Annotated in this window: 50 protein-coding genes, 1 tRNA gene and 1 pseudogene (1 of these 52 cut by a window edge); 23 read left to right on the top strand and 29 right to left on the bottom strand. The window is 65.3% G+C overall.

The window, feature by feature from the left end; all coding sequences use genetic code 11:
* The 16 genes from F6B43_RS17375 to F6B43_RS17300 form a co-directional block, all read right to left on the bottom strand.
* Positions 1–251 carry the start of a cysteine hydrolase family protein gene (locus F6B43_RS17375; RefSeq protein ID WP_150450277.1) on the bottom strand. Its footprint begins 475 nt before the window's first position, so 251 of the gene's 726 nt are visible here — the first part of the coding sequence; it begins with the start codon at positions 249–251; its stop codon lies beyond the left edge, outside the window.
* A gap of 35 nt (positions 252–286) precedes the next feature.
* The gene (locus F6B43_RS17370; protein WP_150450276.1) at positions 287–985 is read right to left on the bottom strand and encodes a gluconate 2-dehydrogenase subunit 3 family protein; all 699 of its coding nucleotides are present in this window, start codon (positions 983–985) and stop codon (positions 287–289) included.
* 19 nt (positions 986–1004) lie between these two features.
* Positions 1005–2690: a GMC family oxidoreductase gene (locus F6B43_RS17365; RefSeq protein WP_150450275.1), complete on the bottom strand. Its 1686-nt coding sequence runs from the start codon at positions 2688–2690 to the stop codon at positions 1005–1007.
* A gap of 83 nt (positions 2691–2773) precedes the next feature.
* Entirely contained in the window at positions 2774–3892 is a 1119-nt protein-coding gene (locus F6B43_RS17360) for a sugar ABC transporter substrate-binding protein (RefSeq protein ID WP_170285732.1), read from the bottom strand.
* 117 nt (positions 3893–4009) lie between these two features.
* Positions 4010–5041 carry an ABC transporter permease gene (locus tag F6B43_RS17355; RefSeq protein WP_150450273.1) on the bottom strand — a complete coding sequence of 344 codons (1032 nt, stop codon included), beginning with the start codon at positions 5039–5041 and terminating at the stop codon, positions 4010–4012.
* On the bottom strand, positions 5041–6015 hold the full coding sequence (locus F6B43_RS17350) for an ABC transporter permease (RefSeq protein WP_170285731.1): 975 nt from the start codon (positions 6013–6015) through the stop codon (positions 5041–5043). The genes F6B43_RS17355 and F6B43_RS17350 overlap by 1 nt, the downstream gene beginning before the upstream one ends.
* A gap of 47 nt (positions 6016–6062) precedes the next feature.
* Positions 6063–7658, bottom strand: coding sequence for a sugar ABC transporter ATP-binding protein (locus tag F6B43_RS17345; protein ID WP_150450271.1), 1596 nt, complete (start codon positions 7656–7658; stop codon positions 6063–6065).
* Positions 7659–8089: 431 nt separating this feature from the next.
* On the bottom strand, positions 8090–10444 hold the full coding sequence (locus tag F6B43_RS17340) for a penicillin acylase family protein (RefSeq protein ID WP_150450270.1): 2355 nt from the start codon (positions 10442–10444) through the stop codon (positions 8090–8092).
* A gap of 8 nt (positions 10445–10452) precedes the next feature.
* Positions 10453–11484 carry an ABC transporter permease gene (locus F6B43_RS17335; protein WP_211368194.1) on the bottom strand — a complete coding sequence of 344 codons (1032 nt, stop codon included), beginning with the start codon at positions 11482–11484 and terminating at the stop codon, positions 10453–10455.
* Complete coding sequence (locus F6B43_RS17330) at positions 11481–12989, bottom strand: sugar ABC transporter ATP-binding protein (RefSeq protein ID WP_150450269.1); 1509 nt, start codon at positions 12987–12989, stop codon at positions 11481–11483. Before F6B43_RS17330 ends, F6B43_RS17335 begins: the two co-directional genes overlap by 4 nt.
* A 68-nt stretch (positions 12990–13057) precedes the next feature.
* Positions 13058–14104: a sugar ABC transporter substrate-binding protein gene (locus F6B43_RS17325; RefSeq protein WP_150450268.1), complete on the bottom strand. Its 1047-nt coding sequence runs from the start codon at positions 14102–14104 to the stop codon at positions 13058–13060.
* Between the two features lie 88 nt (positions 14105–14192).
* On the bottom strand, positions 14193–15035 hold the full coding sequence (locus F6B43_RS17320) for a polysaccharide deacetylase family protein (RefSeq protein ID WP_150450267.1): 843 nt from the start codon (positions 15033–15035) through the stop codon (positions 14193–14195).
* A 25-nt stretch (positions 15036–15060) separates the two neighbouring features.
* Positions 15061–15783 (bottom strand): SDR family NAD(P)-dependent oxidoreductase, encoded by a 723-nt coding sequence (locus F6B43_RS17315; protein WP_150450266.1) that lies wholly within the window; start codon positions 15781–15783, stop codon positions 15061–15063.
* Positions 15784–15806: 23 nt separating this feature from the next.
* Complete coding sequence (locus F6B43_RS17310) at positions 15807–16523, bottom strand: SDR family NAD(P)-dependent oxidoreductase (protein WP_150450265.1); 717 nt, start codon at positions 16521–16523, stop codon at positions 15807–15809.
* Between the two features lie 96 nt (positions 16524–16619).
* Positions 16620–18380 carry an ABC transporter substrate-binding protein gene (locus F6B43_RS17305; protein WP_170285730.1) on the bottom strand — a complete coding sequence of 587 codons (1761 nt, stop codon included), beginning with the start codon at positions 18378–18380 and terminating at the stop codon, positions 16620–16622.
* A complete protein-coding gene (locus tag F6B43_RS17300) occupies positions 18377–19438 on the bottom strand; it encodes a phosphotransferase enzyme family protein (RefSeq protein WP_150450263.1) in 1062 nt (353 codons plus the stop codon). The genes F6B43_RS17305 and F6B43_RS17300 overlap by 4 nt, the downstream gene beginning before the upstream one ends.
* Positions 19439–19719: 281 nt before the next feature.
* Here F6B43_RS17300 and F6B43_RS17295 point away from each other — a divergent pair, with 281 nt between their 5' ends.
* Together F6B43_RS17295 and F6B43_RS17290 are read left to right on the top strand one after the other, a co-directional pair.
* Positions 19720–21078, top strand: a complete 1359-nt coding sequence (locus tag F6B43_RS17295) for an aspartate aminotransferase family protein (protein ID WP_150450262.1) — start codon at positions 19720–19722, stop codon at positions 21076–21078.
* A gap of 23 nt (positions 21079–21101) precedes the next feature.
* Positions 21102–21833, top strand: a complete 732-nt coding sequence (locus F6B43_RS17290; protein ID WP_150450261.1) for a GntR family transcriptional regulator — start codon at positions 21102–21104, stop codon at positions 21831–21833.
* A 29-nt stretch (positions 21834–21862) separates the two neighbouring features.
* On the opposite strand, the gene F6B43_RS17285 is transcribed toward F6B43_RS17290, so the two are convergent.
* The gene (locus tag F6B43_RS17285; RefSeq protein ID WP_246160034.1) at positions 21863–22654 is read right to left on the bottom strand and encodes a G5 domain-containing protein; all 792 of its coding nucleotides are present in this window, start codon (positions 22652–22654) and stop codon (positions 21863–21865) included.
* A gap of 75 nt (positions 22655–22729) precedes the next feature.
* A pseudogene (locus F6B43_RS20140) lies at positions 22730–22816 on the bottom strand (DUF2510 domain-containing protein); the annotation flags it as partial.
* Between the two features lie 256 nt (positions 22817–23072).
* Here F6B43_RS20140 and F6B43_RS17280 point away from each other — a divergent pair.
* Positions 23073–23714 (top strand): hypothetical protein, encoded by a 642-nt coding sequence (locus F6B43_RS17280; RefSeq protein ID WP_211368193.1) that lies wholly within the window; start codon positions 23073–23075, stop codon positions 23712–23714.
* A gap of 302 nt (positions 23715–24016) precedes the next feature.
* Positions 24017–24229 carry a hypothetical protein gene (locus F6B43_RS17275; protein ID WP_150450258.1) on the top strand — a complete coding sequence of 71 codons (213 nt, stop codon included), beginning with the start codon at positions 24017–24019 and terminating at the stop codon, positions 24227–24229.
* 115 nt (positions 24230–24344) lie between these two features.
* On the opposite strand, the gene F6B43_RS17270 is transcribed toward F6B43_RS17275, so the two are convergent.
* Positions 24345–24989, bottom strand: a complete 645-nt coding sequence (locus tag F6B43_RS17270) for a hypothetical protein (RefSeq protein WP_246160033.1) — start codon at positions 24987–24989, stop codon at positions 24345–24347.
* A 118-nt stretch (positions 24990–25107) separates the two neighbouring features.
* Between F6B43_RS17270 and F6B43_RS17265 the strand changes: the two genes are divergently transcribed.
* Together F6B43_RS17265 and F6B43_RS17260 are read left to right on the top strand one after the other, a co-directional pair.
* Positions 25108–25287 (top strand): helix-turn-helix domain-containing protein, encoded by a 180-nt coding sequence (locus F6B43_RS17265; protein WP_246160032.1) that lies wholly within the window; start codon positions 25108–25110, stop codon positions 25285–25287.
* A gap of 130 nt (positions 25288–25417) precedes the next feature.
* Entirely contained in the window at positions 25418–25885 is a 468-nt protein-coding gene (locus F6B43_RS17260) for a hypothetical protein (RefSeq protein ID WP_150450256.1), read from the top strand.
* 232 nt (positions 25886–26117) lie between these two features.
* On the opposite strand, the gene F6B43_RS17255 is transcribed toward F6B43_RS17260, so the two are convergent.
* The gene (locus F6B43_RS17255; RefSeq protein WP_150450255.1) at positions 26118–26681 is read right to left on the bottom strand and encodes an ImmA/IrrE family metallo-endopeptidase; all 564 of its coding nucleotides are present in this window, start codon (positions 26679–26681) and stop codon (positions 26118–26120) included.
* 26 nt (positions 26682–26707) lie between these two features.
* Positions 26708–27058: a helix-turn-helix domain-containing protein gene (locus tag F6B43_RS17250; RefSeq protein ID WP_150450254.1), complete on the bottom strand. Its 351-nt coding sequence runs from the start codon at positions 27056–27058 to the stop codon at positions 26708–26710.
* Between the two features lie 95 nt (positions 27059–27153).
* Here F6B43_RS17250 and F6B43_RS17245 point away from each other — a divergent pair, with 95 nt between their 5' ends.
* The 5 genes from F6B43_RS17245 (at position 27154) to F6B43_RS17225 (ending at position 32023) form a co-directional block, all read left to right on the top strand.
* Complete coding sequence (locus F6B43_RS17245; protein WP_150450253.1) at positions 27154–27414, top strand: multiubiquitin domain-containing protein; 261 nt, start codon at positions 27154–27156, stop codon at positions 27412–27414.
* Positions 27415–27416: 2 nt separating this feature from the next.
* Positions 27417–27818, top strand: coding sequence for a hypothetical protein (locus tag F6B43_RS17240; RefSeq protein WP_150450252.1), 402 nt, complete (start codon positions 27417–27419; stop codon positions 27816–27818).
* A 221-nt stretch (positions 27819–28039) separates the two neighbouring features.
* Positions 28040–29248 carry a ThiF family adenylyltransferase gene (locus F6B43_RS17235; protein WP_170285729.1) on the top strand — a complete coding sequence of 403 codons (1209 nt, stop codon included), beginning with the start codon at positions 28040–28042 and terminating at the stop codon, positions 29246–29248.
* Positions 29249–29468: 220 nt separating this feature from the next.
* Positions 29469–30542: a protein kinase domain-containing protein gene (locus F6B43_RS17230; protein ID WP_170285728.1), complete on the top strand. Its 1074-nt coding sequence runs from the start codon at positions 29469–29471 to the stop codon at positions 30540–30542.
* A gap of 599 nt (positions 30543–31141) precedes the next feature.
* A complete protein-coding gene (locus F6B43_RS17225; protein WP_150450249.1) occupies positions 31142–32023 on the top strand; it encodes a hypothetical protein in 882 nt (293 codons plus the stop codon).
* A 396-nt stretch (positions 32024–32419) separates the two neighbouring features.
* Here F6B43_RS17225 and F6B43_RS17220 read toward each other — a convergent pair whose 3' ends face one another.
* Positions 32420–35158: an AAA family ATPase gene (locus F6B43_RS17220; protein WP_150450248.1), complete on the bottom strand. Its 2739-nt coding sequence runs from the start codon at positions 35156–35158 to the stop codon at positions 32420–32422.
* 456 nt (positions 35159–35614) lie between these two features.
* Here F6B43_RS17220 and F6B43_RS17215 point away from each other — a divergent pair, with 456 nt between their 5' ends.
* The 3 genes from F6B43_RS17215 to F6B43_RS17205 all read left to right on the top strand — a co-directional run bounded on the left by F6B43_RS17215 (position 35615) and on the right by F6B43_RS17205 (position 38708).
* The gene (locus F6B43_RS17215) at positions 35615–36472 is read left to right on the top strand and encodes a hypothetical protein (protein WP_150450247.1); all 858 of its coding nucleotides are present in this window, start codon (positions 35615–35617) and stop codon (positions 36470–36472) included.
* 201 nt (positions 36473–36673) lie between these two features.
* Positions 36674–38188: an RNA-directed DNA polymerase gene (locus F6B43_RS17210; RefSeq protein WP_170285727.1), complete on the top strand. Its 1515-nt coding sequence runs from the start codon at positions 36674–36676 to the stop codon at positions 38186–38188.
* Positions 38160–38708, top strand: coding sequence for a hypothetical protein (locus tag F6B43_RS17205; protein WP_150450245.1), 549 nt, complete (start codon positions 38160–38162; stop codon positions 38706–38708). The genes F6B43_RS17210 and F6B43_RS17205 overlap by 29 nt, the downstream gene beginning before the upstream one ends.
* 122 nt (positions 38709–38830) lie before the next feature.
* Here the strand turns inward: F6B43_RS17205 and F6B43_RS17200 are convergent, their stop codons facing one another.
* Complete coding sequence (locus tag F6B43_RS17200; protein WP_246160045.1) at positions 38831–40453, bottom strand: exonuclease domain-containing protein; 1623 nt, start codon at positions 40451–40453, stop codon at positions 38831–38833.
* Between the two features lie 151 nt (positions 40454–40604).
* On the bottom strand, positions 40605–41603 hold the full coding sequence (locus tag F6B43_RS19955; protein WP_150450243.1) for an HNH endonuclease: 999 nt from the start codon (positions 41601–41603) through the stop codon (positions 40605–40607).
* 140 nt (positions 41604–41743) lie between these two features.
* On the opposite strand from F6B43_RS19955, the gene F6B43_RS17190 reads away from it, so the two are divergent.
* On the top strand, positions 41744–43075 hold the full coding sequence (locus F6B43_RS17190) for a hypothetical protein (RefSeq protein ID WP_150450242.1): 1332 nt from the start codon (positions 41744–41746) through the stop codon (positions 43073–43075).
* Between the two features lie 596 nt (positions 43076–43671).
* Positions 43672–44307, top strand: a complete 636-nt coding sequence (locus tag F6B43_RS17185; RefSeq protein WP_150450241.1) for a hypothetical protein — start codon at positions 43672–43674, stop codon at positions 44305–44307.
* Between the two features lie 157 nt (positions 44308–44464).
* On the opposite strand, the gene F6B43_RS17180 is transcribed toward F6B43_RS17185, so the two are convergent.
* Complete coding sequence (locus F6B43_RS17180) at positions 44465–46246, bottom strand: DUF2075 domain-containing protein (RefSeq protein WP_150450240.1); 1782 nt, start codon at positions 46244–46246, stop codon at positions 44465–44467.
* Complete coding sequence (locus F6B43_RS17175) at positions 46233–46553, bottom strand: nucleotide pyrophosphohydrolase (RefSeq protein WP_150450239.1); 321 nt, start codon at positions 46551–46553, stop codon at positions 46233–46235. Before F6B43_RS17175 ends, F6B43_RS17180 begins: the two co-directional genes overlap by 14 nt.
* Positions 46554–46669: 116 nt before the next feature.
* On the opposite strand from F6B43_RS17175, the gene F6B43_RS17170 reads away from it, so the two are divergent.
* From F6B43_RS17170 to F6B43_RS17160, 3 genes are all read left to right on the top strand, one after another.
* Entirely contained in the window at positions 46670–49768 is a 3099-nt protein-coding gene (locus tag F6B43_RS17170) for a DEAD/DEAH box helicase (protein ID WP_150450238.1), read from the top strand.
* Entirely contained in the window at positions 49765–50172 is a 408-nt protein-coding gene (locus F6B43_RS17165) for a (deoxy)nucleoside triphosphate pyrophosphohydrolase (RefSeq protein ID WP_150450237.1), read from the top strand. Before F6B43_RS17170 ends, F6B43_RS17165 begins: the two co-directional genes overlap by 4 nt.
* A gap of 385 nt (positions 50173–50557) precedes the next feature.
* Entirely contained in the window at positions 50558–51688 is a 1131-nt protein-coding gene (locus F6B43_RS17160; protein ID WP_150450236.1) for a tyrosine-type recombinase/integrase, read from the top strand.
* A gap of 206 nt (positions 51689–51894) precedes the next feature.
* Here the strand turns inward: F6B43_RS17160 and F6B43_RS17155 are convergent.
* From F6B43_RS17155 to F6B43_RS17145, 3 genes are all read right to left on the bottom strand, one after another.
* Positions 51895–51966, bottom strand: a tRNA-Arg gene (locus F6B43_RS17155).
* 40 nt (positions 51967–52006) lie between these two features.
* On the bottom strand, positions 52007–52420 hold the full coding sequence (locus F6B43_RS17150) for a bleomycin resistance protein (protein WP_150450235.1): 414 nt from the start codon (positions 52418–52420) through the stop codon (positions 52007–52009).
* A gap of 60 nt (positions 52421–52480) precedes the next feature.
* A complete protein-coding gene (locus F6B43_RS17145; RefSeq protein WP_150450234.1) occupies positions 52481–52972 on the bottom strand; it encodes a DUF6069 family protein in 492 nt (163 codons plus the stop codon).
* 188 nt (positions 52973–53160) lie between these two features.
* On the opposite strand from F6B43_RS17145, the gene F6B43_RS17140 reads away from it, so the two are divergent.
* The 4 genes from F6B43_RS17140 to F6B43_RS17125 all read left to right on the top strand — a co-directional run.
* On the top strand, positions 53161–55854 hold the full coding sequence (locus F6B43_RS17140; protein ID WP_150450233.1) for a hypothetical protein: 2694 nt from the start codon (positions 53161–53163) through the stop codon (positions 55852–55854).
* A 100-nt stretch (positions 55855–55954) separates the two neighbouring features.
* Positions 55955–56407 carry a hypothetical protein gene (locus F6B43_RS17135; RefSeq protein WP_150450232.1) on the top strand — a complete coding sequence of 151 codons (453 nt, stop codon included), beginning with the start codon at positions 55955–55957 and terminating at the stop codon, positions 56405–56407.
* Between the two features lie 53 nt (positions 56408–56460).
* On the top strand, positions 56461–56997 hold the full coding sequence (locus F6B43_RS17130) for a hypothetical protein (protein WP_150450231.1): 537 nt from the start codon (positions 56461–56463) through the stop codon (positions 56995–56997).
* A gap of 132 nt (positions 56998–57129) precedes the next feature.
* Positions 57130–57382: hypothetical protein (locus F6B43_RS17125; protein WP_150450230.1), on the top strand; the 253-nt coding region annotated here is incomplete at its 3' end.

Here is a 57382-nt window from a genome sequence, read left to right as displayed (position 1 = left end):
CCCCACATCGACCAGTTCACGGTCAGGTCGTTCGCGCGGGCCGCATCGAGGCACCGTTTCGCCTGGACGAGGGTCTCCTCGCCCGAGGGTGCGCCGCCCACGCTCTGCACATAGTCCGCGCCCCGTCTGTCGAGGCACAGGTTCTGCACGTCCAGCATGTGCACGGTCGTCCGGCTCAGGTCGATCTTGTCCGGGATCAATCGATACGTGCGGTCGACATATCGATCGAGTTTTTCAGCGAAGTTCGCCATGGGTCCTTCTTCCCTTCCTAATGGTCCGCCCGGACTTACGCCGGTGGGTTGTAGCTGAGCAGGAGTTCGTTCCAGTCCCACTCGTCTGCGAAGAACGGCGCCGTCGTATAGGTGCCGTCCATCGTGTCCTTCAGCGATTCGGGCCCGGGGAACCCGATGACCTTCCAGCCGATCCGGTCCTTGTTGCCGCCGTACACCGGGTCGGCGTAGAAGCCCTGCCGCACGTGGAAGCACAGGGTCTCGAAGAAGGGCTTCCCCTGATCGGTGTTGCCCTGAAGCCGCGAATAGAACACTTCGTGCTCGTCCAGGCGGACGTGACTCGGCTTCGGGCTTCCGCTCAGTTCGACGAGGATCTCGTCCTGAGCGGACTCGTCCGCGTGGATGAAGTCCTCGGCTCCGTGACGCCGCGCGATCTCGTCCAGCTGGAGGATGCCGTCGCGATAGAGCTGCTTCATCACCGCGTTGCGGGCACGTGCGGCGTCGGCCTCGGGGCCCGCGAGCTGCAGGAACCCGCTGCCATCGGCGGCGGCGTACACGTACTCGATGCCGGAGAGGTACCGATCGATGAACACGACGGCGCGCGCTTCTCTCGCGCCGGGGTCGTGGTCGGTCGGAATGATCCGCGCGGCGGCCGCTTCGACGGTCTCCCACTCGTGCGGCGAGAAGAACAGCCGCTCATCGCTGTCCGGATCGATCTGAAGATCGAGCTTCTTCCATTCGGATTTGGATGTCATCGCTTCGCTCCTTTTCGCATCAGCCCGAGATGGACACGGGCTCGAGGACGAGTCGCTCGCTGCGACCCTTGAGATACGTGGAGGCGATGTAGTCGGCTGCCCTCCACGAGTGGGCCATGATCGTCAGCGTCGGGTTGACGCCGAGTGCTGTGGCGAAGCCCGATCCGTCGAGCACGAAGAGGTTCTCGACGGAGTGCGCCTGAGCCCACTCGTTGAGGACGGACTTCGCGGGGTCGGTGCCCATCCGCACTGTGCCGTGCTGGTGACACGCGTTCCCGGTGAACTCGTCGCCGAGGTAGACGGGCATCGTGCGCACCGCGCCTGCGGCCTCGAGGATCTCGACGTTCTTGTCGATCTGCCACTTGCTCATGGCCGTATCGTTCGCGTGGGGCTTGTTCGTGATCCGGGCCACCGGCATCCCCCAGCGGTCCTTCACCACGGGATCCAGATCGACGCGGTTCGTCTCCTGCGGCAGGTCCTGGAGGATCATGCCGATCTTCATCGAGTGCAGGAAGTAGTCGCGGTCGGCGTCTTTGGCTGCCTCACCCCAGATGGGTTTGCCGGGGAGGATCGGATTGATCGGCTGGCCGATCTGCGTGGTGGCGATGATGCCGCCACCGATGTGGCCGCGCGATTCGTCGGTCTCGTAGAAATGCATCGAGCCGCCGCTCTGATAGTTCCCGGTGAACCCGTTGAGGGGGTCGCTGAGCTCTTTGTCGAAGAGCCCGACCGCGAAGAGGTACTCGTGGAAGGTCGCGTTCTTGCCGACCAGACCCGAGTCATTGGCGATTCCGTCCGGGAACAGGGGCGACTTCGACATGAGCATGAGCCGGGCGCTCTCGATCGCTCCGAGGGCGAGGATGACGACGCGCGCGCGCTGCTCTTCTTCCGAGCCATCCGGATTGATGTAGATCACCCCGGTGGCCTTGCCGTCCGGACCGACCGTGACCTCGCGGACGAAGCTGTCGGCCCGCACCTCGAAGTTTCCCGTGGCCAGCGCCTCGGGGATGTAGGTGGTCGCCACGGTCGAGCGCGTCTCGGTGGGGTCGCCGTACTGATTCCAGAAGCTCGAACGGTTCACCGCTTTGCGACCGAGCTCGTTGCGCTCCGTGAGGTGGCTCATCGGCAGCGGCATCGCGTTGATGCCGAGCTTGCGGCAGCCTTCGTAGAACTTCAGGCCGAACTTCGTCGGTCCGAGGGGACCGCTGGGGTACCGGCGCGAGCGGAAGCCGGCACCGACCTCCGCGCCGTCGAGACCGGAGATGCCGTAGCTCCACTCCACCTTGGTCAGGTAGGGCTCGAGGTCGTCGTACCGGTACGGCCAGTCCGCGAGGCTCGCACCCTCGATGTCACCGTGCAGCGTGCGCATGATGAAATCGGAGGGCCGCGGCCGCGGAGTCCAGCCGGCCATGTGCGTCGTACCTCCCCCGACCGCCGACGGGACCGGCGAGAAGTTGAAGATCCGGCTCTCCGAGCTCTCGTCCCTGCGCACCGTCCGGGGCATCAGATCGACGTCGGGCCACAGATAGCTGCGGTTCTGGAACTTCAGCTCGTCGCCCGAGTAGTGCTCGCTATTGCGCAGCCACGGGCCCTTGTCGAATCCGACGACGGAGTAACCCGCCTCGGACAGCACCTTGGCCGCGGGGCCCCCGCCGGCGCCGAGCCCGACGATGACGACATCGACGGCATCCAGTCGCTTCACCATTTCCTACCTCTTCTCTCGTGTCTCGTGCTCTCGTGTCTGGGTGGGCGGGGCGCCCCGGTCGGCGAGACGCCCCGCCCGGTCGCTCAGTAGCTGCCCGCTCCGGCCATGGCGTCGGCGATCAGGCCCTCGGCCCAGTCGACGTTCGCCTTGTCGACGACCACCGTGGGGATGCGGATGAACTGCGACACGGTCATGCCCAGCACCTCGTGCTGGAAGAGCGTGTCGACCATGGTCGTGCCCATCTCGATCGAGTTGACGTCCACCGTCGCGGTGAGCTTGCCGTCGCGGATCGAGTCCATGCCGGAGATCAGTCCGTCAGCGCCGATCGTGATGATTCCCTGGCTGCCGTCCCAGTGCTTCAGGCCGGCGAGGTCGATCGCCTGCGATGCCCCGAGCGCCATGTCCTCGTTCTCGCCGTAGATCGCGTCGATCTCGGGGAACTTCGTCAGGAGGTCCTGGGCGGCGGTGAGTCCCTTGTCACGGACGTAGCCGCCATCGGCGGAGCCGACGATCGTCATGTCGGGGAACTCGGCGATCGCGGCCTCGAACCCCTGCTGACGCAGCTTGGTCCAGTCCGAGCCCGACGGCCCGAGGATCTGGACGATCTGGCCCTGACCCTTCAGAAGGCCGGCGATGTACTGCCCTGCGATGTAGCCGGACTGCCAGCGGTCGTCGTAGCCGATGTTCGAGACGGTGTGCAGTCCACCGGTGGGATCGGTCGCCTGCGAGGGGTTCTCGAGCTCTTCGGTGGAGTTGAACTGGTAGAAGTCCACGCCCGACTTCGACCCGGTCTCGTAGATCTCCTGCATCGTCGAGTGCGGGGCTGCGGAGCAGACGAAGACCGCGTCGAACCCGTTCGAGATGAAGTTCTCGACGATCCCGACCGCCTCGACGCCGGAGTGCGCATCGTTGAGCGCGCCCTGGCGCGACCACTCCCACTTCACGCCGTAGCAGTCCGCGTAGTACTTCATGCGGTTGTGAGCGGCCTTCTCCACCTGGGTGTAGAACTCGGACAGGATCGGCGGCGTGTAGCCGATCTTGATCGTGCGTCCATCGACGGCTTTCGTGATGGCGTCCTGGGTCGCCTGGCTGCCACAGCTGGCTCCGGCGGCCGCACTGCCGTCAGACCCGCCGCCGCCGTTGCCGGTGTTGGTATTGGCGACCGTGCAGCCGGCAAGGACCATCGCGAACACGGCGGTCATCGCGGCGGCGGCTACGCGCCGCCGGGCACTACGCCGACCGGTGTCGGTGATCTCATTCCTGTGAAACATGTGATTCCTCTCGGTGCGCGCCGGCGCCGTGCCGGCGTGGGTTTTCTCTCAGGCGACGGTGCGTGAGAGACGTGCGGCGCGACTGCGCAGAACAGCGGCGCGGACGCGATCGCTGACGAAGTTGGCGCCCACTGCGAGCAGCAGGATGACGCCGATGACGATCTTCTGGTAGCTCGAGGGGACGCCCACGAGGTTGATGATGTTGATCGCGAGAGCGAGCGTGAGTGCTCCGAGCACAGCTCCGAGCACGCGTCCGCGCCCGCCCATGAGCGATGCTCCCCCGATGATGGCGGCCGAGATCGCCTGGATCTCGTACCCGGTTCCGAGGTCGGCGGGAACGTTGTTGTTCCGGCCGGCCAGGATGATCCCGGCGATCGCGGCGCATGTGCCGCTCACGATGTACGCCTGCGTCTTGAGCCAGCGCACCGGGATTCCCGACTGACGGGCCGCGATCGCGTTGCTGCCCACCGCGAAGAACCGCGTTCCGAGGGCTGTGCTGCGCAGCAGCCACCCGACGAGCAGGGCGAGCACCAGCGCGATGACCATCGGCAGGGTCACGGGTCCGAGGATCGGCTGGAGCCCGCCGACGAGCCGGAACTCGGGTGTCATGTAGCCGATGATCGGAACGCCCTGCGTCAGGATGTAGAGGACGCCGCTGGCGAACCCGAGGGTCGACAGCGTCGCGATGAAGTCGGGGAGACCGACCCGGGTGACGAGCAATCCGTTGAGCAGTCCGGCCGCGATCCCGACGACGAGGGCCGTGATGAAGGCGAGGAAGACCGGCGCGCCGAGACGCATGGCGGTTGCCGCGGCTCCTGCGCACAGCGCCATCACCGCACCGACCGAGAGGTCGATCCCGCCCGAGATCAGCACGACGGTGACCCCGATCGCCAGAATCATGACCGTGATCGAGCTGCCCAGAAGGTTGAACAGGTTGTTGCCGGCGTAGAACACCGGGAGTGCGACCGCGGCGAAGATCGCGAAGACCACCAGGAGCACCACGACTCCGAGGGTCGGGTCGACCAGGACTCGCTCGACGATCGAGCGGAGGCGACTCTGCTCGGGAGCTGCATCGGACATCAGCGTGCACCTTCCTTGGTGGTCACGTCGCGGTCTGCGAGCGCGGCGGCTGTTCTTGCCAGGGCGCCCCGCAGCAGCACTCGCCGGACCTGCCGATCGAAGATGACCCCGAACACGATCGCGAGAGCGGTCACGATGCTGAAGTAGACCGGGTCGACGTTGTTGAGGCGAAGCCCCTGTTGCACAGTCAGCAGGAAGAGGCCGCCGATGAAGGCCGCCCAGACGTTCCCGACGCCACCGGCGAGCGCTATACCGCCCACCACAGCGCCGGCGATCGCCGTGAACTCGTACCCGATGCCCAGGAACGCCTGGACCGCACCGAGTCGCGATGCCAGCAGGACGCCCGCCACCCCCGAGAGCAGCCCGGAGATCACGAAGGTGAACAGCCGGATGCGCGGCACACTCACCCCCGCCACGTTGGAGGCGGCCGACGAGACGCCGATCGCATACAGCCGGCGACCCGTCACGGTCTTGGCCAGGAGCAGGTGGGCGATGAGGAAGAGCCCCGCTGCGACGAGGAACGCGATCGGAACTCCGAGCACGTTGCTGCGGGTGATGGCCCCGAAGCCCGGCGTGGTGACGCCCTGGAGCAGCGTCGCCTGCGACAGCACGACGAGCAGGCCCGCCGCGATGTTGAGGGTCGCGAGCGTCGCGATGAAGTCGTCGATGCGGAAGACGGCGACCAGGATGCCGTTGACCAGACCGAAGACGAGGCCGGTGAGGGCGCCCACCGCGATGCCCAGCCAGAGCGGCGCGCCGCCTACGAGCGCGAACATGGTGGTGCCCGCGCTCAGGCCCGCGACAGTCCCGACGGACAGGTCGATGCCTCCTCCGATGATCACGATCGCGACCGCGAGGGTCAGCAGCAGCATCGGCGCGGCGTTGGTCATGAAGTTGTCGAGCGTGTCGGCGCTGAGGAAGATCGGGTTGAGGATCTGGAACACGATCACGGCCGCGATGAGGACGATCGTCATCGGGATCCCGGGAATGTTCAGGACCCGGGCAACCGAGGGTGGGAGGTTCATTCGACCGCTCCCGCCGCGCTGAGGGCGAGCACCTTCGATTTGAGTTCCGCGAATCCGCCGGCGGCGATCTTCTTCGGAATGTCGCGGATCTCGCCGACGATGCGTCCCTTCTTGAGCACCAGCACGCGGTGGCTGAGCTCCAGGAGCTCTTCGAACTCCGACGCGATGAGGATCGCCGCACCGCCGTCGGCGGAGAAGTGACGGATCAGCGCATGGACGTCGACCTTGGCCGAGACGTCGATCCCCTGCGTCGGCTCGTCGAAGATCAGAAGCCGCGGCGCGGTGTTCAGACACCGGGCGACGATCGCCTTCTGCTGGTTCCCACCGCTGAGGTTGCCGATGCGGGTGTTGACGTTCGGGGCCTTGATGCCCAGCCTCGTGCCGTACTTCTCGGCGAGTGCGCGCTCACGACCGGCGCTGAGCCAGATCCGCGCTCGGCTGACGGTCGACAGCTTGGAGATCGAGATGTTCGACGCGATCGACATCTCGGTGAGAATCCCCAGCTGCTTGCGATCCTCGGGCAGCATCGCCAGCCCCGCACGGTACGCGGCGGACGACGATCGCGGATTGATCCGCTTCCCGTCCAGCTCGACCGTTCCCGCGGTGCGCGCGTCCAGGCCCATGAGCGTCCGCACGACTTCGGTGCGCCCCGCTCCCGCCAGTCCCGCGAGGCCGACGACCTCACCCTCGTGCACCTCGAACGAGATGTCTTTCGCGAGCGACCCACGCGAGAGACCGCGAACCGACAACACGACGGGGGCATCGTCGAGCGGCGTCAGGCGGTTGAGGTGCCGCGTGTCACCGCCGCCGAACTCTTCCCGCTGGTCGCCGAACATGTAGGTCAGGAGCGTGTCGATCGGGGCGGAGTCGACGTCGACCGTCGCGACATTGCGACCGTCACGGAAGACGGTGGCGCGGTCTGCGAGTCCGGCAAGCTCCTCGAGGTGGTGCGTCACCCAGATGAGGGCCACGTTGCGCTCTCGCAGCGACCGCATGTATTCGAAGAGCGACGCGCGCTCCGCGTCTTCCAGACCGGAGGTCGGCTCATCGAGGATCAGCACCTTCGGATCGAAGGCGAGCGCCTTGACGATCTCGAGGGAGCGCTTCTTGAGGGCTCCGAACTCCGATACCGGGGTGTGCAGCTCAGCGCGCGAGATGCCGAAGTCTTTCGCGAGATCGCGGACGCGGTTCTCCATGCGCCGCCGATCCGAGACGAGCGGGATGCCCAGGACGCGTCGCTTGATCTCCCGGCCGAGGAAGATGTTGTCGAGCGCCGAGAGCGCGGGCACCAGTGACAGTTCCTGGTAGATGGTGGAGATGCCCGCGGTGATCGCGCCCTGCGGTCCGCTGATCGCGAGGGGTTCGCCGCCGAGGAGGATCGTGCCCTCGTCGGGCTTGGTCGCCCCCGAGATGATGCTGATCATCGTCGACTTCCCCGCGCCGTTGCCGCCCAGAAGCGCGTGGATCTCGCCCTGTCGCACCGAGAGGCTGGCCTGATTCAGCGCGGTCACGCCGTCATAGTGCTTCGTGATGCCACGAGCGTCGAGGACCGGTGGGATTGGTGCGAGGCGTGAATCAACGTCTACGTCCATGCGTCAGCTCCTTTGCTGTGGGGTCGTGCGTCGCGGGTCACGAACGACTGGTATAAATAATCCACACTTCCGACAAAATAGCAAGAGCCAGTCGGCGGAAGGCTTTGCGCAGGTTGCAGCGCAACGTTGCGCCCGCACGGATTTCCGTGGTCGCAACGTCGACCGCACGGCGGTCACGGGGGGCTTCGGGCAGCGGAAAACCGCCGAAATCCAGCCCGATCGCCTCGGATCAGTTAGTTTGCAGAAGCGCACAAATGGAGGATCGCCTCTGATCGACGCGACACAGCCGAGACCAGATCGATATCTTTTGCACAATCACGCAATATGGCGAGACAAGGCGGCGCGCGGGCCGGGCGCGCGGGCGCGCTCGACCGGAGCGCCCCGCGACCCTGGTCGGGACGGATGCCGGTGACACACCGGCATCCGTTCACTCAGCCCGGTGCGTGAGACGCGCGGATCGGCGCACGCAGCAGGATGCGCGACTGCGTCATGGCCTCGACGGATGCTCGGGAGTATGCGAGCGGGAAGCTCTCGCCGTCCACCCACGGGTCGAAGAGGTCGCGGTAGTGGGGCGACCGAGGGTCGCCGGATTGTCCGGGAGAGTTCAGCGCTCGGCTGTTGTCCCACTCCCCCACGTCGATGACCATCCGGAACGTCGACCCGATCGACTGACGGAACTGGGCGTCGTAGCCGGCCATGCCGACGGTGTCGCCGCTCCCGCCGCGTGGCCGGGGTCCGACGCCGCGCCACATCGGGTCGACTCCGTCGGCCGCAGCGAACGCCGCGTGCGCGATCGCGGAGTGGTGAAGGCGACCCCACGTCCACCCGCCCGCTTCCTCCGGGCCGAGCAACTCGGCGATGTCGGCGAGCGCGTCATCGAGGGTCGAGGCGACGCCCTGAGCCAGGTCATCGGCCTCGAGCTCTCGTGCAAGCCGCTCGATCATGCGGATGTCGCCGCGCAGATCCCCGCCGAACGACTCGTCCTTCATGACGTGGGCGCGGGCTGCTCGAGCCTGTTCCGGCGAGAGTCCCTCCGCGGTCATGACGCGATCGATCATCCAGGGGCGAAGGTGCCGGCGCACCCAGATCTCGAACACGAGCGCCGCGCGCGAGTCCGCAGACTCCACACCGTCCCACGCGAGGAGCGCGCTCAGTTCTTCACCGTTCGCGATGGCGTCGGGGTCGATCCGCTGAAGCGCGCGAAGAAGCCGGAGGGCGTGGGGGCTCTGCGCATCCGACTGCATGGCGAGGCTCTCGTCGAGGCTGACGTCGGTGTGGTGCTCGAGCCACTCGGTGAGCCGCTCGCTGCGGCCCCCGGAGTACCAGTCGTAGGTCGTCGTGAGGTCGGTGTTGTCGAAGTCGTCGGGCAGGTTCATCTCGTTGGCCGAGGCGAACCACCCGCGAGGGTCGCGGCGCATCGAGGGCAGGCCCGGCGCCGACACGAAACCGTCCCACTCGTAGCGTCCATCACCCGTCACCGGCAGGCTGCCGTCCCAGTTGGGGCGCCGAGGCACCTTGGCGGATGCTTGCCAGCCCCAGTCTCCCTCCGGTGTGGCGAAGACCTGGTTGACCCCTGGCGCGCCCCACGATTGGAGGGCGTCCAGGAACTCCGATCCGTTCGTGGCAGCGTCGTACCCGATGCTCGCGAGGTAGGGGGCCATGCCGGGCTCGAGCCACGCCGCACGCACGGCGACGGCGAATCCTCGCGCGGGGTCGGAGTAGATCACCGGGCCATGCCGGGTGTATACGAGCGCGACCGGCACCTCGTCCGCGCCCACCGGGATCATCTCCTCGATGACCCGGAACGGCTCCCACCCGTCCCCGTACCGGTACGAGCTCTCGTCGTCCGGGTTGAGTTCGTAGAGGTAGAGGTCTTCGTGGTCGACCGGCCAGATCGTGAGACCGAACGCGACGTGTCCGTTGTGCCCGATGGAGATCCCCGGCAGGCCGGGTTCTCCGGCGCCGATCACGCTCATCCCGGGTGCGTCGAGGTGCGCCACGTATCTCAGCGAAGGCAGCGTGATCGCGCGATGCGGATCGTTCGCGAGGATCGGGCGGCCGGTGTCGGTGCGCTCGCCCGAGACGACCCAGTTGTTGCTTCCGCTGATCGACTCACGAGCGGATGCCGGATCCGCGGCGCCGTGGAAGTCCACCGGTGCGAACGCCAGCCGGTACACCCGGAGGATGTCGTCCGAGATCAGGTCGAGGTCGACGCCCGCGGGCACGGCGAGCCGGTCTGCGGGCTCGCGCGCCTGTCGGAGTTCCTCCGCCTCGCGGCCGGCGTCGCGCAGAGTCCGTGCGCGCGCCACTTCCTGCTCGGCGTTGTAGAAGAGGCCGTGCGTCCGGAAACGCACGGCATCCTCCGGAGCCCAGAACGACGGAACGTAGCCGTAGAGAGCGAACTCGGGCGGCAGATGTGCGGGGTTCTCACGCACCCAGGCGACATAGGCGTTGACCCCTCGGGCGAACGCCGCGACGGCCTCTCGGGTGCCCTCCGCATACGCGGCCCATTCGGCGTCCATGTCGCCGCGGTAGAGGAAGAGCCGGTTGGCGCGGTCCTGCTCCACGTACGCCGGGCCGAAGACCTCCGCGAGCAGGCCGTTCCCCCGCCTCCTCCAGAGATCGATCTGGAAGAGGCGATCCCTCGCGGCGTTGAACCCCTGCGCGAGGAAGACGTCATTCGTCGACTGCGCGTACAGGTGGGGCACACCCCAGGTGTCGACCAGGATCTCGACGTCGTTCTCGAGGCCTGCGACGTCGTACTCGTCGGGCGGGTTCGGAGCCATCTCGTTCATCATCCACGCTTCCGCACGCGGACCATGGCATCCACTCCGACCGCGGCGACGACGATGACGCCCTTGGCGATGAGCTGCCAGTTCTGCGACACGTTGAGGCTGTAGAACACGTTCGTGAGAGTCGCGAGGATGAGGAGTCCGACGGCGCTTCGCCAGATCGCTCCTTCACCGCCCAGCAGCGACGTGCCGCCGACCACGACGATCGCGATGGCGTCCAGGGCCATCGACGCTCCGACATCGGCCTGGCCGACACCCAGGCGCGACGCATCCATCATCCCGGCGAGGGCCGCGAGCAGCCCGGTGAGGACGTAGACGCTGCTGTTGAGGCCCTTGACCCGAAGCCCGGTCAGCCACGCCGCTTCGTAGTTGCCGCCCACGGCGTAGATGTTCCGGCCGAAGGTGGTCTTGGCAAGCAGCAGCGCGGCGATCAGGAACGCGCCGAGCAGGATCCAGATCGGCAGCGGGAACCCGGCGATACGCGTCAGAGCGAGGTCTTGGAACGCCGGGTTGTTGTTCACGATGAAGGGCGACGAATTCGAGTAGATGTACGCGATGCCGCTGATGATCGACGCGGTGCCGAGGGTGGCCACGAACGGGTTGATGCTCAGGCGCGAGATGATGGTGCCGTTCAGCGCCCCGACGATGACGCCGGCGGCGAGCGCACCGATCCCGGCGATCACGACCGACCCCGTCTGCAGCGTCAGCCCGGCGTAGAGGGTCGCTCCGAGGGCGTAGGTCGCCCCGACCGACAGGTCGAATCCGCCCGAGATGATGACGAACGTCATGCCGATCGCGATGAGTCCCACGGCCGAGTTCTGCGTGAGGATGTTGCCGATGTTCGCGGGGTTCAGGAACCCCGGGTAGAGGATCGTCGCAACGCCGATGAGCACGACGAGGACCCCGAGCATGCTGTAGCGCGACGCGAAGTACCCGATCCCGCGCCGGCTCGAGCCGACGCCGTCCGAGACTTTGGGTGTGACCGGCCCCGGTGTTCCGCCGTCCACGACGGGAGGTGCTGTCGTCTCGCTCATGCCGCTGTCTCACTCTCTCCGAATCCAAATTTGACGATCTCCTCGACGGAGAACTCGCCGCTTGCCGTGTCGAACTCGTGCACCACTCGTCCGTGCGAGAAGACCAGCAGCCGATCGCACACGGCGAGGACCTCTTCGAGCTCGGACGAGGTGACGATGATCGTCGCTCCGTCACGCGCAAGGCGGACGAGCGACGCGAGCACTTCCGCCTTGGCTCCGACGTCGATCCCCCGCGTGGGTTCGTCGACGAGGAACACCCGGGGCCGGTGGCCCGCCCACTTCGCGAGGAGCACCTTCTGCTGATTGCCGCCCGAGAGGTTTCGCACGGGGTCGTAGAGGCGGCGCGCGTTGAAGCCGAAGAAGGCGGCGTCGTCGGCGACCGCCGGTCTCTCCCGGCGCGACGAGATGATCCCCCGGACGGGGCCGCGGCGGCCGAGCCAGTAGTTCGCGAGGCTGTCCATGCCCATGACGAGCGCGGCGCGCCGGCTCTCGGGGACCATGACGACGCCGTCGGCGATCGCGGCGCGCGCCGACTTCGGCCAGGGGACGCTGCGGCCGGCGAGCGTGAGCTTTCCGCGCGACTTCGGCTCGAGTCCGAACAGCGACCGGAAGAACGAGGTGCGGCCGGAGCCGACGAGTCCCCAGAGTCCGACGATCTCGCCTTCGCGTGCGCGCACCGAGACGTCCTCCAGCACGCCGGGGAGGGTGATGCCCTCGGCCGAGATCGATTCCGCGCCGAGCGGGTGCCGGTCGACGCGGCGCTCGATGACGACATCCTTGCCGACCATGTTGCGCACGATCGACGCTTTGTCCCACTCGGACCGCGGTGCGGTATGGACGACCTCGCTGTCGCGCATGACGGTGATGTGGTCGCTGAGGGCGAGCACCTCATCGAGATTGTGGCTCACGAAGACGATCGTGGTGCCGCCCTCGCGAAGACGGTGGAGGATCCGGTAGAGCACTTCACGCTCACCCTCGGCGAGCGCCGCGCTCGGTTCGTCGAGCATGAGGATGCGGCCGTTGGCCTGCACTCCGCGCATGATCTCGACGATCTGCTGCTGCGAGATCGAGAGGTCTCGTGCCGGCGTGTCGGGGTCGATCGACACGTCGAACTGGCGGCAGAGCTCGAGGTAGCGCTCACGCATGGCTCGATCGCTGGTGATCCCCGACACGGAGGTGAGCTGACCGAGGAACACGTTCTGGGATGCCGTGAGCGCGGGCACCATCGTCAGTTCCTGGTAGACGACGACGAGCCCGTGATGGCGGGCGTCTCGGGGGCTCGAGCCGCGGAGCGCGTCGCCGAAGATCGAGATGGTTCCCTCGTCCGAGGCGACCCGGCCGGAGATCATACCGAGGAGCGTCGACTTTCCGGCGCCGTTCTCGCCGACGAGGGCGTGCACGGTCCCGGGTTCCACCACGAGGTCGGCCTTGTGGACGGCGTACTTGCCGGCGTACTTCTTCGAGACGCCTTCACAGTGGATGGCGTGCGTTTCGCTCGATGTCATGGCTCCTCCTCGGGGTGGAGCGCCGGGTGGTCCGGAGCGCTGCTCCGGACCACCCGGCGATCGGTGGATCAGTACTCGGCGGTGTATTCGGCGACGTTGTCGGGGTAGACGAACGGGCTGCCGCCGGGGAGGGTGTCGAGCGTCGCGAGGTTGACGAAGACCGGGGTCTCTTTGCCGTTCACGAGGTCGACGATGCCCTGCAGCGCGTACTTGGTCTCCTGGCGCGGGAGCATGATGATCGTCGAGCTGAGCTCGCCGCTCTTCACGTTGTCCAGAGCCCACTGATCTCCGCCGAAGTCGAAGACGTCGACGTTGCTGCCGGTCGTCGCCTGGACGACGCCGCGCGTCATGCCCGAGAAGTTCGACATGATGACGTTCAGATCGGGGTTGGCCTGCATGATCGTCTGCGCGGCCTGGAACGCCTGAGCGGTGGTGTAGTTGGTCGTCTGCTGGGCGACGACCTCCCACGGTCCGTCCGAGAACGCCTTGGCAGCCTGGAAGAACGCGATCGAGTTGGCGTTGAGGTCGGGCCCTGACACGAGGGCGATCTTCGCGCCGTCCGGGTAGGCCTTCTTGACCTGATCGACCCAGGATTCGTAGACGTCGAGCGTCTGGCCTCCGACGTAGTTGACGGTGCCGGGCTCCCACGTCTGGTCGCCGAGATTGGTCGCGCGGCCGCAGATGGGCAGGTTGAAGACCGCCACCATGACGCCCGCGGCAGGGGCATCCTTCGTGAGCAGGTTGCAGACCAGGTTGCCGTCGTTGGGCTCGACCGCGAACGCGTTGTACTTGCCGCTCGTCAGCGCCGTCTGCATCTGATCGAACTGGGTCTGCGCGTCGAACTGGCCGTCGAAGACGTCGAGCTGGAAGCCCATGTCGGCGGCGTACTTCTGCGCCTCGTCGATCGCGGCCTGCAGGTACTGGTTGCTGCTTCCGGCCGAGAAGTAGGCGACCTTGAGGTCTTTCACGGACTCGACGGATGCGGCGGGCTGACCGCCGGCCTCGGAGCTGCCGGTCGGGTTGCTGGCCGCCTCCTGGCTGGGGCTGGAACAGCCGGCGAGGACGAGCGCGGCGACGCCGACGGCGGCGGCCGTCAGCAGGAATCGGTTCTTCATGGAATCTCCTTGGGTGCGGGTGCGGGTGCGTGTGCGGTGCGGGTTTGGTGCAACGGGGTGGAGCAGGAGGGCGCTGCGCGAGGCGGGATCAGTCCTCGCCCCACGTGTCGTAGATGTCGCTGAGCGGCGCGAACCACGTTCCGGGGAACGAGGCCATGTAGTCGATGAGCTTCTCGAAGCCGATCATGTGGTGGGCGCGGCCGATCGTCTGCGGGTGGACGGTGAGCGAGAGCACTCCCCCCGGGGCGTTCTTGTACGCGTAGTCGAAGTGGTCCTTGAACCGCTGGAACATCACGTCGCTCGAGCCGAGACCCTGGTTGACGCCGGGGATGTACTCGGCGACCGGGAAGTCGTCGAGGAACCACGACACGGGGAACTCGAGGATGGGGCTGGCCTCGCCGAACGTGCTGCCTTCTTCCCATCCGACGTTCACCGGGCGCGGGTGGTACGGCTCGAAGTCGCGACCCATGAGCGAGGAATCCCACTCGAATCCGAACTCCTCCAGCAACGAGAGCGTCTCGTCGGTGAAGTCCCATGCGGGCGAGCGGTAGCCGCGAGGGCGCTTGCCCACGTACTTCTCGTGCAGCGCGAGCGTCTTCTCCATGAGACGGCGTTCCTCGTCGCCGTCGAGCTTCGGCACGGGCTCGTGCCAGCATCCGTGCGCCGCGATCTCGTGACCGCCGTCGACGATCGCGTTGAAGCGGTCGGTGAAGGTGATCATCGTGTGGGCGGGCGTGCACCACGTGGTCTTGATGTCGTACCGCTCGAAGAGCTCGAGCAGACGCGGCACGCCGACTTCGGCGCCGAACTCTCCGCGAGAGAGATAGCTGGGGCTGGACAGACCGAACGTCCCCATCCAGACGCTGTGCGCATCGAAGTCGGCTCCGATACTGACGGCAAGCGACTTGCCGTCGGGGAGGTGCAGGCTCATTCGTTCTCTCCTTGGTGGTGGTGGTTCAGACGGCGAGGAATCCGCCATCGACGACGAAGTCCGTGCCGGTGACGAAGGTCGATTCATCCGACGCGAGGTAGACGCAGCCGTAGGCGATGTCTTCCGGGTCGCCGCCGTGACCGAGGGGCGTCGACCCGATCACGCGGTCGTTCGCGTCCGACGGCTGACGATCGGTGAGCGGCGTGCGGATCCAGCCGGGGACCATGGCGTTGACCCGGATCCCCGACGGGGCATATGTCACCGCGGCGTTGCGCGACATCGAGCGGACGGCGCCTTTCGCGGCGTTGTAGGCGGCGACGCCCACCCCGCCCACGACGCCCCAGTCCGAGGAGAAGTTGATGATCGAGCCGCGTCCGGCCTCGAGCATGTGGGGCACGACGGCCCGCATGCCGAGGAAGACGCCGGTCTGGTCGATGCGGATGATGCGTTCCCACTCGGCGAGGTCGAGGTCGTGGATCGGGTCGTAGCCGATCACGCCCGCGGCGTTCACCAGCACGTCGATGCGCCCGTAGGTGGTCATCGCCCTCTCGACGACGGCCGCCCACGACGCCTCCTGACCGACGTCGAGGTGCACCTGGTCGATGTGGATGTCGCCCGCGTTGCCGAACGGAGCCACATCCCCCGCGATCACCCAGGCGCCTTCGTCGGCGTAGGTGCGGGCGACGGCGGCGCCGATGCCCATGGCGGCGCCGGTGACGATCGCCACCTTGCCGTTCAGTCTGCGCATGTGATCGCCTCTCATCTGCCCGGTCAGCGGGCGAGGTAGCCGCCGTCGACCGGAAGGTCGACGCCGGTGATGAAGTCGGATTCGTCGGATGCGAGGAAGACGGCCGCTCCGGCGACGTCCGCGGGTGTGCCAGGCCGGGCGAGCGGAGTCGCCTCGAGGAACACCGTGTTGACGGCATCCGTCTGCCCCGCCGTCATCGGCGTCGCGATCCAGCCGGGGAGGATGGCGTTGGCGCGGATGCCGTCCGGCGCATACGTGATGGCCGCGTTCTTGGTCATCGTGAGGACGGCGCCCTTGGCGGCGTGGTAGGCGGCGATGCCGGGGACCGCGGCGGCGCCGCAGATCGACGACACGTTGACGATCGCGCCGCCTCCGCCCCGGCGCATGCTCGGGATCGCCGCCTTCATGCCGAGGAAGACCCCGGTCTGGTCGACGCCGACGACGCGTTCCCACACCTCGAGGCTCGTCTCGTGCACCGCTTCGGGCGAGGTGATGCCCGCGTTGTTGACGAGGATGCTGACCGGCCCCCACGTGTCTTGGACGTCGGCGACGATCTCGAGCCACGACGTCTCGTCGGTGACGTCGAGCACGCGCGTGGCCGCGAGGTGGTCGGACGAGAAGGCGAGGATGTCGCAGCCGATGACGTGCGCGCCCTCGGCGGCCATCGCCTCGGCGATGCCTGCGCCGATTCCGCGGGAGGCGCCGCTGACGATCGCGACCTTGCCTGCGAGCCTGTTCATCGATTCCCCTGATCCTGCGCCGACGAGTTGTCGAGCGTGTTTTCAGGCTATGAATCGGGGTCAGGTCACCGGATCGTCCGAATTACGTATCCCTCATTAACGTCTCGCGACGCCGGCGGACATCCGGGTGCGGGTGAGCCAGGGCTGCGGCACGAAGGTCGTCTCGGCATACGGCGCCGGCCCGAGGATGCGCTGCGCGCCGCCCTGGATCTGGAAGACGAGGTGGGCTTGCGCGAGAGACGGGTCGACATCCGCGCTCGGGTAGGTGAGCGCCGTCTGCGACGGACCGCCGAAGTAGTAGACGCCGTTGACCCCGCGGTGGATGACCCCGCGGAGTTCGTGCGCGACCGCGGCGCGATCGCGGGGGTTCGCGGTCTGCGACCACGCCTGGCTGATCACCTTGACGCGGTCGTAGGCGATCCCGGCGTGTGATCGGCCGGGATTCGTGCCGAACCGGTCGCGGTACTTGGCGGCGAAGGCGCGCGCGAGCGGGTCGGAGTAGGTGCCCGTCACCGTGGCCCAGAGCAGTCCGTCCGCGCGGCCGCCCATGAGGTCGCGGAATTCCGGGACGCTCGGGGCGTAGAGCGAGTAGATCAGGGTGTCGCTCGGGTCGGTGAGGAATCGGTCGAGGAAGCTCTTCGTGCCCTCGACGAGGTAGTGCCCGATCATCACGGCGCCGGGTTCGCTCACCCGGATGCGGTCGGCGACCCCCGCCCACGACTCCTCCGAGTCGCCCATCAGCCGGATCACCTCGAGCTGCCATCCCGCGCGATCGGCGACCTCTGCGGCCCGGGCTATCCCGAGGTTCGTGAGGTCCCACGCGGACTGGATGATCACGAGCCGGGGTGATGACGGCATCCATCTGCCCTGGTCGCGCAGCTCGGTCATCACCTCGACGAACCGCGGCGCGTAGTGCGAATCGCTCGGGCACACCTGGAAGATCCGGCCGTACCGATGCGGGTCGGCCAGCACCCGCTGCTCCATCGCGTCCATCGTGGCCGCGTGCAGGTAGGGGATGCCGGAGTCGGCGACGATCTCGTGCGCGATCTCCTGATGGGCGAAGTAGCCCGAGGTGATGACATCCACATCCCGTTCGGCGAGCGTGGTGAGCGCGTGCCGGACGCTCGCAGCATCGAGGATGTCGACGTCGACGATCTCCATCGCGACGAGCCGCCCGTCGATGCCGCCGCGGTCGTTGAGTTCGTCGACGGCGAGCTGCGTGGCGTGGGCCATCTCCATGCCGTCGCCGGCGACGAACCCCCGGAGGGGCAGAGCAGCGCCGATCACGAGCGGGCGGCGCACGAGCCGGGGGCCGTCCGAGGCCCGCGCCGACGATGCGCCGCCGCGGAGCGCCCGGCCCAGTCGCAGCAGGTCGAACCCCTCTTCGCCGCCCGGGAACGGCACGCGGATGAATCCCTCGTCCACCGCGATGACAGCGGCCGACGTGCGGCTGAAGACGCCGAGCTTGCGCATCACATGGTCGACGTGCGTCGTCACGGTGCGCGGGCTGAGGGTCAGGCGTGCAGCGATCTCGGTGTTGGGCAGGCCGATCGAGAGCAGCGTGAGGATGTCGAGCTCGCGGAGGGTGAGGCCGTACGGCAGCTCGTAGCACCAGGCACCGGCGATCGTCGCGGTGGGCTCGCGACCGGTCTGCGAGAGACTCACGCGGATGCGGCACGGGATGGATTCGCCCGGCGGCGCCCACATGAACGCGCAGTGCGCGATCCCGTCGATCAGGAGTCCCTGCGCGATGGGCAGCAGTTCCGGCGGGGCGTCGGCGAGCTCGCCCGCCTCGACCGACACGACGCCGGCCGCGTCGACCTCGAGGCAGAACTCTGCGTAGGAGCGTGTCTTCATCCCGCTCCCACCAGCCATGACGGATCGGCGAGATAGCGTTCTGCCACGGTGACCGAGCCCGGGATGTTCTGAGCCCAGAGGTCGGCGGGCAGCGCATCCTCTCGGTGGGTCGTCGCCCATCCCAGCATCGTGAGCCTCCTGATCACCGAGAGCGCCGCGGCGCGCTGCAGGTCCTGTGCGGTGAGCGGCGCGACGCTGCGATACCCCTCCAGCCAGTTCCCGGCCATCTCGGGAGCATAGGTGGTGTGCTCGTAGAAGGTCAACGCGGACGCGAAGTCGTAGAGGAACCAGCTGTAGCCGCAGTCGTCGAAATCGATGACCGTGAGCTCCCCGGACTCGATCATGATGTTCGACGGCCGCAGGTCGGAATGGATGAGCCCCCAGTCGCCGCGATCCCGCCCCATCCCGGCGAGCACCCCGCGCGCCGAGGCCTCCGCGCGCTCGAGTGTGCGCACCTCCTGCGGCGAGAGCTCGGCCGCTCGCCAGTCGCCCCACCGGGCATCCACTCCCACCATGTCGCGCAGGTCCCATTCGAAGCGGCGGAAGCCCGCGGGGGCGGTCCACGCGCGCGCGTGCCGGTGGAGCGTCGCGGTCAGCCTGCCGATCTCCACGAAATGCGAGAGGTCGACCTGGTCTTCGAGGATCCGGCCCGAGACGAACTCGAACGCGACAGCAGTCCAGGCCGTCTCACCCGCGCCGGGGAACGACTGCACGAGCTCTCCGTCGACGCCTCGCACGGGCGCGGGGGTGCGGATGTCGGTCTCGGAGCGGAGGGATTCGACCCACATGAGCTCGGAGCGCACGTTGTCGAGATCACCGACGTACCCGGGCCGATGCACGCGGACGACGAGGGCAGGCACACCGGCGCGCGAGACGCGGAACGTGGCGTTCTCAGACACGGCGATCAGCTCGACATTCAGCGCGGGCTCGGTGGGCAGCCACGACGAGCGGATGCCGTCGACGATCCAGTCGGGCGCGGCAACACCACGCTGCAGGCTGTCGAACGCGGCGAGAGCGTGGGTGACGGTACGAGATGCGGTGGGAGATGCGGTGGTCATGGGAGACCCTTCGGGATGCAGGGCCGGCGCCTCAGAGTCCGAGCGTAAGCGCCGCCCGGCCGCGGGGTGCTCTTCGGTTGCCACTGTTTACCCGCGCCTGCATATCGAAACAAACCATTCACGCTCACGGCCGCAGCTGTAACACCCGCGAGACATAAGGGGGTCACGGCGGCGGGGCCGCCCGAAAGACTGAGTGGGTACTGTTCACCGGCTTGGCGCCTCACGCGAAGACCGCTCGACAGCCGGGGCGATGCCCCTTTCAGCCACCACCGGAGGATTCCATGCCCACCCGCTCCACCATCATGGACACCAACAGCTTCCGCGCCGAGCACGCCGACGCGCTCGATGACGTCACCCGCGAACTGACCGCCAAGCGCGAAGCCCTGCTCGGCGCCTCGTACCGTCTCTTCTACCGGAACCCGGTGCACGTCGTGCGCGGACAGGGCGCCTACCTCTGGGATGCCAGTGGCAGGAAGTACCTCGACGTCTACAACAACGTGCCGAGCGTCGGGCACGCGCATCCCGCAGTCGTCGCGGCCGTCAGCGCCCAGATGGCCACGCTCAACACGCACACCCGGTACCTGCACGGCTCCGTCCTCGCGTACGCAGAAGACCTGCTGTCGACCCTGCCGGGCGAGCTCGACCAGATCATGTTCATGTGCACCGGCTCGGAAGCGAACGACCTGGCGATCCGCGTCGCCCGCGCCTACACCGGCGGCACCGGGATCATCCTCACGTCCGAGGCGTACCACGGCAACACCGAGCTCACCTCGGCGCACTCCCCCGCGCTCGGGTCGAGTCAGCCGCTCGACCCCGCAGCGCGACTCGTCTCGCCCCCCGATGGCTATCGTGCCGACTGGGCCGCCGACGGCTCGGTGGGCCAGTGGTTCGCCGCCCGCGTGCAAGAGCAGATCGACGCGATGCGCGAGCAGGGCGTGCCCTTCGCCGGGTTGCTCATCGACTCGGTCTTCTCGTCCGACGGGGTATTCACCGGAGAACCGGGGATGCTCGCGCCCGCCTTCGACGTCGTCCACCGCAACGGCGGGGTCGTGATCGCCGACGAGGTGCAACCAGGTTTCGCCCGTACCGGCGACGCGTTCTGGGGCTTCGGCCGGCACGGCGTCGTTCCCGACATCGTCACGATGGGAAAGCCAATGGGCGCCGGCATGCCGATCTCGGGCATGGCCGCCAAGCGCGAAGTGCTCGAGGCGTTCAGCCTCAAGGTTCCGTACTTCAACACCTTCGGCGGCAACCCCGTCTCGATCGCGGCCGCCCAGGCCGTGCTCGACACGATCCGCGGTGAAGCGCTGCAGGAGCGCGCCCGCACCGTCGGCGCCGAGCTGCGCGCGAGTCTCACCGCGCTCGCCGACCGCTTCGACGTCATCGGCGACGTGCGCGGCGCGGGGCAGTTCACGGGTCTCGAGCTCGTCACCTCCCGTTCGACGAAGCAGCCCGCCACCGCACTCGCCCTCGACGTCATCGAGGGGATGCGGGAGCGCGGCGTGCTGACGTCGGTCGCGGGGCCGAGCGGCAACATCCTCAAGCTGCGGCCCACGCTCGCCTTCCAGAGCGGCGACATCGACTGGCTCATGGAGTCGTTGACGGATGCGCTCGTGCAGGCCCTCGAGACCCGCCCATAGCGCCGTGCCCCTATCCTGACGACATGAATGAGGTCACCCTGCGCCTCATCGATCAGATCGAGCGACAGATCTCGGATGAGGGGCTCCGACCGGGTGAACGGTTGGCTAGCGAGCGCGCGCTCGCCGAGCAGCTCGGCGTCGCCCGCACCGCGCTGCGCCTCGCGCTGACCGAGCTCGAGAACCGCGGCTCGATCCGCCGCACGATGGGTCGCAGCGGCGGGATCTTCGTCGCCGACGGCAAGATCGAGCGGCAGCTCAACACGACAGCGGGTGTGCCCGACATGCTCCGGCAGCAGGGCCGGCGCTCCACCACCGTCGTCATCCGCGTCGACATCGGGCTCGCGACGCCGAGCGAGAGGCGCGGACTCGCGCTCGCCGCCGGCGAGAACGTCGTGCGCATCGTGCGGCGTCGGGATGCGGACGGAACGCCCTGGTCGTTAGACACCTCCGTGCTGCCCGCGCGGCTCGTGCCCGCGATCGGCAGCCACGCGCTCCACGGCTCGCTCTACGCCCTGCTGGCCGAGAAATACGGCCTCGAGCCGGCCGAAGCCGACGAGACCGTCGACATCGCCGCCGCAGATGAGACCACCGCAGCGCACCTCGGGATCGCGGTCGGTGCCGCAGTGCTCCAGGTGTGGCGTACCGCACGCACCGACGACGGCACCCCCATCGAGTTCGCCCACGACTACTTCCGCGGCGACCGCACGAGGATGCACCTGCGTCGCTACGGCGCGAGCTGGAAGCGGGTCAGCTGACCCTCGCGTTTGTCATGCAGCGGACACTCTCAATGGTTGCAGGCGTAGCCGTCGCCATCCCCGTCCAGCTTGTACACGTCCGTGCCGACGACCCGAGCGACCCCGTCGAAGTAGGCGGGTCCGTTGCCTTCGCCCCCGGCGCAGTCCACGTCGCTCGCGATGGGCACGCACGCGTCGGCATAGTTCGAGTTGCAGGTGGATGCTGCGGGCGGGGGTGGCGCGGGAGCGTCGTAGATCCCGACCGAAGTGACCTCGGTGACGGGGTCGGCAGTGACGACGTCGGACTTCAGCTCTCGGCTTGTCTCCACTCCGTCCACGAGCGTGACGGTGTAGGTGAGCGTGCGCTGGCCCGGCTGGCCGCCCACCGCGACCGCGGTCTGGCCACGTGGGAGATTCGCGTCCTCAACGCTCGTCTTGTCGAAGGCGATCTCCTCGTTGACGACCTCGTCGCGGGTGGTCGTCACGTGAGTAAGAGTCGGAGTCGGAGTCGGGGTGGGGGTGCTCGTGGGTGATGATGTGGCCGGGGTCGCGTCGGTCTTCCCCGCGTCGGCGAACTTCGCCGGCTGAACAGCGCTCGGCGGCTCGGCCGGTTTGGTGAGTACCGCAGCGGACACGCTCCCCGTGACGAGGAGGAGCGCGGCGGCTCCGACGGTCACCCCGATCGCGGCGCGACGCGACTTCAGCCGCAGCCACGTGCGCGACCCTCTGCTCACACCGACGATCCCGGTGACGAGGATGACGAGAGCGATCGGCACAATCACGGGCGAAAGGAAGACGACGAGGACGAGCAGGAGGATCCCGACCAGTGCCCACACCCACACGGGAACCCGCGGCCCGGTGTTTGTCCGGGCTTGCGGAGGCAGCGGCTGCTCCCAAACCTTCCCCTCTTGGGAGACCCCAGGCGTCCACGTGCTCCCGTCCCACCACCGCAATCTGTTGTGATCGCTGGGATCCGGAAACCATCCCGGCTGCGAGTTCGACATCGGTCCTCCCCCAGAGGCTCCGTGGATGTTGACCTGACTCTAGGGGTGGGCGGCACTTTCAACTAGCGATCGGCCGAAAGTCGTAGCACCTGATCAAGCTGCGCACTGAGGCCACGGCAATGCAGTATCGCGTCTCCTACTCAGGTCATACCAAGAAGTGCAGCTGCCCCTGCCACCAAGGTATTTGCCACACCCATGGCCCATTTTGGCCGCGTCCAATGCGCGGCAGGCGTGCCGCTATCTTCGAGCCATGGCCTTGTCGAATTCGCTCTCCACCGACCTGAGTACCTTTGTGGCAGAGAAGAAGCTCCCGGACGACCTCACAATTCTGGAGTATTCCGAGCTCGTCTCTTCGGTGGAGTGGCTCTGCTATGCGGCCGGCCTCGCCGCACGGGTCCCCGATCCGCAGCTCACAATTGCTCGCGCCCGCTACGGCAGCGACTTCACTCTCGTGATTTTGGTTCCGACGGCGATCCTGAGCACCCTCACGGCCATCTCACTCGTGGTCGGGCGTATGTCGCGCTCCGGCCGAGATGTCGCCGAGGGATGGAAGCTTCAGGCAGAGGCCGATGAATCAGTCGCGCGAGCCGAGAAGGAACGTGCAGACGCCCGGCGTCTTAACGCAGAGGCGCAAATTCTCGAGTTGGACGCGCACGCGCGGCGCGAGGAAGTGCGTCGCCGTGTATCCGACCAGGAGCTCTTGGGCGAGGTGCTAGGGGAAGTGCTCGCGGAAGACGAGCTGGCGGGAAGGCCTATCAATCGGCTTCTCCGCGACGAGCGCCAGCGTGCCCTGTTCGACGACTCTGAGGAACTGCGGGAAGAGGCGGGCCCTGGGGGACTCGGACGATCGATTGTGATTCTGGCGAGTTACGAGATCTCGCTACGAACGGAAAAATAGCGGAGAAGGTTCGGAGTCTCTTTCGCGCGCGCGGCAGGCGATCCACTTGCCGATCGCTGACCCTCCGCCTGGCTGCATCATGGATGCACGTTCCTACTGACCGGGTCGGATGTTGCAGCGTAGCCCTGCCGACTGCGCCTAGCCAGACCTCCTCGCCCACGCCGTCCGCCGCCAAGCGCACGTTGGGATGCGGCGGGCACGAGCCGACATAGTCGGCACCATCTGGCCTGACGCCAGACGAATTGCATGCTCAGACAGAAGATCGGCTCTCCCCCTGGAGGGACTCGAAAACATTGAGCATAATGCTCAATCCAGCTGAAATCGACGAAAACCGCGGAATTACGCGGATCGATGAGACGTCCGACAACAACGTGCGACCGCTCAAAACAGGCTGCGGCAAACAGTTCGCGGGCAAGATGCGGGCAAAAATCCCCGAAAAATCGGGGCTTCTGGCTCCCTTCAAGGCGGTGATCCCGCCATCAAAATCGACACTATCGACAAATAGGCTCAAATAGGCACATTGCTCAGCTTCTGGTAGCAGAAGTCTACCTGGTTGAGCATACTGCGCAAATCGCCGATAACGGTGTGGAGACGGCATCGGAGCGGTCTGTCGAACCACAGCGGAGTTGCTCATCGTCCGATCGACGGACCTCCGGGATGCGACGGTCCGTAGTGCGGTCCCGAAGGGTCGAACGGCTTGCGGAGGTTGTAGGGGTCTATCGCCGGCGCTCGCCGCGGCTCCTGGATCCGAACTTCGGGCGCCAAACCCGTATCTCGCGCGCGACTCATGAGCCGGGTCGCGGTGCTCTGGCTAACGTTAAGGGTGTCGGCGACGAGTTTGAGCGGCGGGTAGCTGAGCGCGGTCGCGACTCGATAGACGCCCACCGCGTCGGCGAGGGAATCCTGACGGTCACGATCCTCCTGCGCCTGCATTCGGCTGAGGAATTCCCCTGCCGAGATGCGGTCATGGTCGCCATCCTCAGCCGCGACTACGTCAACGGTGACGACCTCGAGAGCGGACATTGCCATGATCCAGTGCGTGCGCACCTCGCGTAGCACCTGGCCAGTGATGTCGACGCCCTCCCCGTCGCGCTCGAGCGCCGCGAAGGCGACCGCAGAGCGGCCGAGTGCGGCATCCCACTCCACCCGCACCGTGATCGTGCCGGGTACGTCCTGCTCTCCCGATACCCGCGCATGCCAAGACGTTGGCAGCGTCACCCCGCTGCCCAGATCAATGCGTTCGTCGCTGATGCCATATGTCTCGACGTCTGCCATGACGCCCACTATTCCAGGTGGGTGCGGAATCGCGAAGAAGACTGTCGATCTTGGCTCAAATCTATGCTAGCTTGCAGCGAAGGGAGACTGACATTGCTGGCTCACGAAGGGAAATGTGATGAATCGATCGCAAGACTGCCTGGCCCTGACGATGAAGGATGCTGCCAAGCTCGTCGGCGTCGACTACCGCACGATCAAGCTCGGTATCGAGTCCGGCACGATCCCGACGGTCGAACTCGGCCCACGGCTGATGATCCCGCGCGCTGCGTTGCTGCGGGTGTTTGGCGTTCGCGCCTGAGAGCCGACTCTCACCGTGGACATGACAACCGCGACGCAGTACGGTTACGCCACCGCGCGAGCAGCGCAGGTTCCGCACTCGCTCCCCAGGCGCTCAGCCGGGGGCTCGACCTTCTCGAAGGGATTGCAGCGTGATCGATGACGATAGCCCCCTCGACCTCGACTTCCTCCTGCGCGAGGACATCAGCGACGTCCACTTCGAGATCCCCGCCGTACCGCCAACCCTCACCGCCTGGCAGAAGCTGAAGGATGCCGATGCCCCTGCCGCGTGGGACTCGCTGCGCGAGTGGGTGGAGTGGGTCACCGTCCGCTATGACTTCTCGGAGTCGGTCGTGCCGGTGTGCTGGTGGAGACATGATGAGCTCGTCGAGGAGCTCGCGGCGCTGCACGCCAGCCACATCGCTGCATTCGACCCCTCGGACGCGGGACTCGGGCCGATCCGATGGCACGAGCAACTCGACGTCGCACGGGCCCGCCTCCGTCACGCGTACTACGGCCAGTGTTCGAACGGCCACAAAGCCCATCAACCTCGCGAGTGGGCGAATGCGGTCGACGACCGAGAGTGGGACGCGTGGGCTAGCCAGAGCCACTCTAAGTAGCGGCTCCCTATTTCGGGCCGGGATGGGTTTGGCGTGCAGATCGCGCAAGATCCAAAGCCGCGCGCCCGTCCCAACTGTCGGGTCGAGTGCTCAGTCGCCGAATGCGCTGAGTCCGGCGCAACGTCGCCTTTGCTACGAGAATCCTTTCTCCAACACTTGCGGCGGGTTCGTCGCCGCTCGTCGCGAGGAGGGGCATCAAATGAGCCCATACGACACCCGCGTCCCAGCTGCTCTACCTCCGTACTGGTTGCCGCGCGCGCCGATATGCAGCCGTCATGTTGATTCGCCACGTAACCATGTCTTCGCTGGTGCCGTATCGCCTTGCGATGTCGACGACGTCTTGCCCCCGACGCAGTGCCGAGATGAGGCCTGTTTCGTGGACGAGCAATGCACCAGCCATCCACTGCGCCTGGTCTTCCATCACTTGGTCCCAGTCTCGGCACCCTGAGCCGTCCAGTGCGGGGGTCGGCTCGTGCAGGAGAAGACCGTGACCTAGTTCGTGGCAGATGTTGCTGGCTTGACGGCCGGGAGAGTGGGCGTCGTTGTGCAAGATGCGGCGCTCGGTTCCGCGGAAGACGGTCACCGCAGAAAACGCGCCGGGGTCGCCTGTCAAGAAGTAGTCGCTCGCCTGCGGATTCTCGTCTCGCAGCTCGGAGAGTTTGCGGACCGGGATTGCCAAATACTCCGCGAGTGCAAGTGGGTCGAGTCGGTCGAACGGACTCAGGCCAAGCTCCTCGCGAGTCTGGTAGGCGAGATCGGTGACGTGCTTTTTGACGAACCCGGCAGTCGATGCCATGGGAGCCCCTCCAAGAGCGTGCGTGGCTACTTCTTCCGCAGCTGGTTGTACGAGGTGGCGATGATGCTTTCCAGGGCGTGGGCTGCATCAGCCGAAAGATGCTTGTCCGCTCGCAGGTAGGTGGAGATCATCGCTATCGTCTCCGGTTCGGCATCGGAGTCGCCTCTATTTACGAACGTGTCGGCGTTCAGGCTGCTCCACGCCGCAAGTGCGGCCAGCCCGTCGACGTCCGGGCGTTTCCCTTGCGCCATACGGGTGAGAGTGGATGCGCTTACGCCGGCCTGCGCGGCGACCTGCTTCCAGGTCAGCTGTCGCGCCTCACGCGTTTGATTGAGGGCGGCGTAGAAGGCGGCGGCGTCGAAGGTGCCCTTGGCCATGAGTGTGCCTTTCAATTTGACTTCTGCAATCGCGTGCTAGAATAGAGTTCGACTCTTGCAATCGTGGGAGTTTCAGAGTAGAGCAAGGAGAAGCCATGTCCAGCACCATCACCGAGAAGGTCAAGAACCGGGTTGTCAGCGTCACCGTCAACCGCAAGCCGGTCGACCTGCCCGACAAGCACGTCACCGGACGCGTCATCAAGGAGTCCGCCATCGCTCAGGGCGTCGCCATCGGACTGGACTTCCAGCTGTCCGAGAAGAAGGGCGCGAAGTTTCATCCTGTTGCCGACACCGACACGATCACCGTTCAGAACGGCGATGAGTTCCGCGCTGTGACCGGCGAGGACAATTCCTGACCATGGCGCTCGCTGAAGACGTTGCCGAGGCGCTCGAGCAACTCGTGGCATCCTTCCCCGACGCCGTCGTCACTCATCGTGAGGACGGCGTCGGGGGAACATTTGTCAAGGTTGAGCCGCTTGCGCTCGGAGATCGATTCAACCTCCGGTCATCGTGGATCGGTTTCCACCTTGTGTACAGCTACCCCGAGGCACAGGTTTACCCGCACGTCTGCGCCCCCGGGCTCACTCTGCGGGATGGCACCGCGCTGCAGTCCGGGGACGGGTTTCAGCAGGTCGCCTGGGGGCCCGATGGTGACACCGAGCCGGTCACCCAGCTGTCCCGCAGCAGCCGAAATTGGGATCCCGACCTGGACACCGCCGCATCGAAGCTGCACCGCATCCTGGAATGGCTCCGCGGATGAACGGCCCCTGGTCGGTACACATCACCCAGGACGATTGGCGGGCGCTCTTCGCCCACCTTTACCCTGGGGACCGAGACGAGCACGCCGCGATCCTGCGGTGCGGCCTGGCCCAGACATCTCGTGGCAGCCGGCTCCTCGTACACGACATCCTCTACGCGCTCGACGGGATCGACTACATCCCGGGCGATCGCGGGTACCGCAAGCTCACACCCCAGTTCGTGTTGCACGCGGCAGAGTCCTGTGCCGACGACCAGCTGATCTACGTGGCCGTGCACTGCCACGGCGGTATCGATCGAGTCGAGTTTTCCGATATCGATATGGCCTCACACGAGCGCGGTTATCCCGCCCTCCTGGACATCACTCAACGACCCGCGGTGGGTGCGCTGGTGTTCGCCCGCAACGCCGTGGCGGGCGACCTTTGGCTCGCCGACGGCACTCGCGTGACCATCGATCGCCTGCAGGTCGTGGGGCGCCCACAACTCCAGCTCCATCCGGAGCCACGGCGCCCCGCCCACGCCGGCGAAGCGTACGACCGCCAGTCGCGGATATTCGGGGACCGCGGCCAGGCAATCCTCGCTACGCAACGCGTCGCAATCATCGGCCTCGGCGGCGCCGGATCTCTCGTCAACGAGTACGTCGCCCGCCTTGGCGTTGGTGAGATCCTCCTGATCGATCCCGACCGGATCGAGATCTCCAACCTCTCCCGCGTCGTCGGCGCGCGCCGACGGGATGCTCGGAGTTTGCTCACCGCCGAAAATCGACCCGAGTGGGTCCGACGGATCGGCCGCGGACTCGCAGAGCCCAAAGTCAAGATCGCCGCGCGTGTGGCACGCGAAGCGTCCCGTACCGTCACTGTCACCACCGTTGTCGATGATGTGCTTGAACCCGAGGTCGCAGAGATGCTGAAGGACTGCGATCACATCTTCCTTGCCGCGGATGCCCACTCCGCCCGTCGGCTGGTCGATGTGCTCACCCACCAGTACTTCATCCCCACCACGCAGGTCGGCGCGAAGGTATCCCTCGTGGAGGAGGGCGGCGAGATCGCGGACATCTTCTCCGCAGTTCGCGCCAGCGTCCCGGGCGACGGGTGTCTACGCTGCGCTCAACTGATCAGCCCCGTCCTGCTCCAGGAGGAAGCCAAGAGCCAAGGCGAACGTCGCCGACAGCGATATCTCGACGATGCCGACGTTCCCTCACCCAGCGTCATCACGCTCAACGCCGTCGCAGCCGCCCACGCCGTCAACGACTGGATGATGAGTGTCACCGGCCTGACTTCCGATCTCGTAACCCCCGACCGTTGGATGACCATCCACCCGCTCATCGACGAGACCGTGGAATACTCACAAAGGATCGACCCGCGTTGCCCAAACTGCGGACCAGCACGCTTTGCGCGCGGGGATGCAAGACGCCTCCCCACGAAGGTCCGCTGAGCTGTGAAGAGTGTGGTCCGTTGCCATCTTCAATGGCCCACTTTTAGGTGGAATCTACGGTGCTAGGTGGTCGCGCTGGAGGATTTCACCGATCTGAGATAATTGCTTTGCTCGCTTCGGACTTAGCCTGGTGCACTGCCTGACGCGGAGTTCAGCCGCAGCTTGAAGGTCGGTTTGGGGTTTCAGCTAGATCGCTACAGAGACTGTAATGGGAGACCAAATGGGCATAGCAGATTCAATTCCTAATGCAGCGAACTCACTCGAAGGGGTTGAACTTCCGGGCGGCTGGACGATACATCGCAAGCGCGACATTGATCCGGATGCTACCGGTGGGAACTTCGGCATCTGCTATTTCGCGAGCCGGCCGGACGGAACGCAAGGATTCGTCAAAGTCCTCAATATCGCTCGGGCTTTTATTGGCGGGAACTTTGTCGACAACATGCGCGCTCTCACGAATGCTTTCGCTGCTGAGCGTGACCTCTGTCTTATGTGCGGTGAGCGACGGCTGTCTCGCGTCGTGGTGGCCATTGACCATGGAGAGATATTCATCGATGGCTTCGGCGTGCTCGGCTCGGTCAGTTACATCGTTTTTGAGCTTGCAACCCACGACGTTCGCAAAGCGCTATCGATGAGCACGGACATCGATGATGTAGTGAGGCTCGAGTACGCGCACAGCATGGCGCTCGGGCTGCGTCAGCTCCATTCGATCCATGTCGCTCACCAAGATGTCAAGCCGTCCAACTTTCTCGTGTTCCCAAACGACTCAGGTGGACGATCTGTTGGCAAGCTGGCTGACCTTGGCCAAGCACACCGAAGCGGCCACCCGTCCCCCCTCGACTCGGCGATCATGCCCGGGGACCCGGCGTATGCACCACCTGAACAGCTCTACAGATTTGCGCATCCCGATGAGCGCACGAGGCGAGAAGCAGCAGACCTCTACCAGCTTGGGAGTCTAATCAGCTTCACGTTCACAGCATGGACCATGAACGCTTTGCTGGCGTATGAACTCGCCCCGGAGTTGCACTGGGCGCGATTTGGCGACTCTTTCGACGCAGCCATTCCGTACCTTGAAGACGCATTCGCTGGCGCTCTCGAACACATCGCGACTCGGTTTCCCGCAGCATTGACGGGATCTCTGACTCCCATGGTCGAGTATCTCTGCGAGCCAGATCCGACCAAACGGGGGCATCCAGTTACGCGGCGCCAAGCGCACGGTTCTCCCTACGCGTTGGATCGAGTCGTTTCAGCTTTGGATCTCTTGGCTCGTCGACGGGCGCTCGGGACGAGCTCGTGACCGTCGAGCCTGGCGACACAGACCGTCAGGTAGTTCCTCGCTGGCGTGTGTTTCGTCGGACCGCTGAAGGGAGCGAACTCGGCAGTCTTCATGTTGCTGGATCTCAGCGGTCAAATGAAGTCGCCAAGTTGCGCCACGAGGTCGCGGAATCCGATTCGTCATGGGTGCGGGCCGACTATGTCAGTGCGCTTATTGCATCGGGGGCCGACGCCGACCAGATTGTTGAAGCAGCTTCGCAACTTCTCGACTCGGATCCTGAGGAGCCTCTCAGGGGATTTGCGTTGCGAGCAATTTCGCAAGACTCTCGCTCGGCGCCCGATGTAGGAGCGCTCGCAAGCGTCGATCAGGTCGCCCGTCTCCGATCTTTATTGCGCGTTCGACCACGGAATGCGGTTGCACGGGTCGACTTGGCGCTCGCCTATACCATTCGAGGCGAGAGGGACCGAGCTAGACGTCAGGTTCTCGGTGCACTCCAGATCGCTCCCTGGAGTCGCTTCGTGCTTCGATCTGCGGCCCGGCTCTTCCTTCACCAGGGCGATCCGTCGCGCGCTCACGCAATCCTGACCACTAGTCACGTGCATCGCTCCGACCCTTGGCTCATGGCCTCCGCACTCGCAATCGCAGAGATCGCTGGCGAACGCAAGGAAGTGCGCCCGGCCCGAGAACTTCTCGCAGTCGGCGATTTCGCTGAATCACATGTCACGGAGCTTGCAAGCGAACTCGCCACCCTCGAGTTCGCAGCAGGACGGGACCGAAACGCACGAGACTTGTTCCGAAGATCTCTAATCGATCCGACGGAAAACACTGTCGCCCAAGCCGAGTGGGCCGACTCAAGGGGGCTTCGCCTAGACACGCCGTCGTTCGATGTCGAGGCAGCGAACGAAGCGCGCTTCCGCGCACACGTTCGAGCATCGAAGTGGCAAGAGGCTTCCATGGAAGCGGCGACCTGGCAAGCTGACCAGCCATTTTCGCTTCAGGCCGCTCTATTCACGTCCTTTGCGGCGTCGATCGCAGAAGACTGGCGGACGGCTCTGCACGGTGCACAGGTCGGCCTGGTTGCGCACCCACATGACCCACTACTGCTGAATAACGCGGCGTTCGCGGCTACTCACTCGGGAGACATCGCATTGGCGCTGCACTACGTATCAGCAGCGAGGGCGTCGACGAACGCTCATGCGAAGTTGGTGCTCGCGGCAACTGGCGGACTAATCGCATTCCGAACAGGAGATGCCGTGCTCGGCCGGCACCTCTACGAGTCGGCGGTGAATGGTCTCGTTAAGGAAGGCGTCGATGTCGCCGCAACTGCGGCGGCAATTCATTGGGCGACTGAGGAACTTCTCGCAGGCTCTGCCGGGGCCGCACGCGCGGTCGAACGAGCACAGGAGCTCTTCTCTGTAAACCCGACACGGGAGAATCAAACGCTCATGTCACGTTTGGTTGTCCGTATGTCTGAGCTCAACGGCACATCATGGCTCAACTGAAAAGTTCACCGGACTACATCGACACTAACGCGATCGATAAGTGTCGCTACTCGATTTGGCACAAGCTCGGCAACCCTCTTGTAACCAGATTTCCGGCGATCAGCCGTCGAAGTCGTGACTAGTCGAGGTTGGCCGTTGCCGAATATCGAAGGTTCGGCAGTTCGCGGCTAGTGCGCGAGAGCGGCACTTCTTCCGCCATGCTTCAAGTTTTTCGTCATCGGCCAGTGCTTCCGTGGGTCCAGGTGTTCGTTGTGGTCCCGGCGAGCACGACCAGCCGCGCCGCCCTCGCCGCGGCCCGGTCTCTCATGCATACACACGTGTCCCGGTGCGAAGCACGATCAGGCGCCCACTAGTCGCCCAGCTACGCTCCCCCTGACCGCGGCTAATCGGGCAGCGCTAGATCGCGATCCCACGCCCTGCGGCTGCCGCTCCGGTCACTAGCCACGCGTCCGCCACCGCGTCCCGATTCCTCGCCGCGCGCCGCATTTCGGTCTGAGCCGCGTGCATTGCATCCCGAATAGTCAGTTCTGTTGTGCCGCGCTGCATCGAGTCCGCCAGGCATTCGCAGGCGGCGGCATCCGTCCGGGCTACAACGATCGCGACGTTGTGCGCGCGACCCCGCGTCAGACCGACATAGAGTCCCGCGGCATCCACATCCGGCCCGACCACTGACGCATAGGCCGTCTCACCCTGCACCCCGTGCACGGTCGACGCGTAAGCGAGCTGCAGGTGTTCACGCGCATACTCGTGGGGAACGTGCCGAAGCTCGCCGCTGTCACTGGCGGACACGAGCGATATGAACTCGTCGTGGATTCCGCGCACCACCCACTGCGCGCGGTTCTCAACCCCGGTAAGCCGGTCGTTGCGGCGGGTCTGCACGGTGTCGCCGATGAGGATCCGCTGCTCCCCCATCCCCCACGCCATTATGTGCGCATCGAGGTCACCCTGGTCGACGCGACGTTGCTGGATCGCGTCATTGATTGCGTCCGCCTCTGCGTTGGTCGCGGACACCAACGTGACTCGCTTGCCGCGACCGTGCCAGTCGAAGTACGCCTCGATCATGCGTTCACGAGCCGCTTCGTGGTGGTCGACTCGCTCGACGTGACCACGCTCCGCGAGTTCGCTCGCAACCTCCAGTGCGTGGTTCCGGTCCCCCGTCTCGCGCAGCCGCAAGGTGAGGGCGGCGTACTCGGGATCGCGGAATCGATGCACAGTATCGAGCTCGACGGACGCGTTGGCGTGCCGGATCGCGAACCCCATCGCCCCAGCATGTCCGACCGGCAACGCCTGACGCGGGTCGCCTACGAACGCAAGACCGACCCGCAACTCGAGCGCGAGTTCAGTAAGGGCGTTCGCCGTCTGCAGATCGACCATGCCGGCTTCGTCGACGACGATCCTGTCGCGAGCACGCAGCACCCAGCGCGCGGGACCGCTGTACCTGCCGCCCGCAATCGGGTCGGCTTCGCCACGACTCAGCCGTGTCCACACCTGTGCACCGACATCGTCGGTGCTCCAGCGATATCCATGGTCGGTAAGCAGCGCGTGGATGCTGGATGCCGTCCCGATCTCTTCAGCGGCCACCGAGGCCGCCTTGCGCGTTGGTGCAACCACCAGCATCCGCCGTCGCTGCGCGCTGAGTGCGCGGAACGCGACACGAAGCATCGTGGTCTTTCCCGACCCGGCGGGACCGGTCACAGTCACGAGTCCGTCGGTTCCGGCGATGGCGCACGCCGCAACGGTCTGCGAAGTATCCAGAATCGAGAAGTCCTCCGTCGGCGCAGCTCCTCGCAATTCCTCGATCAGCATTGAACGTCCTGGCGCGGCGAGCGCGTCCAAGCGCCCAGCAAGACGGGTCTTCGCGCGGGCGGTCTCGGTCGCCATGAACGCCTTCACGTGCGAAGGAGCGGGACCCGCAACAAGGCCTACGACTGACCTCGCGGCGCGAGTGCTGATCTCCGCGATGACGCCGTCGAGCTGATCGCGCTCCGCGACGACGCCCGTGCGCGAGAGAGCGCGCGTTGCACCGGCCCGGAGATCGAAGCGGCTGAACCGTCCTCCCGACGATGTCGACCGCTCGTCCGCGTCGACGATTGCCATGGCGGCGAGCTGGTCAAAATCGAGTGCTTCGAGGGCTGTCGCAGCGATGTCGATCGGTGCTCGCTTGGCGACCAGAATCGGGTCGATCGTTGCGATCTCGTCGCGGACCGTCGCCTCCCACGTCATCTCATCGAGATCGGTCGGCTTGTTCGGACGCGACACAGCCCACGCGCGCCGGTCGATCTGACGATGCACCTCGACGCTCGGCGCCGATCCCCCATTAGCTGCCGACCACTCGGCGATGAGGCGCGCGCGGTTGGTCTCGATCTGCGCCGACCGGCGGGAGAGAGGGCGCACGGCACCGGCGAGCTGGGAGATCTCACCCACGTCGTCGAGTGTGTATCCGTGACGAGCGAGCGCGGCGATCCACGCGGGGTCGGTGCGCGCGGCGAGGTCACCTTCGGCATTCACCACAGTCTGCAGTTTCATCGCGACGCGCGAGTCGACATTCGACCACCTGCCGTCCGCGCCGAGCACCTTGATGTTCAGCCAGAGGTGCCGGTGGATGTGCGGGTCGAGCGCGCGGGAGCGTCGGTGCTGCAGCTCCACGACTTCGATGCGGGTGATGTCCTCGCGGATGAGACCGCCGTGTCCGCGCCGCGCGTTAAGCGCGGTCTGCCACGTGAGCAAGATGCGCTCGCGCAGCCGATCCTGGAGCGCCTCGAACTCGGCAGCGATTTCGGGATGCAGCAGCGCGGCGATGCTGTAGGACTTCGGGTGATTGAGCGTCCCATCGAGTAGGAGGTCGGCGTCGGGGCTCAGTCGCTGATGGCCGCGCTCCTCCCCCGTGATTGGGTCGTGCCCGGTGAGCCAGACACGAAGGCCGCCGGCACTGAGTTCGTCGGAAGTGACGACACCGTTCTCCACGATGAACCGCGAGACGGCTGAATTGGATGCTGCACTGTACGCCTCAAGCGCTTCCGCGCCGGTCGCGTGTTGGAGGTGAGCGTCGCAGGTGCCCTCGTGCGCGTAGGCGATCGCCTGTCGGACGCCGTGGGATTCGACGCCACGTTTCCATCGCTCGAGACCTCCGCGCATGCCGCCAGAGTACGAGCGTTTTTCGGCCTTATCCAGGTATTTTTCCGCGATGAAGCCGCGTGTAGCTAAGTGGTTCTAGACGGCTCCGCTCACCAAAGGTGCCTGCGTGCATTGCTCTTGCTCTTCGACTCGCTGCGTTCATTGCTATTGCTCTTCGACTCGCTGCGTTCATTGCTCTTGCTCTTCGACTCGCTGCGTTCAAGGGGTCGAGAGGTCGTGCCCGTGCTCGGCAGTGGACGTGCCATATACGGATTCTCCTGCGCGAATGTGGCAAGGTCATCGCTCATTGGCACGTGCCGGTCTAACGCGAATCGAGTTCAATGAGGGAGGAAGCGGCTGGCGAGGTTCGGCCACGATACGATGCTGAACGATTGCCATCCCCTCGATGAATGGTCTTCTACTCACTTTCGCCAGATCAGCGGTCGACCTGAATAGCAACGCGGCTAGCGTTTCCCCATGACTTCAGTCGTGGCTTGGGAGCGTCGGGTTGGTGTACTCACGGAGATGGTCATCGCGAGTGATAGCCGTTTGGGAGGAGGTGAGCGCTGGGATGCCTGCGCGAAGATTTTTGACGTGGGGCGAGACGACGCCGTTCTCGCCTTCGCCGGCAACACTTGGCGTGCACTACCCCTGGTGTTCCAAGCGGTGGCCACGACTCGCTCCTACAACGGCTCGGTCCTCCGAACCCTCGATCTTCCACAGTTCGCTCGGCACCTCGAGAACGTTCTCAATGGCGTCCTAGGTGAAGCCAAAGGGGAAGCCGCTGAAGAGTCGCCTGAGTGCGAGTTTCTTCTCGCCGGATGGTCGTGGAGGCTGGGAGGATTCCGCATCTACCGCTATACATTCGATGAGGTGAACTGGCGGTTTACGGGCAATACAACCTCCAGTCGGCTGCCCCCAAGCCTTCGAGGGGTTGGGCGTGGCACCCGCTTCACCACGATCGGCGAGGCTGGCCGACGCGTGCAGGGTGCTCTTGCGCGCGACTACAACAAGGGTGTTATATCCGGCGCGCTCGACTATCACCCGCTCGAATACCTCTACCTGCAGACAAAAGATGCGGACGAGGTCTCCGTGGGCGGTCCGGTCCAGGTGTCAAAGGTCTATCAGTCGATTCGAGTGGAGCACTTTGCGGTCCGAACTACCGACGGTCTGTCCGTATCCGGCAGGCCCGTGTTGCCGTACGAAAACCTCGACTTGCGCGTTATCGAGCGGCAGAGTGCCGGACGGTGGGAAACCCGCGCCAGTTCGCCACAGACTCCCGCCACCTTGGCAACGCTAGACGAGTTGGACGAACAAACGGAGCGCATCGAGTAGGTATCGTTGCGGCGCCGACGAACGAAGCGCCTTCACCCAATGTGTCCGCATGTGCTCGGAGCCGCCGACGCTCGCCGACCGGCTCACGGGCAACCCGGCCGACTACAACGGAGTCGGAGCCCCAGCAAGGCAACCACGGACACTCTGCGAGGCCTGGTAGTCGAGCGGCTCATCGCTAGCATCCCTATGGAGGCTTACCGAATGAGAATTGATCCCGTCGTTGTGAAGAAGCTCAAGCTGACCGAAGTCGCGCAGCGCGTCACATCGAAGCCACTCGATCGGCTACCCATGCTCATCTCGGAGCGATCTCTCGAGGGGCGCGAAGGGAAACTGGTCGAGGACGTCGCCGCAAGTTACTCCTCGGGAGCTTCAGTAATGGCGGCAACCTTCAGCATGCCGCGCAAGGGCTTCGGACCCCGTCCGATTACTCTCCTCGCGGCGCGCGATCGGATTGCCTACGACGCCCTCGTCGATCAACTCCGGCCCGCGCTGCCACCGGAATCGCGCACGCCCGAGAACTGGGCTGCCTTCAGAGCGTTCGGCCGACCCGGCGCGCCAGGTACGACGAAGTACATCGTGACACTCGACATTGCCTCCATGTACGAGTACGTCGACCATGCCATTCTGCGTCGCGAATTGCTCGTACAAACAATGGACGTCCCCCACGTCGAGGCGACAGTTGAGCTGCTAGGAGAAGCGTTCGGTTCTGCCCGGGGGCTCCCGCAGATGGTGTCGTCGAGCGACGTCCTCGCGGATGCTTACCTCTCTATCCTTGAACGGGCGCTTCTCCGTCACGGCTATGAGGTGCTGAGATACGCCGATGACTTCAAGGTCTTGGCGTCAGACTGGGCAACCGCCAACCAGATCATCGAGCGTGCCGCCGAGGTAGCACGCGGGATCGGCCTCATCCTCTCGGCGGAAAAGACGGCGATCCACAAGGTAACGAAGTTTGAGGACGACGACGCTGTCCTCCAAAAGATGGTTGACAAGTACTTCACCGCCGCGCAGTCCGACCTGACAACATTCGACGAGCTGATGGACTGGTACGGCGAGCCCGTTACGACGGAAGAAGTGCCTGACGACCAAACTGCAATGAACGAAGCGTTCCGGCGCGTCCTGAAGGATTGGACAAAGAACCGGAGCAGGTCAGAGCTGCCGAGCCAGTTGGTGGCCAAGGCACTGCGAAGCCTGAGAAACGCGCCCGATCGTGTATCCGACAAGACGCTCACGCAGCTGGTCTTCATCGACCCCCTCAAACTCAGTAGCGTGATTCTCTATCTTCGCGCTAGACCCAGTGAGCAGGAGAAGAATCGTAGGAGCATCAGCCGGCTCGTCGCGATGGAGAGGCAAAGCCCCTGGGCCAAGCTTTGGCTGCTCACTTACAGCTCGGAACTAACTATCGACGAGTCGGTCAAACACGCGCGGCAGCTAAGTCGCTGGGTCGAGCGCCAACTTGAAGACGAGCACGAGGTTGTACGGGCTGAAGCTGCATGGACCTTGGCGAAGTGGGGTGAGCTTACCGAGCGACGACTGGCGAGACTCTTCGGTGCAGCTACATCGATCACGCGGACGGGGCTTGCAGCCGCCTGGGGTCGTACCGGCGCAGCCCTCGACCACGACCTCAGCAAGGTGATAGCCGGCTCTTCGCCCGTGTATCGGCAAGCGTTCGCATGGGGAGGCGAGCAACGTGCAGTCGCCGCTGAGCAGGCCAGCTGAGGTGGCTCTCTGGTCGATCGCGACGCTGGATTCGCGCGAGCATCCGCCAGACTTCGCTGTGCTAAGGGTGCCATCCATAGTTGAAAACTACGTTGACAGCCTTCTTGAGATCCTCACCGCCGAGTACCTCACCGGCGAAAGCCCATTCGAGGTTGCACTCGAACAACTCGCTCGCGAGCGACTCCGCCAAAATTGGTCTGCGCGCCGGGAATCGCTCCGCGACTCCTTCCGCGTGTCTGTTGACGGACGGGTCGAGGACCAGGACTTCATGCTGCTTGTGCAGCTGCGAAACGCCATCGCACACGGAACCGAAACGCTGACGCGTCTGCAGACAGCCCGATTGAGTGAACAACTTGAACTGGAACGAAGCCTTCGTCAGCGTCTCCTTGTCCGCGTAGATGGCAACCGTCTCCGGGCTACTCGGGGAACCGCCTCAAGCGCGTTGCGCATTGGCAATCGCTTCGTGCGCGTGCTTGACGCGGAAGCGGGCTCCGCCCTCCGGGCGCGCGGCTTAGCGTAGAAGACCGAAGCTGTCGCCCCGACTACAGACAGAAGTCCTACTTATCGTTGACCTGCGCCGATAATGGGGCTGGTCTCGACGGGGCACCGGGGCCGACTAAGTGCACTCAAAGATGGACCGGCTTACGGGCCTGCAGGCTCCTTCTGCGCATCGAGTAGCGCCAGCTCGTAGGCCTGAACCAGTTCCGTTGAGAGCCGGCCGCGAACACCGACTGTGTAGCCGTTCTCGATGCCCCATGCGCGGATCTCACCGGGAGAGGTGGTCGTCTGGACCGTCATTGGTGTGCTCCCTGCGACTGCTGTCATCGTCGCCGGGGCCTGTCTCAGCATAGGCACGGCGGCCTTGACGGGCTGGAGATGCTTGAGCAGGATGGCGTACGTTTCGGGGTCAACAATGCGGGTACCGAGCTCTTGTGCTCGCGCGAGCTTGCCTCCTGCGAAAGAGCCGTCAGTCACGAGCATCGCGGTGAGGCCGGAAACGGCCCCGAGCACGCGAACACCAAGCTCCTGGGTTCGACGCTCGAGTCGTGCTCGTTCACGCTCTCGCCCATCGAAGCCCGTGAAGATGACCTTGTCGCCGACCCGCAGTGGCTCGCCGAGTGCCCAGTCGGTAGGAAGCGGACGGAGTTTCGCGCTCAGCCGCGCGGCGCGCGCGGCGTCTGCTTCGGCGATCAGCTTGGGAACAAGCGTGCTCGCCAGTTGCAGCGACGACGCGATTGATTCCAGTTCGCTCCGCTCATCCCGGGACACATGGCCGTCGTCGAGCGCCTTGTGTGCGAGAGCGAACACAAGGGCCTGGTGTGCGTCAGCGACATCGGCGTCACTGAGCTCGTAGACCTCGACGAGGTCCTGCAGCGCGGCCGCTTCATCTTCGGAGATGACGCCGTCCTCAAGAGCGTCCAAGAGGGTTTCGACGTACGTGAGGGATCCTACGGGCGCCCCCTCATCAAGCAATTCGACGAGGCTCAGTCTCGAAAGTTGCGCGATAAGCGCAGGTTGTTTCGGGCGGGCATTGGTGACCCTGATCGGACGCGACTGCGCCGACGTCGGCTCGTCCGGCAGGAATGCGAGTGGTGCACGCGTCGGCGCTGAGGGCCACACCACGCCGCGTGCGTCACTGTGCACCGAGAGGAGGGGCGGATGGGGACGCACGCGACCCTGCGCCTGCAGATAATGACGAAGGAGTCCGGCCGTCGCACGAGCGTCGCCCAGTGCCGAGTGGGCGTCTTTCAGGGGGATGCGGGCGCTCCAGCAGCAGTCGACCAAACGGCGACGGTCCAGATGAGGCATGTAGTGATGGCTGCCGTCGAGAGTGCAGTATGCGGGCAGCCACGGAACGTCCCACCCGGCGCGGCGGAACTCCGCGCGGAGGAACGCAAGATCGAAGCGCGCGTTGTGCGCCGCAATGGGCAGCCCCGCGATGTAGGACACAACGGAAGCCGCGACATCGCGGAACAGGGGTGCGTTCGCAACATCGGCCTGCGTGATGCCATGAATGTGAGATGCCCCGACGGGCCCCTCGGGATTGAACCTGGTCGACCACTCGTCGACGACGTTGCCACCTTGGTCGACTCGGACGACCGCGAGCTCCAGCACCCGATCCTTCTTCGGTGACAGGCCAGTCGTCTCTACGTCGATGATTGCGAAGTACGGCGGACGCGACAGCGGAGGCGGCGACGCCACCCGCTCTGCCGCCACATTCTTCTTCGCGCTACTGCCGCCGAACAGCCAATCAAGCCAGCCCATGCTCTCCCCATGTCCCTGCGCTGCCGGTGAGAAGCGCACTCGACCCATCATGCCTCGAGGCGCCGACGCGACATCATCAACGCCCCGCACGGCGAACATGTCGGCTCCCCTTGCGCGCGTACCCGCAAGGATTCCCCTTGCACTCAGCGGGCTACGCGGCGCGGAAGCGGTTCTCGTGGTGCCAAGCGAGCGCGTCGCGGTCGGGCGAAAGTAGGGGGTTCTCCGGCGCGCGGATCTTGAACTCGGCGGCCTCTTTCTCGTAGAACTCGACGCCGTTCCATCCACGCGCGCGGAGTGCTGGACTCACACGCAGGCGGAGGTCGGCATCGATGCCGAGGTAGCCGCGGTCATATAGGGTATGCACGTCGGACCTGAGCAAGAGGGCATTGGACACCTGGTGGGTGCCAGTGTCGTGCGCGTAGTCGCGAATGTGCGCGGCCTCCAAGCTCGGGTACGTCTTGCTGCTCGTCACCGCGCAGCGGAAGCCGTACGCTTCGTCGACCGCGCGACGGAACCTGCCCTGCCCCATCCGTGGGCTGATGAGAACCGGCTCGCCGTACTTCGGCCCGTCCCACTCGATCGCCGTGCTCCGAAGGTCGGTGTCCCAGCTGAAGTCAACGCGAGCATTGCCTTGCATCAGTTGAAAGGCCTGCAGCACGTACTCCGAGTCGGGTTTCCGTTCTCGGCCGAGCGTCTCATAGCCCTCGATGGTGACGTTGTTGAGCGACCAGTTGGGTGGTTGCGGGAGTTCCTCACCGCGCGGTGCGAAGAACACGTTGCGGAGGATGATGCAGCCAATGATGGGGTCGGGATCGTCCGCCCACCGCTTGTTCGAACGGTATGCCCGCACGCGGTCGAGCAGCTCCTGCTCGGTGGCAACCCCGTTTCCTTGTCCCCAGATCGTCCATGCCTCGGTCACGGGCATCTCGAAGTACTCCTCGAAGAAGCCGCCGCCAACGAGCGAGTAGCCCGGGATGTCAACGTCGGGGAACGCACCGGGTCGCTTCGTCTTGAATAGAAAGGGTCCGCCTTCCTGCAGAGCCTTGAAGCCGTGTGGGGAAGGCTGCCAGAAGTTCACGTCCGTGATTGCGGCACGGTCCCGCAAGAACGCTGCCCAGCGGCTGTCAGTCACTCCGACAACGATCCGCACGTCACGATGCTAGCGTTCGCCTGCTACACCGCCCGCGCCGACCATCCCGCGCGCACGCACGCGTCCCGCTCACGCGCGATGTCCGGATGCGGATCTAATCGGCTCACCGGGGAGTCCGAGCCATGTGGTTCGATCGACCTATGACCGAGATCGACCTCAGCCGTCTTCCCACCGGCGCGCGTGGATGGTCCGCCCTGGTTGAGTGGGCTGCTGCCTCCGATGACCGTCAGGAGAGGTACTTCCTCGAGCTGAAGTCGGACATCGACCTGAACGGCAAGCGTGGTCGTCACAAAGTCGCGAAGTTCGTTCTGGGCGCCGCGAACCGCGATCCCGCTAAGGCGGCGAAGCGGTTTGGCGGACACGCCGTCATGCTTCTCGGTGTCAGCCCCGGCGCGATCTCGGGGATCGCCGCGTTCGAGGCGAAGGATCTCGAGCGCGAGGTCAGCAAGTTGACCGGTGCCGACGGACCGGGGTGGGACTTCGAGCGCATACGCGTCGACGATGAGCATGACGTGATCGCGATCATTGCAGACCCACCGACCGCGCGGATATGGCCGTGTCTGGCCGACGGCGAAGGGGTGTGCAACGGAGACATCTACCTTCGCGGGGATGGAAACACGGAGAAGGCCAAAGGGGTCGAAGTCCAATCCATGCTCACGAGACTGATGGCGTCCGGGGAGGATCCCAAGTTGCCCGAGATCACGGTCGCCATCGAAGGATCGGTAATGGGCGTCCAGTTCGATCCGAAGCGAGTCGTGAGCTGGGTCGAGGACGCGAACGACGACTATCTGCGTGGAATCGGATCAGACCGCGTAGGGGGTCCCTTCGGGCTCCTCGCATCTCAGGGCCTGATCGAGCAGCGCTCCGAGACCAACTTCCGACGTCAGATCGAACGGTGGACCACGGCTGCAATGGCGGATCCAGCATCCGGACTCCACGATCTCGCGGCGCGGATCGCCGTCGGGATCCGCGTTCGCGTGACGAACCCGGAAATGAGATCCCTCCGCGACGTCCGTGTCGACATCGAGTTCGACGAGCCGGTGCGCGCTCTCGATTGGGAGGATCCGGAACGCGACGACCGGGCCGAACTGTTTCCGGATCGCCCGCCAGAGTGGGGTCGCGACAGTCTGGCGTACATCCTGAGGGACACGCACATCGCCCCGTTCGTGCCTCGCGACACCGATGGCCTCCTCCAGATCTCGCAGATATCTCCAGCGAAGCTGTCCCTCTCGCTGAACCTCTTACGCTCCAAGGAGGCCCGGATAACGGAGGAGGACGACATCGTGCTGGTCCTCTTTGTTGAGGACGAGTCTCCCGAGCAACTGACCGCGAGATGGAAGCTCACCGCGGGCGATGTTCACGACCTTCGTGAGGGGACTCTCGTCGTTCCCTTGGCGCACTACGACTGGCGCGGGCCGCTCGCAAGCCTGCTTAGCGATGATGATGCTCAGCCGGACGAGGGCGCGGTGTAGCCAGCTGTCGCGGTCGGCTGCTCCGCGACCGCGAAGGAGACAACCATCGTCTTGAGAGGCTCGAGTCCAGCGCGAGCCGGATGCACGTGCCGGTCAAGCATGATCGACGGACGGGCGTGGCCGAGCGCTCGATAGCCAGCAAGGCCGTCCGTTTCCGACAGCGCAATCTAAGGCGGGTGCCCGTGCGCCCCCCGCACGAGCGCGCGACCGCAACCATGCAGTGGTATGCCGGCCGCGAGCCGACGTATCCGAGCGATGCCCGGTAGACCCGCCGCTTCGGCACGTCGCCCGTTTGCGGATCCGCCCTCGACTGCAGTGTCGGCAGCCGTCGATACACTCGGCTTTGATGGAAGATGACCAGGCGGCGTATCGCGCGAGGGGCGTGATCGAGAGCGTTGTTGGGAAGGCGGGTGGCCGCGGCGTCCCCGAGATCAGCCGCGCCGCGCTGCGAATGCAAGACGGGTCTCTGCTAGAGGCGCGGATGCCACGCCCGGTCGGCGATCAGACCACCTTCCGCGCTACGCCTGTCGGATTCGAGTTCATGGATCTCGGGGAGTGCCCGATCTGCCTAGCTGCGAGCCCGTCAAGCCGCGAGCATGTTCCACCGGCACTCAATCGGCGGGAACGCTGTGACACTGACTTGTGAGCGCTGCAACAACGAGTTCGGCTCGAAGCTCGAGCCACATCTCCAGGGATGGTACGAGAACTCGATCGGCAAGGCGAAGATGTCCGGAGCCGCCGCAACTGGGCGCCGTTTCGCCGGCGAGTACCTCGGTCGAGAGAACGCCGCGGGAGGCTTCATTCTCTTTCAGCAGGGAAAACGAGACAGTGCAGTCGATCAGATCCTCCAGAACGGGGGATCGTCTGAGATGATCTACCCCCAGGCAGATACGGCGAGGACCCACATTGCAGCCGTAAAGACTGCGTACCTCGCTGCGTGTGTCGCGATGCGGGTCGTGCCGAGCTCGCCACGCGCGGAGGCGCTGAGGGCGGAGCTGCTGGCCGCACGAGATGCGCCGCGATCGCAGCGACTGGAGCTCAGCCCATTGATGAAGTCGATCCGCGTCGCTCGATCGGCGGCCGAGCCTGATTCAGGCGAAATCGTGCTGATGGTCGAGCGCGGCACTGAGCGGACAAATCCACGATTCGTGCTCAGCTTCAACCGTCTCTTCGCTGTCGACTGGCCGCTGGAGCCGATCACGGGATTTCACGTCGTCGAACTGCCGGCCTGACGCGCAACTGCGCAGCGTCAGCGGGTTGGAGCGCCCCTAGCTCGAGCACGAGCACCGAAGAAGGACAGCGCCGGATGGACGGTAGGGACCACCTGCGCGGTCCGATTCGTCGCCGGAGCAACCTTCAAAGCGTTGTATTCGTCGGCCGCTGAGATCGTCAGTTTGCAAAGGAATCCCCTGGCGCCGATGCATCGTTGCCGTCATCGCCGATAACACCTGCGATGTACTCCTGGAGAGCTGGGTCGCACACGTACACGTAAGTCCCCCGAATCCCGCGCGTCAGGAGCACTCCATAGATGTTGCGAATGAACTCGAGCAGGTCGTCGTCGGAGTACGCGATCCCGCGCTGCTTGTTGTTCTCTTTGCCCTTGGCGTCACGATACGAGCTGCGGTCGATGAAAAGCCGTCGCGAGTGCGGGTCGTAGCGGAGGTCATTGCCGATGATGACGCCGGCGTAGTTGAGGTCGTAACCCTGGACGGTGTGAATTGAGCCCACCTCGTGGATGGATGCGGGACTATTGATCCAGTCCTTGGCTTGGCTATTCCACCGAAGGCTCACTCCATCCAGCTCAATATCGAACGCTTGCTTGTCGCGATTGCTCCGCCACTCCCATGCGTAGCCCGCGATCAGGCGCGCGAGGCCATGCTCGGCGTTGCGGTCAACGATCTCACGCTGCATCGCCGCGAGGTTATCGAAGAACCTCAGGTCATAGTCACCGAAGTCAGGCCGTTCGCTCGCGCTGCTCTCGCCGCGCAGGACGTCGCGCACGAACTGCACATAGTCGACGCCCGCGCGAACGCGCATCTGGGTGGACAGCGGGTACCGGCGGTGGGTCGACCTGGCCTCCTCTACGAGTGATCGGAGCATCCTCTGGGGCAGGTCAGCCGGCCGCACGGTCTGCTCGGCGTCGAGTAGAAAGATCTGGTGCCGACTCTGGGCGCGGATCCAGTCCAGCTGCGTCTTCGACGGATCGTCGGCGCCGAAGAGGTTCTCGTTGATGGTGATGAATCGCCTGTTGTTGACACCGGAAGACTGGTTCGCGCGCTGGTTCAGGCGATGGGTCTCGTCGACGATCAGGAGGTCCCACGGCTGATCAGATGCTCCGACGTCGAAGGGCGTCAGGATCTGTCCCTCCGTCACCTTTGGCGTCTTCTTGAACACCCGCTTGATCGACTCGCGGAGAGACTGCTGAGGCACAACGAACCCGATCCGAAGGTCCGCGAGCAGCGCGCGATTCTCGGGGACGAAGAACTCGGCGAACATCGAGTCTGGTTCGACTTCGTCTGCATCGCTGTGGTCGCGAATGTCCGCGAGGAGCTTCATCAGGAAGATCGCAATGATGGTCTTGCCCGTCCCGGGCTGCCCCTCGATGACGCTTGCGGACGACGCTCCAGTCTCGAGGTCGGCGAGGAGCCCTTCCACAATGTCCTCGACGGCGATTGCTTGCTCCGGCGTGAGGACTTTGAATGGCGACAGTTTGAAGAGGTCGCTGTTCTCAATCTCAGGGATGCTGCGTTGAAAGATTCCGTCTGATCGGAGCTTCTCGAAGATGTCGCGGAAGCTCTCGCGATACAGGTCGCGCTCGTAGTACCGAGCATCGATAATCCCCTCGTTGCCGTTCATCACGGTGAACTGCCCGTCGCCAGCGAGCCAACGAATGAGATGAGACTCCAAATCAAGGCACGCCGACTTGTTGAAGGTGTCGTCGATGACGACGCGCACACTCCGGAATGCGCTCTTGGCCGGGTTCGCGAGATGCTGGCGCATTCGCGCAGCGGCGTTCACCGTCTCACCGACGTAGACGGACCCACCCCCAGACGGGTTTGCACCGTCGAGCACGTAGACGACCGGCCAGTTCCTGAGACGCTCGTCGCCCGCCACCCAACCCGAGACCGCGCCAGACGTGAGGTTCAGTCGCTCGATGTCAAAGGGCGTCATACTTTGTGCTCCGTCCCCGTGCACGATCGGCCGGGTACTTCTCCCCGGTAGCGACGAGCTTCTCAAGCACGATTTCGTCGAGGTCGATCCTGAGCCGAGCAGCGAGCAGCGTGCAATAGGTCACCACGTCGGCGAGCTCGGCCCGCACCTGAGCCTCATCCGCATCGTCGCTCCACTGAAAGCACTCCAATAGCTCCCCCGCCTCGATCGCGATGCTTTTGGCGAGGTTCGCCGGCGTGTGGAACTGGGCCCAGTCACGCTCTCGGACGAACTCCTCCAGCGCCTTCCGAACCCGTTCACTCGTCACGGTTGCGACCGTATCAGGACACGCGCCTCGGCCTCCCCCGAAGGTCAATTCGCCCATCGCAGACAGCCTGCTCGACTAGCGTGTGAATTAAACAAGCAGGCGGTGGGAGGAGCAGGATGGCGGGATCCCCCGAATTGCAGGCTGGACTCTATGAGACGCTCGTCACCTCGAGCCTGCAGGGACGCCTCCACTCTCTGGATGGGCTTCTACCAACGGTTGAGCCTGTCGACGAAGCAGATCAGCCTCACGTGCTCGCGCGACTGATTTACGAGCAGACCGTTCGGCAGCTCTCATCTATTTCAGGAGAAGGCGAACGCCTCGATCTCGTGAACCGGCTACTGAAAGAGCTAGCTTCGTCTCCCGACCTTGTGGTGGCTCCGGCGCGCCAACTCCAGCGACTCTCGCCGCCCGCTGGTCCGGGAATCTCGACGTACGACAACGTCCGTCCGACTACGCCCCTCAGTGAGGCCGCGCTGCTCACGAACACCCGGGGCGAGCCGAACCTGAATGCCGAGCTGAAATCGGAGATCGACACGGCAGACCAGGTAGACCTCCTGTGTGCTTTCGTGAAGTGGCACGGGGTTCGACTCCTGGAGGCGGAGCTCGCTCGACTCCGGCGCCGGGGCGCCGCCTTCCGAATCATCACGACGACCTACATGGGGGCTACGGAGCGTGCCGCTATCGATCGCCTGGCGCGTGAGTTCGGCGCGCAGGTTCGGGTGCAGTACGACGCGATGCGCACCCGTCTGCACGCAAAGGCTTGGCTCTTTCAGCGCCGCAGCGGGTTCAACACCGCGTACGTGGGCTCGTCGAATCTCTCGAAGGCTGCGCTGCTCGACGGAGTGGAGTGGAATGTCCGGCTGTCCGGCGTGGGTACGCCGGCGCTGCTGGAGAAGTTCCAGGCCACGTTCGAGACCTACTGGAACGACGCGAGCTACGAGGTGTACGACCCAGATCGCGATCGGGACCGACTCGACGATGCGCTCGCGGAGGCGTCCGGGACGCGGCGCCACGACCGGATGACGGTGTCACTGTCGGGCCTGGACGTTCGCCCGTATCCCTACCAGTTGGAGATGCTTGACGCACTGGATGCAGAGCGCGAGGTGCACGGCCGCCACCGAAATCTCGTGGTTGCGGCGACGGGCACCGGCAAGACAGTTCTGGCGGCATTCGACTACCAGCGGCTCGGCGGCCCGGAGCGCTCACTTCTATTTGTTGCCCACCGAAAGGAGATTCTCACACAGGCTTCTCGGACGTACCGCGAGGTGCTGGGCGACGAGAACTTCGGCGAGAGTTACGTCGCAGGTAGCCGGCCAGAGCGATGGGAACATGTCTTCGCGAGCGTTCAATCACTCACCTCCTACGGGGTTGAGAACATTCCTGCCCACGCCTTTGACGTCGTCGTGATTGACGAGTTTCATCACGCCAGCTCAGCAACGTACCGGAAGCTTCTAGACCATCTCGCGCCAAAGGAGCTGCTCGGCCTCACTGCGACCCCGGAGCGCGCCGACGGCAATGACATCTTGGGCTATTTCGATGGACGCGTGGCAGCGGAGCTGCGGTTGTGGGATGCCCTGGGCCAGGAGCTTCTGTCGCCCTTCCACTACTTCGCTATCGCAGACGGCACAGACTTGTCGAGGATCGCGTGGGTGCGCGGCGGCTACGACGCCACGCAGCTCTCGAAGCTCTTCACGGGAAACGACGCCCGCGCGCGGATCGTGGTCAACGAGCTCTTGGACAAAGTGATTGACCCGCTCGGCATGCGTGCACTCGGCTTCTGCGTGGACATCTCACACGCGGAGTACATGGCACGAGTGTTCAATGAGGCGGGGATCCCTGCCTTGATGATCAGCGGTGACGGGCGCTCACAGGCGCCGCGCGACGAAGCGCTTCGCCGGCTCCGCAGTCGGGAAGTCAACGTCATCTTCTCGGCGCAGCTGTTCAATGAGGGACTTGACGTGCCTTATGTGGACACTGTGCTCTTCCTGCGTCCTACCGAGAGTGCGACCATCTTCCTTCAGCAGCTGGGTCGGGGCCTGCGCCGCACTGCAGACAAGGCCGTGCTTACGGCTCTCGATTTCGTAGGTCATCAGAGCACGCAGTTTCGTTGGGACATGAAGCTGCGTGCCCTCACCGGGCTGACACGTCAGGCAGTAGCCCGCCAGGTCCAACACGGTTTCCCGTTCCTGCCGTCCGGGTCACAAATCGTGCTCGACCGACAGTCGCAACGTCTCATCCTCGAAAACTTGAAGGGGCAGGTCGCCAATCGATGGCATCAGCTCGCCACCGAGCTGCGCTCGTATGGGGACATGACGCTGGAGGAGTTCCTGAGCGAGGCCGGAGTCGAGCTCGCCGATGTGCTCAAGAGAGGGCAACGGGGCCGTTCGTGGACGCAACTTCGAAGAGATGCTGGGCTTCCAACTTCCGGCGGGGCGGAACGCGAAACTGACCTGCTGAAGCGCGTTCGCGCGTTGGTCCACGTCGACGATGGCGAGCGAGCGCGGGAGTATCGGAATCTATTGACGGACGATTCGCCAGAGTACGCGGAGCTGTCTGCACGAAGCCGTCTCTTCGCCGACATGCTCTTCTTTTCGCTCTGGCCTGATGGCGGCGGATTCTCCTCCATCGAAGACGGACTGCGATCCCTCAAAGCAGAGCGAGCAGTACGCGAGGAACTGGACGCGGTGATTGAGATCGGATTCGACTCCGCGCGACACATTCCGGCCGCGATGCCCGGCAGGCTCTCGTGGACACCGCTCCAAGTACACGCTCGGTACCAACGTGAGGAGGCTCTCGCGGCGCTTCGCTACGCCAGCATGCAACGGCGGCCGAACTCGTTCCGAGAAGGCGTCCTGTTTGTAGCCCCCGAGAATGTCGACGCGTTCTTCGTCACGCTCAAGAAGTCGGCTGCAGCGTTCTCGCCCACCACCATGTACCGCGACTATCCGATCAGCCACGACCTTTTCCACTGGGAGAGTCAGTCGGGAACCACCATCGCTTCCCCGACCGGCCAGCGGTACCTGTCGGGATCGAGCGACGTTCTTCTGTTCGTTCGTGAGCACAAGGAGGACGAGTTCGGAACCGCGCCTTATCTGCTCCTGGGAACTGCGAAGTTCGTTCAGCACGTTGGCGAGCGACCAATTGCGATCACTTGGCGGCTCGATCGATCCATGCCTTCGGACTTCTTTCAGAGAGCATCGGTGGCGGCGCAATGAGTGTGGTCGTCGGTGCGGTGATCGTTCGCGATGGGCGGGTGCTGGCGGCACGTCGAACTCGACCAGTCGACCTCGCGGGCCAGTGGGAGTTCCCGGGTGGCAAGGTTGAGGAAGGCGAGAATCTTGAAGAAGCCCTGGCACGGGAGCTGAAGGAGGAGCTGAACTCGACCATCAGCGTCATGGGCGAAGTTGTGGACGGCGGCGCGCCGTGGCGCATTAGCGATAAGCACGTTCTGCGGCTGTTTCTTGCCACAGTGGTCACGGGTGAACCTACTGCCGGAGAAGACCATGACCAGCTCCGCTGGCTGCTGCCGAGCGACCTTGGGGAGGTGGCATGGCTGCCTTCAGATCAGCTCGCGCTACCCGCGGTGAGGAGGGCGGTCGGGTCACAAGCGACCCACTAGCCCCAAGTCGTCAAGCGCGCCTCCGAGTGGCCATCATGCGCAGCGCGCTGGCCCGGGCTGCAGATTCCTAACTGCCAGCGCACTCCCGATCAATAGTCTTCCGTCGACGATCAGCAACCCAGCGATCGGGCGCGGCGCAGTGCGCGTCGTCGAACGGCTGCTAAGTGACGCGCGCCAGCGCGGAGTCTGCAAGGAGTGAGCGGCGAGAACGGAGATGCGACCGATCGCTACACTCTCGGCGTCGGAGGAAGGCGCCCCTTCTCAACGCCAGTCGACGACGTTCTCCACCACGTATCCACATCCCTCGTCGGCCGCGTTGACGGCATCCGACCAGTGTCGGACACTGGTCAAGACGACCGTCGAGCCGGCATGAGCGGAGGTCGAGATGGGCAGCGTAACCCCGTACGAAACGGTGAAGGGTCGCCGCTACCGCGTGCGCTATCGGAAGCCGGATCGCAAAGAAGCGGAGAAGCGCGGGTTCAAGACGATCCGCGAAGCGGAGCTCTACCTCGCAATGATCACGGTGTCGAAGGCCAAGGGCGAGTACATCGACCCGGTGGCGTCGAGGGTTCCCGTCCGGATGTTTGCCGACAGCTGGTTGCGAGCCAAGCGGCCGCCGATGGCGAAACCCTCGTACTACATGACGCTCGAGCGAGCATGGGAGAACCATGTCGCTCCGGTGTGGGCCGACAGAGAGATCTCGTCCATTCGGCGCTCAGAAGTCCAGGATTGGGTGTCAGACCTGGCATCGCAGAAATCGCGCACGGTGGTCCTCCGCGCCCTGGGCGTGCTCGCCGGAATCCTCGACGTCGCGATCGACGATCGTCGTCTCGCGAGCAACCCGGCGCGACATGTGCGCAGCCTCCCCCGGAAGGGTCCGGGCAAGCGTCGCGTCTATCTCACGCACGACCAAGTGGCGACGCTCGCGGCATGTTCGGCGTATCCGACTCTCGTTTTGACACTGGCATACACGGGCCTGCGCTGGGGTGAGGCGACCGGGTTGCGAGTGCGTAGTGTGAACCGTTTGCGTAAACGCTTCGTCATCGAGGAGAACGCCGTGATGATCGCCTACGAGATCCACGTCGGCACTCCCAAGACGCATGAGAAGCGCTCCGTCCCCTACCCCGACCGACTCGCGCCGATGATCGAACAGGCGTGCGCCGGCAAAGGCCCCGAGGGGCTGCTGTTCGGCGACGGGGTGAATCACATGCGCAACTCGGGCAGCCAAGGATGGTTCGCGAACGCAGTGAGGCGTGCGCAAGCGTTCGACCCATCCATCCCCCGGGTGACCCCTCACGACCTCCGCCACACCGCCGCGTCGCTCGCGATCAGCTCGGGCGCCAACGTGAAGGCCGTGCAGCGGATGCTCGGGCACGCGTCCGCCGCGATGACGCTCGACACCTACGCCGACCTGTTTGAGGATGACCTGGACGAGGTGGCGACGCGACTCAACGCGGCCATGCCGCTCGTGGCGCTGCCGTCGGGTCCGCAGACCCGCTACCCGCGACCGCAGTAAGTCAGAGAGCAGATTGCTCAGTTTTCGACGAGGCACATCTCGTCCGAAATGTTCAATTTTGGTGTCCACGGCCGTCGAACGAAAGCCATTGAAGACGGCCGTCGCTGCCCTCAGAGTTCTCAGAATGCGGGCAAAAAGCGGGCAGATACGCCATCTGTGTGGTCTGACCTCAGAAGAAATACCTGGTCAGAGGCAAAAAGAGACGGTGCCCCTGGAGGGACTCGAACCCCCAACCGTTTCCTTAGGACGGAACTGCTCTTCCATTGAGCTACAGAGGCTGGCAGCATCCAGCTTACCGACGCCCTGGCGCGATCGACTTCACCGAACCAGCCGCGTGCCCACCCGCACGAGGTTGTTGTCGGGGTCGGCGAACGAGAACTCGCGCGTCCCCCACGGTTCATCCCTCACCGGCCGGATGCGGGCCAGCGACTCGCCGCGCCGCCAGCGCTTGACGAGCGCGGCGTGATCGAGCCGCAGATCCTCGATCCCGAGCATCGCGTGCACGGCATCCGGGTCGTCGACGTAGAGGTACACCATCCCCGCGTTCACGAACGGGTCGAAGCCGGGCGACTCCGAGAGATGGAATCGCGTGCCGCCGGACTCGACGAATGCGTAGGCGCCGGCATCCGACTCGTCGACGTCGAAGCCGATCCCCCGGTAGAACGCCACCGCTCGCGCGAGATCGGCAACGGGAAGGATGGCGGCCGCCGAACCTGACCAGAGCTCGTTCATCACAACAACGTACTCACGCGACGAGCACACCGGCCAGGGGTGAGCGCCCCTATCGCCGGGTCACGCGGCCCGCGTCGACCCAGAACGTTGCGGCGCAATCAGCACCATTGCCGGATACGTCACCACTGCGAGCGCAACGTGCATGACCGCGAGCACCAGCACCGCCTCAGCGTCGTCTCCGCGCACGAGAAGCCACAGGTCGGGAACGAACGACCCCACCGTCACGATCACCGCGAGCCAGAAATACAGCCGCGCCGCCCGCGTCGTCACCATCGTCACGAGCGGCCACGCCGCGCACGCGATCAGCACACCGATCGTGGTCAGCTTCGCGTAGTCGGCGAAGCCGTAGTGCTCGTACCCGGCCGTACGCGGGAAGACGATCGGCCCGAGCCACGCGAGCACCGCACACGCGGCGATCGACCCGACGAGTGCGACCACAGTGGCCACGATCGTTCTCCCGACGGCCGGCTGCCTGCGTCCCATCGGAAAGTCGAGGCCGAACGCCCGCCACAGGCGCGGCATCCATCCGGTCGTCGCGATGCTTTCGTTCACAGGGTTCCTTCCGCCCGTGGCGCTCGGGCGCGCCGCGGATCACACTATGAATCGCCCTCCAAGAAAGCTCTGATCTTTCGCCGCCCCCTTCGAACCACAATCTTCGAACCGCAGACCCGACGTATCAGCGGCACCCCCACACCGCTCCTCCGATTCGACCCCCGCCACCACCTGCGAAGGACGCATCGATGCCCGTCTACACCTCCCCGTACATCCGCGACGAGATCATCGTCACGAAAGAGATCGAAGACATCTGCCGCACCTACGCCGGCGATGGCCCGGTGTTCCTGCTCGCCCGCAAAGTCACCCTCGCAAAGGAACTGCGCATCACCGAGCGCCCGCTCGTGATCGTCACCGACCTGTTCGACGGCGCGGGCTTCACGATCTACGCACGGGGGAAGGATGCCAGGGCCTCCGGCACAAACGGACTCGACGGCGTACCCCTGCCCATGTCGCAGATGTATTCGCACGACGGTCGTCCGCTCGCTCCGGGCAGCGACGGGCAGAGCGGTACCGCGGGCTCGCCCGGCGACGACGGCGGCAGCGTCACGATCTACGCCCGGCGCACGGTCAACGCGCAGATCTCGGTCGCCGGCGGCAACGCCACGAGCGGCGGCCGCGGCGGCAACGGCACGGCCGGCGGCAACGGCTCGTACACGGCCGAGCACACCGAGCAGCGCGACCTCACGCCGAACGACCCGTTCGACTTCGAGTACGAAGACGTGCTCGTGCCCGAGATGACGATCGACGGCACCCCCGGTGGCAACGGCGGGTACGGCGCTCCCGGCGGCTCGGGCGGCAACGGTGGCACGATCGTCTTCACCTCGATCACCGACGACACCGAGCCGGTCTTCACGACCGCGCCCGGTGCTCCGGGGGGAGGCGGCGCGGGAGGTGCCGCGGGCGCCGACGGTGCCTACAGCCCGAGCGCAGCATCCCCCGGCCAAGACGGAGCCCCCGGCAACTGGGGGGCCGAGGGCTCCGTCACCCGATCGACGGTGTCGGAAGACGACTTCATCGCGGGCCTGCGCCCCCTGCTCGATTCGACCGGGTCGTCGTGGGCCAACTACTGGGCACCGTTCCGCATCGCGATGGGCGAGTACTACTACCACCGGTACAACCCGAGCTCCGAAGACCCGACGGAGAACGGAGAGCTCGCCGCGACCGAGATCGCCCGCGGGCTCGAGCTGCAGCCCGACAACGGGTTCGGGCTGCGTCTGCAGGCTCAGCTCGTCGGAGTTTCGCAGGATGTCGCGGGCCAGCGCATCTGGGTCGGCGGTGGCACGAACGTGCTCGGCCTCTCCCCCGAGCTCGACATCTGGCCCGACTTCGACACGTATATCCAGGCGTACCAGGGGTTCAGCACCCTCGCGACGGGCTTCCTGCTGCACGGCATCGACACGATCTTCTCCAGCGGCACCACCGCTGACCTCGCTGCACTCGTCGTGTCGCAGCAGCAGGCCGCCGATGCCGCACGGCGCAATTTCGACAATGACGCCGAGCTGGCAGCATCCGAGAAGAGCATCGCCACCGACGAAGCGAGCCTCGTGCAGCAGCAGCTCGACGAGGCGAGCGCCGACCTGCAGGCCGCGATGGCGAAGATGAAAGAGACGTCGTTCGGTTTCGGAGACCTGATCGGCACGGTCGCCTCGGTCGCGGGCGCCGTCGTCGGCGTGATCGCCGCCATCCCCACCGGCGGAGCCAGCCTCGTCGCCCTCGTGCCCGCCATGGTGAGCCTGGTCGACACCGTCACCGCACAGGCCGAACCGCTCGCCAAGGCGCTGCTCGCCGGAACGAAGGCCGACACGAAGGCGGTCGAAGACGCCTACAAGAAGGTCGGCAAGCAAGCGGATGCTGTCATCGCAGCCGGAAAGACCATCGTCAACTTCATCGGGGTCGTGGAGAAGCTCACCGCGTCTTCGACGCCCGACAACTCGGAGCAGGTCGCCCTCGTGCGCCGCGGCGCCGAGCTCGCGCACCAGCTCCTCATCGCCAACAACCGCGTCGCGCTCGCGCAGCAGCGCATCGACGCCGCGCAGGCGCGGTCGGCGCGGGCGGCCGAACTGGCCAGCCAGGCCGGAACGCTCGCCGACAAGCTCCAGGTCGACGCCGAGTCGGTGCGGCAGGCGGGGCTCCTCGCGATCAGCATCGCGCAGTCGAGCGCCGAGGCCCTCAACAGCATGGCGTTCCGCGCCGCGCGGTCGGTCGAGATCCTCACGCTGCAGCCGCAGGCGGGCAACATCGCGCTCGATGCCGGCGTCTTGAGCGCCGAGACGTGGCTCAAGTACCAGGAGCACGATCTCTCCGACATCGACCTCGCGACCGCCCTGACCGCGTCGTGGGGGCAGATGATGAAGCCGCTCAGCATCCAGCAGGACTACCTCGCGTACTTCCAGCGCGACCACGACCAAGACGTTCTGAGCCGCATCTTCGAGCCCGGCGACCGCGAGTTCGAGCAGCTGCGCGCGACGGGTCGCTTCGACTTCTTCGTGGATGCCGCGAAGATCCCCGCCGGCCGGGCCGACGCGAAGATCCGCAGCGTGCGGCTCGCCCTCGTCGGCGCCGCACACCCGTCCGGCGCGATCTCGTGCGAGATCCGCCACGGCGGAAGGTACGAGCAGCGTCGTGCCGACGGCACGATCGACGTGCAGCTACTGCAGGCGCGGACGAGCACGCGACGCGCGGTGCTCACGCCGCTGTCGCCGGAGGAGCCCGACTCGGTCGACCTTCCGCTCACCGCCCCGCTCTCGCTCGCCTTCTGGGGTCGCGGCGTCGGCGGCGACTGGAGCGTCTCGGTGGTCGGCGCGCGTGAAAACGCCGGGCTGGATTTGTCGGGCCTCAGCCAGATCCAGGTAGAAATCAGGTATCAGTTCCTGCGCTGATCGGTCTTCTTCCCGGGCGTTTGACGGTTCCGAGAGGACAACCCCGGCACGGTCGCATGTAGTGCTGTGCGTCGTGAGCACGGCGCGCCATGATGGGGCGATGGCCACCCGCTCGTTCGAACTGACGACCATCGTCTCGGCGCCGCCGGCAGGGGTCATCGACTTCCTCGCCGACCTCTCGGCGCACCGCGGGATGCACCCCTATCTGCAATCGGCGCAGGTCGTCGCGCGCGGCACGGCGGCCGACGGCGAATGGGCGGAATGGGCCGTGGTCGAGCGCCCGCGCCTCGGGCCGTTGCGGTACACGATCCGCTTCCCCGCCCGGATGACCCGTGTGTCGCCCGACTCGCTCGAGGGGCGCGTCAGGGCCGCCCCCGGCTGCTACCTGCGCACCACGACGACCGCGCGAGCGACGGATGTCGGAACCGTCGTCGGCGAGGTCACCGAAGTCGAGGCGCCTCTGCCGCTTGTGGCCTATATGGCACGGCACGCGCGCCTCGCCCACGAGCGCACGTTCTCGATGCTGAACGCGGAGCTCGCGCGGCGGTCTTGACGCCCCTGTGGATAACTTTCACGGCGTACCGTAGCAATAGTTACGGTGGTGCCATGAAGTCACCACTCCCCTTTCTCGCCGTCGCCCTGCTGGCGGTGATGATCAGCGGATGCTCAGGCCAGCCCGAGCCCGTCACTGCCACGCCCGCGTTCGTCAGCGAAGAAGAAGCGTTCGCCGCCGCCGAGCAGACCTACCGCAACTACGTCGACGCGCTCAACAAGGTCGATCTGAGCGATCCGCACACCTTCAGGGCTGTTTTTGACTGGACTACGGGTGACGCGAACGCTTCAGCCCGCGAATCGTTCAGCCAGATGTACGCAGACAAGTGGAAGATGTCTGGTCACTCTGTGGTCACGCTCATCGAGCATTCGACGACGCAGGCAACACCGAGCACCGATATCAGTATTGCCGTGTGCTTGGACGTTTCTGCAATTACCGGGGTCGACAAGAACGGCAATTCGGTCGTCAGCCCTGATCGACGACCGGTGCAGTCGATGCAGGTAACGCTCAAGCCTGCGGCCTCGCCTACAGGACTGTTGCTATCGACCATTGATGGCAGAGAAGGGGCGCCGCTATGCGCAGGAAGCTAGTCGCGGTAGTGGCTATGGCCGGTCTTGCAGCACTCATGCTTCCGACGGCGGCACACGCTGCGGAAGGCTGCCAGTCAAACGGATATTTCAACAACTGTGATGTCGTGAACGATGGGTCGAGCGTCGATATCGGTGGTTCGGTCACGCACCCCCGGCAGCGGCAACAACGACTCCCCACGAGATCAGGGCACCGCGCCCGCCCCGGCACAGACCACCCCCGGCGTCGCGCCCGATGACCCCTGCCACCGGATCAACCGCTGCAACATGGACTACGAAGTCGGACTCATCCGCGAAATCACCCTCGCCGACCTCGTCTCCTTCACCCCCACCCCACCCACCCTCACCAACGAACCCGCCGGATACGGCATCACCAAACGACCCACCA

Origin of the sequence: Microbacterium rhizomatis (assembly GCF_008710745.1) — a bacterium.
GTDB classification, from domain to species: Bacteria; Actinomycetota; Actinomycetes; order Actinomycetales; family Microbacteriaceae; genus Microbacterium; species Microbacterium rhizomatis.
Note: the sequence above shows the minus strand (reverse complement) of the source record. Positions and strands in the feature narration are given on the sequence as shown.

Excerpts from the sequence above, each read along its gene's own strand:
- F6B43_RS17245 (WP_150450253.1), top strand. The coding sequence starts at position 27,154 with ATGTCCAGCACCATCACCGAGAAGGTCAAGAACCGGGTTGTCAGCGTC.
- F6B43_RS17270 (WP_246160033.1), bottom strand. The coding sequence starts at position 24,989 with ATGGCAGACGTCGAGACATATGGCATCAGCGACGAACGCATTGATCTG.
- F6B43_RS17135 (WP_150450232.1), top strand. The coding sequence starts at position 55,955 with ATGGCCACCCGCTCGTTCGAACTGACGACCATCGTCTCGGCGCCGCCG.
- F6B43_RS17220 (WP_150450248.1), bottom strand. The coding sequence starts at position 35,158 with ATGCGCGGAGGTCTCGAGCGATGGAAACGTGGCGTCGAATCCCACGGC.
- F6B43_RS17170 (WP_150450238.1), top strand. The coding sequence starts at position 46,670 with ATGGCGGGATCCCCCGAATTGCAGGCTGGACTCTATGAGACGCTCGTC.
- F6B43_RS17130 (WP_150450231.1), top strand. The coding sequence starts at position 56,461 with ATGAAGTCACCACTCCCCTTTCTCGCCGTCGCCCTGCTGGCGGTGATG.
- F6B43_RS17325 (WP_150450268.1), bottom strand. The coding sequence starts at position 14,104 with ATGAAGAACCGATTCCTGCTGACGGCCGCCGCCGTCGGCGTCGCCGCG.
- F6B43_RS17300 (WP_150450263.1), bottom strand. The coding sequence starts at position 19,438 with ATGACCACCGCATCTCCCACCGCATCTCGTACCGTCACCCACGCTCTC.
- F6B43_RS17295 (WP_150450262.1), top strand. The coding sequence starts at position 19,720 with ATGCCCACCCGCTCCACCATCATGGACACCAACAGCTTCCGCGCCGAG.
- F6B43_RS17190 (WP_150450242.1), top strand. The coding sequence starts at position 41,744 with ATGACCGAGATCGACCTCAGCCGTCTTCCCACCGGCGCGCGTGGATGG.
- F6B43_RS17165 (WP_150450237.1), top strand. The coding sequence starts at position 49,765 with ATGAGTGTGGTCGTCGGTGCGGTGATCGTTCGCGATGGGCGGGTGCTG.
- F6B43_RS17200 (WP_246160045.1), bottom strand. The coding sequence starts at position 40,453 with ATGGGCTGGCTTGATTGGCTGTTCGGCGGCAGTAGCGCGAAGAAGAAT.
- F6B43_RS17150 (WP_150450235.1), bottom strand. The coding sequence starts at position 52,420 with ATGAACGAGCTCTGGTCAGGTTCGGCGGCCGCCATCCTTCCCGTTGCC.
- F6B43_RS17335 (WP_211368194.1), bottom strand. The coding sequence starts at position 11,484 with ATGAGCGAGACGACAGCACCTCCCGTCGTGGACGGCGGAACACCGGGG.
- F6B43_RS17345 (WP_150450271.1), bottom strand. The coding sequence starts at position 7,658 with ATGGACGTAGACGTTGATTCACGCCTCGCACCAATCCCACCGGTCCTC.
- F6B43_RS17240 (WP_150450252.1), top strand. The coding sequence starts at position 27,417 with ATGGCGCTCGCTGAAGACGTTGCCGAGGCGCTCGAGCAACTCGTGGCA.
- F6B43_RS17210 (WP_170285727.1), top strand. The coding sequence starts at position 36,674 with ATGAGAATTGATCCCGTCGTTGTGAAGAAGCTCAAGCTGACCGAAGTC.
- F6B43_RS17255 (WP_150450255.1), bottom strand. The coding sequence starts at position 26,681 with ATGGCATCGACTGCCGGGTTCGTCAAAAAGCACGTCACCGATCTCGCC.
- F6B43_RS17370 (WP_150450276.1), bottom strand. The coding sequence starts at position 985 with ATGACATCCAAATCCGAATGGAAGAAGCTCGATCTTCAGATCGATCCG.
- F6B43_RS17215 (WP_150450247.1), top strand. The coding sequence starts at position 35,615 with ATGACTTCAGTCGTGGCTTGGGAGCGTCGGGTTGGTGTACTCACGGAG.
- F6B43_RS17350 (WP_170285731.1), bottom strand. The coding sequence starts at position 6,015 with ATGACGATCGTCCTCATCGCGGCCGTGATCGTGTTCCAGATCCTCAAC.
- F6B43_RS17340 (WP_150450270.1), bottom strand. The coding sequence starts at position 10,444 with ATGGCTCCGAACCCGCCCGACGAGTACGACGTCGCAGGCCTCGAGAAC.
- F6B43_RS17355 (WP_150450273.1), bottom strand. The coding sequence starts at position 5,041 with ATGTCCGATGCAGCTCCCGAGCAGAGTCGCCTCCGCTCGATCGTCGAG.
- F6B43_RS17140 (WP_150450233.1), top strand. The coding sequence starts at position 53,161 with ATGCCCGTCTACACCTCCCCGTACATCCGCGACGAGATCATCGTCACG.
- F6B43_RS17365 (WP_150450275.1), bottom strand. The coding sequence starts at position 2,690 with ATGGTGAAGCGACTGGATGCCGTCGATGTCGTCATCGTCGGGCTCGGC.
- F6B43_RS17275 (WP_150450258.1), top strand. The coding sequence starts at position 24,017 with ATGCTCAATCCAGCTGAAATCGACGAAAACCGCGGAATTACGCGGATC.
- F6B43_RS17310 (WP_150450265.1), bottom strand. The coding sequence starts at position 16,523 with ATGAACAGGCTCGCAGGCAAGGTCGCGATCGTCAGCGGCGCCTCCCGC.
- F6B43_RS17320 (WP_150450267.1), bottom strand. The coding sequence starts at position 15,035 with ATGAGCCTGCACCTCCCCGACGGCAAGTCGCTTGCCGTCAGTATCGGA.
- F6B43_RS17290 (WP_150450261.1), top strand. The coding sequence starts at position 21,102 with ATGAATGAGGTCACCCTGCGCCTCATCGATCAGATCGAGCGACAGATC.
- F6B43_RS17315 (WP_150450266.1), bottom strand. The coding sequence starts at position 15,783 with ATGCGCAGACTGAACGGCAAGGTGGCGATCGTCACCGGCGCCGCCATG.
- F6B43_RS17360 (WP_170285732.1), bottom strand. The coding sequence starts at position 3,892 with ATGACCGCCGTGTTCGCGATGGTCCTTGCCGGCTGCACGGTCGCCAAT.
- F6B43_RS17185 (WP_150450241.1), top strand. The coding sequence starts at position 43,672 with ATGTTCCACCGGCACTCAATCGGCGGGAACGCTGTGACACTGACTTGT.
- F6B43_RS17225 (WP_150450249.1), top strand. The coding sequence starts at position 31,142 with ATGGCCTCCGCACTCGCAATCGCAGAGATCGCTGGCGAACGCAAGGAA.
- F6B43_RS17330 (WP_150450269.1), bottom strand. The coding sequence starts at position 12,989 with ATGACATCGAGCGAAACGCACGCCATCCACTGTGAAGGCGTCTCGAAG.
- F6B43_RS17180 (WP_150450240.1), bottom strand. The coding sequence starts at position 46,246 with ATGACGCCCTTTGACATCGAGCGACTGAACCTCACGTCTGGCGCGGTC.
- F6B43_RS17230 (WP_170285728.1), top strand. The coding sequence starts at position 29,469 with ATGGGCATAGCAGATTCAATTCCTAATGCAGCGAACTCACTCGAAGGG.
- F6B43_RS17265 (WP_246160032.1), top strand. The coding sequence starts at position 25,108 with ATGAATCGATCGCAAGACTGCCTGGCCCTGACGATGAAGGATGCTGCC.
- F6B43_RS17250 (WP_150450254.1), bottom strand. The coding sequence starts at position 27,058 with ATGGCCAAGGGCACCTTCGACGCCGCCGCCTTCTACGCCGCCCTCAAT.
- F6B43_RS17305 (WP_170285730.1), bottom strand. The coding sequence starts at position 18,380 with ATGAAGACACGCTCCTACGCAGAGTTCTGCCTCGAGGTCGACGCGGCC.
- F6B43_RS17160 (WP_150450236.1), top strand. The coding sequence starts at position 50,558 with ATGGGCAGCGTAACCCCGTACGAAACGGTGAAGGGTCGCCGCTACCGC.